The organism is Streptomyces sp. NPDC110618 (genome assembly GCF_055657065.1).
The window spans coordinates 135251-184062 of sequence record NZ_JBVKBN010000017.1 but is presented as its reverse complement, the minus strand read 5'-3'; the positions used below and the strand labels follow the sequence as shown (position 1 = coordinate 184062).

Sequence of the window (48812 nt, the reverse complement as noted above, 5' to 3'; positions counted from 1 at the left end):
CGTCGCAATCCACACCGAACCGGAAGGCCTTCACCTGTTCAAGATCCCTCAGCCGAGACCTGGCTCACCCGTCCACAACCTCCCGGGACAGAACACCTAGCCCCGCCCGGCCAGCCGCAGTTGCATCAACGTCAGGTCGAACCACCGCCCGAACTTCGTCCCGGCCTCCTTCAGCGTGCCGACGTGCTCGAAGCCCCGCCGCTCGTGCAGCCGGACCGAGGTCTGGTTCCCCGACTCGATGGCGGCGATCATGCTGTGCTGGCCCGTCTCGCGGGCACGGTCGATCAGGGCTGTCAGCAGGGCGCCTCCGATGCCCAGGCCGTGGTACTCGGCGCGCACGTACACCGAGTCCTCCACCGTGTTGCGGTAGCCCTCCAGGGCACGCCAGGGCGCGTAGGCCGCGTACCCCGCGATCTCGCCGTCCACCTCCGCCACCAGCGCCGAGCCCCGGCCGAGGTGGTCCGCGAACCACGCCCTGCCCTCGGCGGGGGTGTGCGGCACCTCGGTCCACAGGGCCGTCGAGTGCGCGACGGCGTGATTGCGGATGGCGACCACGGCTCCGGTGTCCTCGGGCCGGGCCGAGCGGACCGTCACGCCCCCTCGCTTCTCGTATATTGGAATCATGTCTAATATGATAGATCCCCTGGTCGAGCGGATAGCCAGCCGTATCCGTGCCGAGCGGGAGCGGCGCCGGTGGACCCTCGCCCAGCTCGCCGAGGCCTCCGGGGTCTCCCGCGCGATGATCAACCGGATCGAGCGCGGCGAGAGCAACCCCACCGCCGTCGTGCTCGGCAAGCTCTCCGCCGCCTTCCGGATCAGCGTCGCCTCGCTGCTCGGGGAGACCGAGGAGACCGCCGTGGCGGAGACCCCGGCGGGGGTGCGGCGCCGCGCGGGGGACATCGAGTGGACCGACCCCGAGACCGGCTACCGGCGCCGTCAGATCGCCGGGCCGCGCTTCCCGGCCGAGATCGCGGAGATCCGGTTGCCGCCCGGCGCCCGCGTCCCCTACCCGGCCGCCGCCTTCGCCTTCCTCCACCAGCTCGTCTGGGTCCTGGAGGGACGGCTCACCTTCCACGACGGCGACACGGTGCACGAGCTCGACGCCGGGGACGTCATCGAACTCGGCGAGCCCGCGCCCCGGGTCTTCGCCAACACCGGCGCCGACGCCTGCCGCTACGCCGTGATCCTCAGCCGGACCGACCGCCCGTGACCCGTCCCGCACGCCGCGGCACCACCGCCCTGCTCGCCGCCCTGGCCGGTACGGCGATCGCCGACAACTACACGCTCCAGCCCGCCCTCGCGGTCGTCGCCGCCGACCTGGACGTCCCGCTCTCCGCGATCAGCCTGGTCCCGTCCGCCGCGCTCGCCGGTTCCATGACCGGGTTCGCCGTGCTGCTGCCCCTCGCCGACCGCATCGCCCCCGCGCGACTGGTCGCCGCCCACTTCACCGCCCTCGCCGCGGGCCTGGTTCTGGCCGCCACCGCGACCGACGCCGCCGTGCTGATCGCCGCCCACCTGGTCATCGGTGCCGCCGCCTCGGTCGCCGCCCAGGCGAGCGTGATCGCCGGACGCCTGGCCCCGCCCGGACGCCGCGGCTCCGCCGTCGCGCTCGTGGCCACCGGGCTGTCCGCCGGAATCCTCCTCAGCCGACTCGTCGGCGGCGCCCTCGCCGATCTGTACGGGTGGCGGGCGATGCTCGCCCTGTGCGCGGCCGTCGCCCTGCTGTGTGCCGGTACGGCGGCGGCTCTGCTGCCCGGCGAGCGGCCCCGGGCCCGCGATTCCTACCGCGCCGCCCTCGCTGCGCTGCCCCGGCTCCCGGTGCGTGTGGGCCGACTGCGGCGCGCGGTCGTCACCGGCGGGCTGTGGTACCTGGCCTTCACCCTGCTGTGGGTCGGCCTTGCGCTCTACCTCGCCCGGCCGCCGCACTCCCTGGACCCGACCGCGATCGGACTGTTCGGCCTGGCCGGGGTGCTCGGGTTCGCCGTACTGCCGTTCACCGGGCGTCTGGTGGACCGCCACGGCCCGCGCACGGTGATGACCGCCGCCGTGGCGGTCGCGGCGTGCGGGGTGCTGGTGATCGCCCTGGCGCCGGACAGTGTGGTGGGCATCGCCGTCGGGCTCGCGGTGTTCGACGCCGGCTGCTTCGTCGCACAGGCCGCCAACCAGAGCCTGGTGATCGGCATCGACCCCGCCAACTCCGGCAGCCTCAGCGGGGCGTACATGGTGCTCTACTTCGCCGTCGGGGCCCTCGGCACCGCCCTCGCCGGGCCGCTCGTCGACGGCATCGGCATGCGCGGCACCACCCTCGTCGCCCTGGCCCCCCTTGTCGCGGCCGCACTCCTCGCCCGAGTTCCCGAACGGGCTCCCCTGCCCTCGTACGAGTGAGACAAAATGGTGGGAGCCGGGGCAGACCCGGTAGCCCCGGAAGAATGACGATCTCCGAGTCGGTGGCACCCTCAGGAGACCACAGTGGAGTACTACGACCTGGGCCCGCACGGCCGCACTGTCACCACCACGTCCCCGGACGCGCAGCGCTGGTTCGACCGGGGACTGACCTGGACGTACGCCTTCCATCACGAGGAGGCCGTCGCCTGCTTCCAGAAGGCCGCGGCAGCCGACCCCGGCTGCGCCATGGCCCACTGGGGCATCGCCTATGCCCTCGGACCGAACTACAACAAACCCTGGGAGTTCTTCGACGAGAAGGATCTCCAGACCACCGTCGAGCGCACCCATGAGGCCGTGGAGGCCGCCCACGCCAAGGCGGAGGGCTGCACACCGGTGGAGCAGGCCCTGATCAGCGCCCTGCGCGCCCGCTACCCGCAGGCCGAGGCGGTCGAGGACTGCTCGGTGTGGAACGCGCCGTACGCCGACGCCATGCGCGCGGTCTACGCACTCGCCCCGGACGACCCGGACATCGCGACGCTGTACGCCGACGCGCTGATGAACCTCACCCCCTGGCAGCTGTGGGACCTGCGCACCGGGCAGCCCGCCGAGGGCGCCCGCACCGTCGAGGCCAGGGACGTGCTCGAACGCGTCGTGGACTCGCCCGCAGGGCGGCACCACCCGGGCGTGCTGCACATGTACATCCACCTGATGGAGATGTCCCCGACCCCGGAGGCGGCGCTGAACGCCGCGGACCGGCTGCGCGACCTGGTCCCCGCCGCCGGGCACCTGCAGCACATGCCCTCGCACCTGGAGGTGCTGTGCGGCGACTACCGGCGCGTCGTCGCCGACAACACCGCCGCCATCCGCGCCGACGAGGAGATCCTCAGGCGGTCCGGCCCGATGAACTTCTACTCGCTGTACCGGGCGCACAACTACCACTTCCGGATCTACGGCGCGATGTTCCTCGGCCAGTCCCAGGTCGCCTTGGAGACCGCCGACCAGCTGGAGGCCGCCATCCCGGAGGACCTGCTGCGGGTCGAGAGCCCGCCCATGGCGGACTGGCTGGAGGCATTCGTCGCCATGCGGGTGCACGTCCTGATCCGCTTCGGCAAATGGACGGACATCCTCGAACTGCCGCTCCCCGCCGACCCCGACCTGTACCGCATGACCACCGCGATGCTCCACTACGCCCGCGGCGTCGCCCTCTCCGCCCTCGGCCGCGTCCCCGAGGCGGAGGCAGAGCAGCGGCAGTTCCAAGCGGCCCGCGCCAGGGTCCCCGAGAGCCGCATGCTGTTCAACAACACCTGCGCCGACATCCTCGCCATCGCCGACGCGATGCTGGAGGGCGAACTGGAGTACCGCAAGGGCAACTACGACGCGGCGTTCGCCGCCCTGGAACGCTCCATCGACCTCGACGACAACCTCCCCTACGACGAACCCTGGGGCTGGATGCAGCCCACCCGGCACGCCTACGGCGCCCTGCTGCTGGAACAGGGCCGGGTCGCCGAGGCCGAGGCCGTCTACCGGGCCGACCTCGGCCTGGACAGCACCCTGCCGCGGCCCTGCCAGCACCCCGGCAACGTGTGGGCGCTGCACGGACTCCACGAGTGCCTGACCCGCCAGGGCAAGGAGAGCGAGGCGGGCATCATCGCCCAACAGCTGCGCACCGCGGCCGCGTTGGCGGACGTACCGATCGAGTCGTCCTGCTTCTGCCGCCTCGACACCGGCTCGGGGAAGGAAGGGGACTGCTGTCACTGAGGCGCGTGTGCCTACGCTGCCGGTATGAGGGATTCAGCGCAGTCAGCGGCGGCCCGGCTGACCGGCAGGGCGGTGACCGGTGCGCGTCGGCTGTCCGGGGCGCTCGCCGAAGTCACCCTCGACGACGGCACGGTGGTGATGGTCAAGCGCGGCGACGGCGGCCCCGGCGCGACCCGGGCCGAGGCGGCGGGGCTGCGCTGGCTGGGCGCGGCGGGCACGGTCCGGGTGCCCACCGTGCACGGCTGCGACGAGGAATGGCTGGTCACGGACCGGATCCGGGCCGGCCGCCCGAGCCCGCAGGCCGCGCACCGGCTCGGCCGTGAACTGGCCGCGCTGCACACCACCGGCGCGCCCGCCTTCGGTTCCCCGCCGCCGGACGGTCCGCGTGAGGCGTACATCGGTCTGGCGCCCATGCGGAACGTGGAGGGCGCCGACTGGCCGGGCTGGTACGCGGAGCACCGGGTGCTGCCGTATGTGCGCGCGGCGGTCGACCGCGGCACGCTCGACGCCGCCGAGGCCACGGTCTTCGAGCGGGTCTGCGCCCGGCTGCCGGAGTTCGCGGGACCGCCCGAACCCCCGGCCCGGCTCCACGGCGACCTGTGGAACGGCAACGTGCTGTGGGGCGACGACGGGCACGCCTGGCTGATCGACCCGGCCGCGCACGGCGGGCACCGGGAGACCGACCTGGCCATGCTGCACCTCTTCGGGTGCCCGCACCTGGACCGCGTGCTGGCCGGGTATCAGGAGACCGCGCCGCTCGGCGAGGGCTGGCAGGCCCGGATCCCCGTCCACCAGCTCTTCCCGCTGCTGGTCCACGCCGCCCTGTTCGGACGGGGCTACGCGGAACAGGCGCTGGCGGCGGCGCGGTCGACGCCGGGCGGCTGACCGTTCCCCACGGCTCAGGCGGGGACGCGGAGGGTTTCCACGGCCCGGACCAGCGGGGCCAGTTCGGGGTTCTGCGCGGCCTCGTCGAGGGCCTCGCGCAGGGCGCGCTCGTTGGTGGGGCGGGCCTCTTCGAGGAGCTTCAGGCCGGCCTCGGTGACGTCGGTGTAGATGCCGCGACGGTCGGTGGGGCACAGGTAGCGGGAGAGCAGGCCGCGGTCCTCCAGGCGGGTCACCAGGCGGGTGGTGGCGCTCTGGCTGAGGACCACCGCGTCGGCGACCTGCTTCATCTGGAGGTGGCCGCCCTCACCGTTGTGCTGTCGGCTGAGCACGTCCAGCAGGGAGTACTCCCGCACGCTCAGGTCGTGTCCGGCCTGGAGGGCACGCTCGATGTGGGCCTCGATCCGCCCGTGCAGCAGGGACAGGGCGCACCAGCCCTGAGCGAGCGCGGTGAGCGCGGGATCTGTGGCGGTCATGGGCCGTCTCCTCCGTCCGGTGTGACTGGCACCCAGGATATGCCATCCGTGAAATTGTCGTCGTACGCAAGTATACCTCCTCTGCAAATATCTGGCGGTGTCCTGTGCGCTTCCGCTAGCGTCAAGATCCCGTCCGGCCGACTCCGACGACCGGCACCCGCACGGATTGCGCACCGCGATGACCGGCCGCCCGCCCACGACCACGACCCTCTGGCGCCCCACCGGCCCCAAGGAGCTGGACCTGGTCCGCGAGCTGGAGTGGCGCGCCTGGCCGCCGCGCCTTCCCGAGCAGCCGATCTTCTACCCCGTCCTCAACGAGGACTACGCGGTACGCATCGCCCGCGACTGGAACGTCAAGCACGACGGCGCCGGTTTCGTGACCCGCTTCGAGGTCGAGTCGGACTTCCTGCGCCGCTACCCCGTCCAGCAGGCGGGCGGCGAGACGATCCTGGAGCTGTGGGTCCCCGCGGAGGAACTCGACGAGTTCAACGCGCACATCGTCGGCACCATTCGGGTCGTGCACGAGTTCCGGCCTTAGGGCAGTTCCACAGTGAGGTGCGCCGACAGCGAGGTCAGGAAGTCGGCCGCGTCGAAAGCCGCTCCGGCCGAGGCGACTCCCTTCGCGCTCGTCCGGCCGGTGAGGAGGCGGTCGACCGCCTCCACGGCGAGGGGTGCGCTGACCGCGTAGATGTCGCGGCCCCGGGCCACCGCCCGGCGCTCCCGCCCGGCCGAGCGGACGACGGCCTCGACGAGGAACGTCTGCTCGGACCGGCCCTGCTCGTCGGCCGCCGCCGGGGCCGGGGTGTCCGCCGCCGACAGCTCCTCGGCGGCCTCGGCCGCCATGTACGTACGCACCTCGGGCACCGTCAGATGGCTCGGCACCGTGACCACGTCGGCCATGGTGAACTCCGCGACCACCGGCCGGGACCCCAGCGGCTCGGGGAAGGGCCACTGGACGACGGGCAGCGCGTCGTCGTGGTATTCCAGCTGGCCCTTGGTGAAGCGGACCCGGCGGCCCCCGCGCCGGTCCCGGGAGACCTCGCCCGCGAGCCGCGTCCCCGGCGTGGGGTGCCAGCCGCTCAGGCCGTAGGCCACGTGCACCTCGTCGGCGCTCGTCCAGTCGCCCATCGCGGCCGTGACCAGAAGGTCGCCGAGTCCGCCGTAGAACGCCATCGCGGGCACGACCGGAACGCCGGTCGCGCCGGCTCGCTCGGTGAAGTCGGTGAACGTGTCGGCGTTCGCCTCGATCTCCGCCGCCACGTCCACGTACGGGATCCCGGCGCGCAGCGCGGCCTCGATCACCGGGCGCGCGGTCGTCGCGAACGGACCCGCCGTGTTGATCACGGCCGCCGCCCCGGCCAGCGCGCGGTCCAGCGACGCCGGGTCCGTCACGGACGCCGGACGCGTCTCCAGGCCCGGTGCGGCCGACGCCCGCAGCTTGTCGGCGTCCCGCCCGGACAGCACCGGCACGTACCCCCGGTCCAGCAGCTCCGCCACCACGAACCGCCCGGTGTGCCCGTACGCCCCGAACACCACGACCCGCTGACCCTGCTCCATGACAACTCCCCGCTCTCGAAGGACCTGATGAGATCCATCCTGGCCGCGGGGATCACACGAATGTGAGTGTCTGGAACGACACTGCCCATACAATTACGGACATGGACTCCGTGGCGTTCGCTCTCACCGACGGCATGCTTCACTTCGAACTGGCCATCGCCCAGGAGGTGTTCGGCTCCGCGCCCGATGCGGTCCCCGGGCCCTGGTACGACATGAGCGTGTGCGGGTCCGGCCCGGTGCGGGTCGGCCGCTTCCTGGTGGAGCCCGACCACGGGCTCGACCGGCTCGCGCGCGCCGACACGGTGATCGTGCCCGGCTGGGCGGACATCGACGTGCCCCCGCCCGCGGACCTGGTCGACGCGGTCCGCGCCGCGCACGAGGCGGGCGGCCGGGTGGCCTCCCTGTGCACCGGCGCGTTCGTCCTGGCCGCGGCGGGCCTGCTGGACGGCCTGCGCGCCACCACGCACTGGGCGCACACCGACGCCCTGGCCGAGCGCCATCCTCGTGTGACGGTCGACCCGGACGTGCTCTACGTCGACAACGGCACCGTACTCACCTCGGCGGGCAAGGCCGCCGCCCTCGACCTGTGCCTGCACCTGGTCCGCCAGGACCGCGGCTCCGCCATCGCCAACACGGTCGCCCGCAGACTTGTGGTGCCCCCGCACCGGGCGGGCGGCCAGGCCCAGTTCGTCAGCACGCCGGTGCCCGCCCGTGACGACCACCCGCTCGCCGCGCTGCTGCCCTGGGTGATGGAGCGCCTCGACCAGCCGCTGACCGTCGAGGACCTGGCCCGCCGGACGAGCACCAGCTCCCGCACCCTGACCCGCCACTTCCGCGCCGCCACCGGCACCACCCCGCTGCAGTGGCTGCTCACCCAGCGCATCCGCCGCGCCCAGGAGCTGCTGGAGACCACCGACGCCGGTATCGACGCCATCGCGACCGCCACCGGCATGGGCACGGCCACGACCCTGCGCCGCCACTTCCACCGCGCGCTGGGCGTGCCACCGGACACCTACCGCCGCACCTTCCGCGCCGCCCACCCGGGTTAGGGTCTGTCGTCACATTCCCGCCTGCCGCGCGGCGGCTGGTGCGCGCGATCGCCGCGTTGCCGGAGCGCCCACGTGACTCCGCCACGCGGGCACTCCGGCGCCTTGCGATCGCACGCACCAGCCGCCGCGCGGCCCGCCCTCCGGGCGGACGACGGGAATGTGACGACAGACCCTAGGACGCCCCCAACTCCTTGGCCAGGGCCTCCGCGTCGGCTCTGGTGAAGTCGCCGCTGATGTCCACCACACCGCCGGAGACGGCGGCGGCGACGGACGGGGCGCTGATGAGGCGGTCGCCGAGGACGATGGCGATCTGGTTCTGCGGTGCCTGGCGCCGCGCCGCGCGTTCGGTGAGGGACGTGAACAGCTTGGCGTCGGCGTCCCGGAACGTCATCCGGACCACCCAGGCGGGGAGGCGCGTGTCGTACGTGGCCTCCACGTCCTTGAGCTGGGTGACGCTCATCCGGTCCTCGGCCCGCGTGGAGATCCGGTAGCAGACCTTCTGCTCGGCGTCGTGGAAGGTGGGCGGCGCCAACGCGTCGGTGCAGGTGCCCTCTTGGCTTTCCTCCACCATCGCCAGCCGCAGGTCCTGCCGTACCGGATCGGGGGAGCCGGAGCCGCCGGAGCCGTCCCCGTCGCCCTGGAGGGCGTAGACGACACCGCCACCCGCGAGGAGGACGACCAGGCTCAGCGCGGCCCAACGAGCCGTGCGCGGGCTCCTTGTGACCGCGCCCGGCAGGACCCGCGTGGGGGCGCCGCGCCGCGGGGTGTGCTCGGTGACCGCGTCCGGGTCGATCCGGCGCTGCGCCGCGTCGGCCTCCTCGGTGCGCCGCCGCCGGTGCCGCTCGATCGCCGTGGACCAGCCGGTCGGCAGCCAGTCGGCGGCGCCGCCGGCCCCGGGACGCGCCGCGATGACGGCGCCGACCCGGGTCAGCAGCTCGCGCGGCTCGGGGCGGGCGGCCGGGTCGAGGGAGAGGCAGGGCCGGATCAGCAAGTCCAGCTCGGGCGGCAGCCCGGCCAGGTCGAGGTCGCCCTCCGTGGCCCGGACCAGTTGTTCCATCGCGGTGCCCTGGCCCATGTCGCGGTACGGGCTGCGGCCGGTGGCCAGATGGAAGAGTGTGGCGCCCAGCGAGAACACGTCCGACGCCGGTGTCGTCGGTTCGCCCCGGGCCTGCTCGGGGGCGGCGAAGGCGATGGTGCCGAGCGCCGCCCTGGTGCGGGTGAGGTCGGCGGCCTGGGAGATCCCGAAGTCGATCAGCCGGGGCCCGTCCTCCGGCAGCAGCACATTGGACGGCTTCACGTCCCGGTGCACCAGACCGGCGTCATGGATGCTCACCAGCGCCTCGGTCATCCCGGCCGCCACCCAGTGCAGCCCGTCCGGCGGCAGCGGCCCCTGGCTCGCCACCAGCGCCTGGAGGGACGGCGCCGGTACGTACTCCGTGGCCATCCACGGCACCCGCGCCTCGGCGTCGGCGTCCACCACGCTCGCCGTGTACACCCCGCGCACCCGCCGGGCCAGCGCCACCTCCCGGGCGAACCGGCGCCGGTCGGCCTCGGGCACGACGCCCCCGTCGTCGGAGGCCAGCAGCGTCTTCACGGCGACCGTGCGCCCACCGGGGGAGCGGGCCAGATACACCCGCCCCATGCCGCCGCTGGCCAGCTCGGCGAGCACGGTGTACGGCCCGATCCGCTCCCCGGGCCGAACCGGCCCCGCCCACTGCTCCGGCACCCGCTGTCCCCCTGCCTTCCGGTAACTGTCGGCCCACGGCCCACAGTTACCCGGCCAGAGCCTTGGGCCGCATCATCACGCAGTCGAATTCCACCACGCGCCCGGTGGCCGCCTCCCGCGTCACCGGATACATACCGGTGATCTCGAAGCCCCCCGCCTCGTACGTGGCCACCGACTCGCTCATCGGCGGACTGCCCTCGTACAGCCGCAGCACGGCGACCTCCGACTGCAGGCCCACGAAGTCGGCGATCCGCTCACCGCCCCCGGCGTACACCTCCAGGTCGTAGCCCTGGGTGTCCATCTTCAGGAAGGGACGCGGGTCGTCGATGCCGTCGAGAGCCTCGTCGAGTACGTCGTCCAAGCGCCGGACGAGTATCTCCTCCGTGCGGGTGGTGTGGAAGCGTTTGTAGCGGTCGCGGCCGTAATCACTCGCCGGGAGAAGGGAGTTCATGGTGTTCCAGCCGACGTGGATCTCGGCCGTGGACTCCTCGCGGCCCAACCCGCAATGGCGCACGTGCCATGCGGGATCGTTCTCGGCCGCCTTGCTCAGCCGCGCGAAGGCCTCCGCCGTCGGCTCGAAGGAGACGATCCGACCCCGGTAGCCGTGTCTGCGCAGGCGTTTGGCGTACTGACCGTGGTTCGCACCCACGTCCAGCACGCAGTTGACGCCGTACAGCCGGAACATCGCGGTGACGTGCTGCGTGCACAGGTACTCCGACGCCGCCATCTGCAGCTTGCGCTCGTCCGCCGCGGACTTCTCGCCGAGGACGAGCTGCGCCCCGCTGTCACCCAGCGGAACACTGGTCCATGCCTTGGACGGGCCGCGCAGCACCAGCCAGGCGTCCTTGCCCGCGGGCTTCACGGTGTACCGGCCGCGTCTGGAGAGCAGGGCCGTTCCCGGAGCCAGGTCCGTCACGCGCACACCAAGTCGCGGCATCAGCTGGAGCAGTCTGCGGTAAAGGGTCTGCATCCGCCTACCCTGACAGAGTTGACCGGATTCGGTCCCCTGTTTGAAACGCTTTCCCCGGTTTCCTCACCCGTCTCAACACGCCGACCGCGCGCCGGAATTCCGCTTGACTTCGAGAGCGCTCCAGGAACTAGCGTCGTCGGCGTCGACGGCGGTCCGGGTGAGCGGAGAAGGCAATGCGGGTGGGCGTGCACATCAACCGGTTTGAGCACCCCGGGGGCGGCCCCGCGCTGGGCGCCGAACTCGCGGCGGCCGGCCGCGCCGCAGAGGCGGCCGGGGTGAGCTGGCTGTCGGTGATGGACCACTACTTCCAGATGGAGTCCAACGGCGGCGCCGAGGCCCCGATGCTGGAGGCGTACACGACCCTCGGCTATCTCGCCGGCCACACCTCCACGGTCCGGCTCGGCGCGCTGGTCACCGGCGTGACCTACCGCCACCCCGGTCTGCTGGCGAAGATCGTCACCTCGCTCGACGTGCTCTCCGGCGGCCGGGCCACCCTGGGGATCGGGGCGGCCTGGTACGACCGTGAGCACCTGGGCCTGGGCGTGGAGTTCCCGCCCCTCGCCGAGCGCTTCGAGCGGCTGGACGAGACCCTGCGGATCTGCCGCCAGATGTGGGACCCGGAGAGCAACGGCCCCTTCGAGGGACGGCACTACCGGCTCGCGGAGACCCTGTGCGTCCCCGCCCCGGTGAGCCGCCCGCACCCGGAGATCATGATCGGTGGCGGGGGAGAGAAGAAGACCCTGCGCCTGGTCGCCCGCCACGCCGACGCCTGCAACCTGTTCGCGACGACCCCGCGGGAGATCGCCCACAAGCTCGACGTCCTGCGCGGCCACTGCGACACCGAGGGCCGCGACTACGACCGGATCCGCCGGACCCTCCTCTACGCGGGCGAATCCGCGACCAAGGGCGACCTCGACGCCTTCACCCGCGACATCGGCGGTTACGCCGAGCTCGGCATCGACACGGTGATCCTGGCTCCGACCACGGGCGAGGCGGCGGCGTACATCGAGACGTTCGCGGCCGCGGCGGTCGAGCGGCTGGCCGAGCTGGACTGAGCGCGGGACCCTTGAGGACCGCACGAGCGGGGCGGGAACCGCTCCTAACGCCTCAGAGGGCCGCCTGAGGGCTTGAGGACCGCACGAGCGGGGCGGGAACCCCTTCGGTTCCCGCCCCGCTCGTATGCGCCGGGTCAGGCGGCAGCGGCCGCGCCCGCGTGGCCGTGCACGCGCGCGATGACCTCCGTCAGCTGGGCCGCGACCTCGCTGTCGTCGGCCGGGTGGGTCTCGGCGAATCGGGTCACCGAGCCGGGGATGGAGAGCTTGACGTCCTCCAGCACCTTGCCGCCCGCGATGCCGACGGCCTTGCGGGTCTCGTCCTGCGCCCACACGCCGCCGTACTGGCCGTACGCGGTGCCGACCACGGCGACCGGCTTGCCGCCGAAGGCACCGGCGCCGTAGGGGCGGGACAGCCAGTCGATGGCGTTCTTCAGAACGGCCGGGATGGTGCCGTTGTACTCCGGGGAGAACAGCAGGAACGCGTCGGCGGCCTGCGCGGCGGCGCGCAGCCGGGCGGCGGGCTCCGGGACGCTGCCCTCGACGTCGATGTCCTCGTTGTAGAAGGGGATCTCGGCCAGGCCCTCGTAGAGCTCGACCTCGGCACCCTCGGGTGCGAGCTTGACGGCCGCCTCGGCGAGCTGACGGTTGTGGGAACCGGCGCGGAGGCTGCCGACGAGCGCGAGGATGCGAACAGACATGGGGGACTCCAGTAGTGAGACAAGCGGTCGGGGGGACCAATCGGACCGTGGTCCGTTTAGTTTCTAGCACCTTAAGCGGACCACGGTCCAGTTTCATTCCCGATGCTTTACGCTGGCTTCATGTCCGCGCCCTTGCCGCCCTTTCCCGGCCACGAGGAGCCCCCCGCCGACGCGCCCGAACTGCTGCAGCTCGGCTCGCCGGACGACGAGCCCTGCCTGCGCGCCGACGCCGCCCGCAACCGGGCCCGGCTGCTGGAGGCAGCCGGGAAGCTGGTGGCGGAGCACGGCGCGTCCTGCGTGACCATGGAGGCGGTGGCCGCGGCGGCCAAGGTCGGCAAGGGGACGGTCTTCCGGCGCTTCGGCGACCGCACCGGACTGCTCGCGGCGCTGCTCGACCACACCGAGAAGAAGTTCCAGGCCGCCGTCATCACCGGCCCCGCCCCGCTCGGGCCCGGGGCACCGCCCCTGGAACGGCTGAAAGCGTTCGGTCTGGCCCTGCTGCGCCGCTCCGCCGACGAACTCGACCTCCAGCTCGCCGCCGAGCCGTCGGCCGAACGCCGCTACTCCAACGCCCCCCGCCGCTTCCTGCGCGGCCATGTGCTGATTCTGCTGCGCCAGATAGTCCCCGACGCCGACTGCGAACTCCTCGCCCTGACCCTGATGCAGTACCTGGACCCGTCGATGATCCACTACCGCACCCGGATCTGCGGCATGCCGGCCGACCGCGTCGAGGCGGGCTGGCTTGATCTGGTCGACCGGCTCACCCGGTCCGCGCCGTCGGCCTGAGCACCTCCGCCCAACCGGCCCCGCCCACAAGGACGTTCACAGTTTCTGCAAAGATGCCGTACGTCATGGTGCAGATACCGAAAACGCCGCGTTCCGTCCCCACGAGCGCCGATGTGGCCCGGCTGGCCGGGGTCTCGCGCGCGACCGTCTCCTACGTCCTGAACAACACCAGCGCCGTACGGATCAGTGAGCCCACGCGCCGCCGGGTGCACGAGGCGGCCAAGGAACTCGGGTACGTGCCGCACGCGGCGGCCCGCTCCCTGCGCGCCGGACACAGCCGTATGGTCCTCATGCCCGCCCCCGCCTTCCCCGTCGGCCCGCTCTACAGCCGCTTCATCCGAGAACTCCAGTCCGCCCTCGGCCGCCTCGACTACACCGTCGTGCAGTACGGCAGCGTCGGCCTGCACGGCGACGAGGCCGCCCGCGCCTGGGCCGAGCTGCGCCCCGTGGCCGTCCTGGTGCCCGGTTCCGGGCTCGGCCCGCAGGGCGTGACGGTGCTCAAGCGCTCCGGCGCCCGGGTCGTCGTCACGGTCGGCCCGGAGTGCGTCGAGGGCGCCCACGCCCTCCAGATGGACCATTCGGCCGTGGGATTCGCCGCGGCCCGGCATCTCTACGAGCGCGGCCGACGCCGTATCGGCGTCGTCGTACCCGCCGAGGACGGCCTGGAGGCCTTCTCCGTACCCCGGCTCGACGGCGTGCGCCGGGCCCTGACCGGCACCGACGCCACCGTGACGGAGCTCCCGCTCGGCTACGACGAGGGGGCCGCCGCCCGGCTCGCCGCCGACTGGCGCGCACGTGGCCTGGACGCCGTGTTCGCCTACAACGACGAATACGCGATGCTGCTGATGAGCGCGTTACAGGACGAGGGCGTCTGCGTGCCCGAGGAGACGGCCGTGGTCGGCGCCGACGACCTGATGCTGGGGCGGCTGCTCAGACCCCGCCTGAGCACGGTCCACATCGAGCTGCCGTCCGGCCGTGACCTGGCCGAACTGGTCGACCGGGCGGTACGCGACCCCGCCGCGGCACCCGAGACGCGCAAGGTCCTGGGAGCATCGGTAGTGCACCGTGACTCCAGCTGACGCACGGGAGGAACCCAATGCGTACGACCGTCGGCATCATCGGCGGCGGCCCGGCCGGGCTGCTCCTGGCCCGTCTGCTGCACCGCGCCGGGGTCGACTGCGTGGTCCTGGAGAGCCGCAGCCGGGAGTACGTCGAGCAGCGCCAGCGCGCGGGCATGCTGGAACAGGGCACCGTCCACGCGCTGCGGGAGGCGATGGCCGCCAACCGGCTGGACGCCGAGGGCATGGTCCACCGGGGCATTGAGCTCAGGTACGCGCGCGAGAGCCACCGCATCGACTTCCCCTCCCTCACCGGTGGCCGTACCGTCACGATCTACCCGCAGACCAAGATCGTCCAGGACCTGGTCGCACTCCAACTCGCCGACGGGCCGCCGCTGTTGTTCGAGGCCGAGGCCCTCGCCGTGGAGGACGCGGACAGCGACCGGCCGGTGGTGCGGTTCCGGCGCGGGGGCCGGGAGGAGACGCTGACCTGCGACTGGGTGGCGGGCTGCGACGGCTTCCACGGGGTGTCCCGCGCGGCGGTCCCGGCCGCCGTCCGCCGAGAGTACGCCCACGACCACCCGTACGCCTGGCTCGGGATCCTCGCCGAGGTCCCGCCCTCCTGCGAGGAGTTGATCTACGCGCGCGGGGAGCGCGGTTTCGCCCTGCACAGCATGCGCTCGCCCACCGTGTCCCGGCTCTACCTCCAGGTCCCGGTCGGTGCCGACCCCGCCGACTGGCCCGACGACCGGATCTGGGACGAACTCGACGCCCGCTTCGCCATCGACGCCGACTGGGCCCTCAAGCGCGGACCGGTCGTCGAGAAGTCCGTGACCCCCATGCGTAGTTACGTCCACGAGCCGATGCGTCACGGCCGTCTGCTGCTCGCCGGGGACGCCGCCCACATCGTCCCGCCGACCGGCGCCAAGGGCCTCAACCTCGCCGTCTCCGACGTCCGGCTGCTCAGCCGGGCCCTGGTCCGCCGGCACTCCACAGGCGAGACCCAACTGATCGACAGATACTCGGACGTGTGTCTTTCGCGCGTGTGGCAGGCGACCCGATTCTCGTACGACATGACTAAGATGTTGCACGCTCAACCAGACGGGGATGCGTTCGACGAACGGATGCAGCTCGCACGTCTGCGCCGGATCACCGCATCCCGCCACGCGGCCGCCGAACTGGCGGCGAACTACACGGGACTTCCCCTCCCCGAGTGAGTCCCGCGGTGACGAACGGAGAGCCGTCATGTCGTTGCTCGACCCGAAGTCCTGGCAGCCGAACCCCCTCCACGGCGGTGAGCACCCCGTCACCGAGCCCGCCACCGGCGAGGCCCTCGGCACGGTCACCCTCGCATCCCCCGAGGACGTCGCCCCGGCCGCCGAGGCCGCCCGACGGGCGCAGACGGAATGGGCGCGGCAGCCGCACTTCGTGCGCGCCGGGGTACTGCGCCGGGCCGGGGACCTGTTCACCGCACACGCCGACGAACTGCGCGAATGGCTGGTCCGGGAGTCCGGCTCCATCCCCGGCAAGGCCGACTTCGAACTGCACGTCGCCGCCCAGGAGTGCTACGAGGCCGCCGCACTCGCCTCCCGCCCAGCCGGGCAGGTGCTGGCCAGCGAGGCGCCCCGGCTGTCCTACACCCGCCGGGTCCCGGTCGGCGTGGTCGGGGTGATCGCCCCGTTCAACGCCCCGCTGATCCTCTCCATCCGCTCCGTCGCCCCCGCCCTCGCCCTCGGCAACGCGGTCGTCCTCAAGCCCGACCCGCGCACGGCCGTCTGCGGCGGCCTCTCCCTCGCCGCGGTCTTCGCCGAGGCGGGCCTGCCCGAGGGCCTGCTGCACGTCCTGCCCGGCGGCGCCGACACCGGCTCCGCCCTGGTCACCGACCCGCAGGTGCCGGTCATCTCCTTCACCGGCTCCACCGCGGCGGGCCGGGCCGTCGGCGAGGCCGCCGGACGCCACCTCAAGCGCGCGCACCTGGAACTCGGCGGCAACTCCGCGCTCGTCGTGCTGGAGGACGCCGACATCGACGCGGTGATCTCCACCGCCGCCTGGGGCTCCTTCTTCCACCAGGGCCAGATCTGCATGACGACCGGACGGCACCTGGTGCACCGGTCGCTGTACCCGCAGTACGTGGAGCGGCTGGCCGCCAAGGCCGACTCCCTCGCGGTCGGCGACCCGCACCGCGACCAGGTCCACCTCGGCCCGCTCATCGACGAGGGCCAGCTCGCCAAGGTGCACGGCCTGGTCGGGTCCAGCGCCGCGAACGGCGCGAAACTGGCCGCCGGCGGCACCCACGACCGCCTCTTCTACCGGCCCACGGTCCTCGCCGACGTCTCCGACGACACCCCCGCCTACGCGGAGGAGGTCTTCGGCCCGGTCGCACCCGTACGCCCCTTCGACACCGTCGAGGAGGCCGCCGCCCTGGCCGCGCGGAGCCCGTACGGCCTGTCCCTGGGCATCGTCACCGCCGACGCCGCCCGCGGCCTGGACCTCGCCGAGCGCATCCCGACGGGCATCGCGCACATCAACGACCAGACCGTGAACGACGAGGCCGTCGCGCCCTTCGGCGGTACGGCCGCCTCCGGCACCGGCGCCCGCTTCGGCGGCGAGGCCAACCTGGAGGCCTTCACCGACCTGCGCTGGACGACGGTGCGCGGCGACGTGGCGCCGTACCCGTTCTGAGCCCTACTCGCCGTTCTGCTCGGCCTGCGCCTGCTGGGCGGCGACGGCCTTGCGGACCTCGTCCATGTCGAGCTTGCGGGCCTGCCCGATGACGTCCGCGAGGGCGGCCTCCGGCAGGGCACCCGGCTGCGCGAACACGGCGACCTGGTCGCGGACGATCATCAGCGTCGGGATGGACTGGATACCGAAGGCCGCCGCCAGCTCGGGCTGCGCCTCGGTGTCCACCTTGCCGAACACCAGGTCGGGGTTCTCCTCCGCGGCCTTCTCGTAGACCGGGGCGAACTGCCGGCAGGGACCGCACCAGGCCGCCCAGAAGTCGATCAGGACGAATTCGTTGTCCGTGACCATCTGGTCGAAGTTCTCCTTGGTGAGCTCCACGGTGCTGCTCATGGCGTGTTCCCACTTCCTGGGTCGGGGGCGAAGCCGTCCGCACAACACGGTCGGACGGGCAGGTATTCCGCTCGCGCACTGCCCCGCCCGAGGGGCGGCGATCCGTTCGCGAACCGTCATGCTCCGGCGCTCGTACCCGTGTGGCCACGGCGCACACCACCCACCAGACTGACCCCATGACGGAATCGGAATCCATCGCGTACGACGTCGTTGTCATCGGAGCCGGGCCCGTGGGGGAGAACGTGGCCGACCGCACCCGCGCGGCCGGTCTGTCCACCGCGGTCGTGGAGAGCGAACTGGTCGGCGGCGAGTGCTCCTACTGGGCCTGCATGCCCAGCAAGGCCCTGCTGCGCCCGGTCATCGCCCAGGCCGACGCCCGCCGCCTGCCCGGCCTGAGCGCCGCCGTGCAGGGTCCCCTCGACACCGCGCAGGTCACGGCCCGGCGCGACAAGGTCGCCGCCCACTGGAAGGACGACGGCCAGGTCCGCTGGCTGGACAGCGTCGGCGCCGACCTCTACCGCGGGCACGGCCGCATCGCGGGCCCCCGCACGGTGACGGTGACCGGCTCCGACGGCACCGAGCGCGTCCTGACCGCCCGGCACGCCGTCGCCGTCTGCACCGGCACCCGTGCCGTCCTGCCGGACCTGCCCGGACTCGCCGAGGTGCGGCCCTGGACCAGCCGCGAGGCCACCAGCGCCAAGCAGGCACCGGGACGCCTGGTCGTGGTGGGCGGGGGAGTGGTCGCCACCGAGATGGCCTGCGCCTGGCAGGCACTCGGCTCGCAGGTCACCCTGCTCGTGCGGGGCAAGGGCCTGCTGAACCGCATGGAGCCGTTCGCCGGTGAACTGGTCGCCGAGGGCCTCACCGAGGCGGGCGCCGATGTGCGCACCGGCACCTCCGTGCGGTCGGTGACCCGCGAGAACGGCACCGTCGTGGTCGTCACCGACGGCGGCGACCGGATCGAGGCCGACGAGATCCTCTTCGCCACCGGCCGCGCCCCGCACACCGAGGACATCGGCCTAGACACCGTCGGACTGGAGCCCGGCTCCTGGCTCCCCGTCGACGACAGCCTCCGCGTCACCGGCAGCGACTGGCTCTACGCCGTCGGCGACGTCAACCACCGCGCCCTCCTCACCCACCAGGGCAAGTACCAGGCCCGCATCGCGGGCGCCGCGATCGCCGCCCGCGCCTCGGGCGTGCCGCTCCTGGAGACCGACCCCTGGGGCGCGCACGCCGCCACCGCCGACCACGCCGCCGTCCCCCAGGTCGTCTTCACCGACCCCGAGGCGGCGGCCGTCGGCCTCTCCCTCGCCGAGGCCGAACAGGCGGGCCACCGCGTCCGCGCCGTCGACTACGACCTCGCCAACGTCTCCGGCGCCTACCTCTACGGCGAGGGCTACCGGGGCCGCGCCCGCATGGTCGTCGACGTGGAACGCGAGATCCTCCTCGGCGTCACCTTCGTCGGCCCCGGCGTCGGCGAACTCATCCACTCCGCCACCGTCGCGGTCGCGGGGCAGGTCCCGCTCAGCAGGCTCTGGCACGCGGTGCCGTCGTATCCGACGATCAGCGAGGTGTGGCTGCGGCTGCTGGAGACGTACCGGGACAACTGACCGGTCGGCTCAGTCCCCTTCCGGGTCCGCGGGGAGCCCGAACCAGCGCAGGAGTACGGGGCGGGCGTCCGCGGGCGCCTCCTCGGGTCCGCGGGCGTAGCGGGCGAGCAGGGCCAAGTAGTCGTCGTGCAGCGCGTTCAGCTCGTCCTTCGTGAGGTGGACGAGGCTGCGTGACCCCCGCATCCAGCCCTCGGACCCGGCCTGCTCCGCGGTGAACCTCCGCGCGAGCTCGACGTCCTCCTCCAGCCTCAGCCGGTCCAGCTCGGCCGACAGAGCACGCTCGGCGTCCGTCAGCTCCCCCTGCGGCGGGCGGCGGATGTCCAGCCCGCGCACCCCGCGCCACCAGCGCTCCCGCCCGCCCGAGCGCTCCGGAATGTCCTCGATCAGCCCGGCGCGCTCCAGCATGCGCAGGTGATAGCTGAGCGTCCCGGTGTTCTCGCCGAGCGCGGCGGCGAGCGTCGTCGAGGTCGCCGGGCCCTTCGCGCCGAGGTGGCGCAGGATGCGCAGGCGCAGGGGGTGCGCGAGGGCCTTGAGTACCTGGGGACTGTCGACGGTGCGGCGCGTGCCGACGTCCGCTGGTTGTTCGTCCGTACCCCGCTCCTGCTCCTGCGTCATGGCGGCAGTCTACCCGGACGGCGGAATTTTCTCTGCAGACCTTCCTCTGCAGAGATGTCTCTGCAATGCTCGACGCATGAAGACGAAGCGACTGAGCCGAACGAACCGAGCTGTGCTGCCCGCCGTGGGGGCCTTGCTGGCCGGGCTCTGCCTGGGTGCCGCGCCCGCGCACGGCGGTGAACGGGCCTCGGGCCCGCCCGAGTTCGATTTCTCCGCGTGCCCGACGGTCGACGAATTCCCCGCGGGAGCGGACCCTGGGACCTGGCGCTGCGAAGTCATGCACGCCACGGGCCACTTGCGCATGGGCACGGTCGACGTGCCCCTCGCCGAGCCGATGCGGATCACCTTCGCCGAAGGCCGCGTGAACGGCGCATTCGCCCAGGTCTTCGGAGAGATGCAGGCCGCGCCCGTCCGGGTCGGGCGCACGCCGCTGACCCTGACTCCGCAGTACGGCGGCCACTCCGACTTCGAGTCCGACGACACCCGACGCGGCGAGTTCGCCATCACGTTCGCGGTGCGCCCGACGCACGGCCTGCCGGTCCTTCCGCGGGGCTGCTCGGTGGGCCGCGACGCCGCCCCGATCCACCTGATACTCAAGGACACCGAGCCCACCCGAGTGATATCCCCGAACCCCTTGGTCGTGGCCTTCGGCGCCCAGGACACGGAGTTCACCGCCCCGCGCACCAGCGGCTGCGGACACCTGGGCCGGATACTCGACCGTGCCTTGGGCCTGCCGTCGGCGTCGGGGGCGAACTCCTTCGACATGGCTGTCACGGTGGCGATCCGGCCCTACAAGTAGAGGCTCCGGTCGGCGTCGGGTCGGCTCAGCCCGGCAACTCGAACCCGAGCGCCGCCGCGGCCTCCTTCGGAGTCGGCTGGGTCCAGCGTTCCGTCATCGCCTGGTTCGAGGAGAGGGAGCGGGGCTCGGCGCGGTCGATGTAGAGGGTGCCGTCGAGGTGGTCCGTCTCGTGCTGGACGATGCGGGCGGGCCAGCCGGTGAACTCCTCGTCCAGGGACTGGCCGTGCTCGTCCTCGCCGGTCAGGCGGATCCGGGCGGGGCGCGCCACCACCGCCTGCCAGCCGGGCACGCTCAGACAGCCCTCGAAGAACGCGGCGCGCTCGGCGCCGAGGGGCTCGTACGACGGGTTGACCAGCACCCGGAACGGCTGCGGCACCCGGCCGCGGGCCAGCCGCACCTCCTCGGACACCGGTGCCGGGTCCTCCAGTACGGCGATCCGCAGGGGCACGCCGATCTGCGGGGCCGCGAGGCCGACGCCGGGCGCCGTGCGCATGGTCAGCCGCATGGCCTCGATGAGGCGGGCCAGCAGGGCGGGGCCCAACTGACCGTCGTAGCGCTCGGTTCCGCGCCGCAGTACCGGGTCGCCGGCCGCGACGATCGGCAACGGACCGTCCGTGGAGAGGAGTTGTTCGACCAGGTCGACCAGGGGCGCGGGATCAGTGGGGGATGCCATCGGGTCAGGATGCCATGGCGCGGGAGGGTGTGATGCAGGTCACTTTGGCGGTCGGGAACTCGGGCGGGGTGCGGCCCGACTACTGGACCGCTACGCAACCCCCCAGTCAGGAGAGGCCCGTCGATGTCCACCGCTCCCTCGACCACCAAGGACGAGGCCCCACCCTCCGGCTCAGCCCCGGCGCAGGGCGGCCGCACCTGGGCGCCCCTGCGCCCGCTGATCCTGCGGCTGCACTTCTACGCCGGAGTGCTCATCGCGCCGTTCCTGCTCGTCGCCGCCGCGACCGGCTTCCTGTACGCGGCGTCCTTTCCCGCCGAGAAGGTGGTGTACGCACATGAACTGACCGCTCCCGTAGGCGAAAAGAAGCTGCCGATCTCCGAGCAGGTCGCCGCCGCCCGCAAGGCGCACCCCGAGGGCACGGTCGCCGCCGTACGCCCCTCACCCGAGGACGACGCGACCACCAGGGTCATGCTCTCCGGCGTCGAGGGCGTCGACGAGGACCACACCCTCTCCGTCTTCGTCGACCCTTACACCGCCGAGGTGCGCGGCTCGCTCGAACAGTACGGCTCCACCGGCGCGTTGCCGCTGCGCACCTGGATCGACGAGTTCCACCGCGATCTGCGGCTCGGTGAGGCGGGGCGCTGGTACAGCGAGCTCGCCGCGAGCTGGCTGTGGGTGGTCGCGCTCGGCGGCCTGGTGCTGTGGTTCTCCCGCCGCCGGACCCGCCGCAAGCTGCGCGGCACGTCCGGTCGCCGCCGCACCCTGGGCCTGCACGGCACGGTCGGCGCCTGGGCGGCGGCCGGATTGTTGTTCCTGTCGGCGACCGGGCTGACCTGGTCGCAGTACACCGGCGCCAACATCGACGAACTGCGCACCTCGCTCGGCGGGGCGACTCCGTCGGTCTCGGCGAGCGCGGGCGACCACTCCGGGCACGGCGCCGCCTCGTCCGGCGGCACCGGGGGCGCGGCGGACGGTGCCGGCCTGGACCAGGTGCTCGCGGCGGCCCGCGCGAAGGGGCTCGGCGACCCGGTCGAGATCGTGCCGCCCGCGGACGCGGAATCGGCGTACGTGGTACGGCAGATCCAGCGCAGCTGGCCCACCAAGCAGGACTCCGTCGCCGTCCACCCCACCACCGGCGAGGTCACCGACGAACTGCGCTTCGCCGACTACCCGGTGCTCGCCAAGCTCACCCGCTGGGGCATCGACCTGCACACCGGCATCCTGTTCGGCCTGGTCAGCCAGATCGCCCTGATGCTGCTCGCGCTGGCGCTGATCGTGCTGATCCTCTGGGGCTACCGCATGTGGTGGCAGCGCGGCCGGGGCTCCGCCTTCGGGCGTCCGATCCCGCGCGGCGCCTGGCAGCAGGTGCCCCCGCAGATCCTGGTGCCGCTGGCGGTGGCGGTCGCCGTCGTCGGCTACTTCGTCCCGCTGCTCGGCATCTCCCTGCTGGCGTTCCTCGCCGTCGACATCGTGCTCGGCGAGATCGCCCACCGCCGCGGCCGGGCGGCGGCGCAGCCGAGGTAACTACCCAGCCAGGGCGGCGAGTTCGGTGTTGGCCCGCTCGGTGACGAGGGCCAGCACCCGCCTGGCCGCGGCGAGGTCCTCGGCCGGGATGCCGGCGTAGACCCGCGCGGTGATGGGGGCGGTCTCGGCGGACGTACGGCCGAAGAGCTCGCGCCCGGCGTCCGTGATCCGTACGGCGGAGGGCTCCTGGGGTGCCAGCAGCCCTCCGCCGATCAGCTCGTCGACGACCGCCTTGGCCTCCGCCGTGTCGATCTTCAGCGAATCGACGACACCGTCGACGAGTTCGTCCCGCTCGACCGGACCGTCGGCCACGGCGACGAGCCGCAGTGTGACGGACTGCTGGAAGGTGGCGCCGTGCCGCGCCAGCACGTTCTCCAGCAGTGCGCGCGAGGCGTAGTGCGCGAGGGCGATGTCGCGGGGGTTGAGCGGGGGAGTGGACGTGGTGGTCATGACTGCTCCTCGGTCTCAAGGGGTGCGTCGGGATCAAGTGGTACGTCGAGCAAGGTGGCCAGCGTCTGCCGGAACTCCTGGGTGCGCTCGCTGTCCAGGCCGCCGAGCGGGGCCAGCAGTCGCTGGTGGAGCCCCTGTACGACGTCGATGGCCTGGCGGGTGCGCTCGCGCCCCAGCTCGGTCAGCGCGAGCTGTACGGCGCGCGGGTCGCGCGGGTCCCGGGTGCGTTCCAGCAGTCCTGCGCTCTCCAGGGAGCGGGCCAGCTTGGAGACGTACAGGGCCTCCAGTCCGGTGTGGTCGGCGAGCCGTCGCTGGCTGGGCTGCTCTCCGCCGCGCTGCATGCCGTACAGCGAGGCCACCATCGCGTACTGCGCGTGGGTGAGCCCCAGCGGGGCGAGGGCGCGGTCGACAGCGACCCGCCACTTCGTGGACAGCCGCCACACCAGGAACCCGGGTGTGGCCTTCTCGGAACCCTTGCTCATGGCAAATACAGTACATGGCGACTATAGTCATGGCTACTATTTTCCGGACCGGTCACCGAAACCGCCCGGAATGACGGACTGACGGAGTGCCCCCGGCGGGGCTACTTTGGGCGACATGAGCAATCTTGATCGCGAGGCCGTGCCCGCGGTGTGCGGCGGCCGTGGCTTCGTCGTCGCGGAGCCGGTCCGCGAACTCCTCAGCCCGCGCCGGGTCAAGCTCGGCGAGTCCTCCGAAGTCCGCCGCCTGCTGCCCAACCTGGGCCGCCGCATGGTGGGCGCCTGGTGCTTCGTCGATCACTACGGTCCCGATGACATCGCCGACGAGCCCGGTATGCAGGTGCCCCCGCACCCGCACATGGGCCTGCAGACGGTGAGCTGGCTGCACGACGGAGAGGTTCTGCACCGCGACTCCACCGGCAGCCTCCAGCTGATCCGCCCCCGCGAACTGGGCCTGATGACCTCCGGACGGGCCATCAGCCACTCCGAGGAGAGCCCCAAGTCGCACGCCCGCTTCCTGCACGGCGCCCAGCTCTGGGTCGCCCTGCCGGACAGCGACCGCCACACCGAGCCGCACTTCGAGCACCACGCGGAACTGCCGGTCATCACCGCACCGGGCCTGACCGCCACCCTCATCCTCGGCTCCCTGGACGGCGCGGCCTCCCCCGGAACGACGTACACCCCGCTCGTCGGCGCCGACCTCGCCCTCGCCCGCGGCGCGGACGTCCGCCTCCCCTTGGAACCGGACTTCGAGTACGCCGTCCTGTCCATGTCCGGCGAGGCCCACGTCGACGGCGTCCCGGTCCTGCCCGGCTCCATGCTCTACCTCGGCTGCGGCCGCACTGAACTCCCCCTGCGCGCCGAGTCCGAGGCGGGCCTGATGCTCCTCGGCGGCGAGCCGTTCGAGGAGGAACTGATCATGTTCTGGAACTGGATCGGCCGCTCCCAGGAGGAGATCGAACAGGCCCGCCGGGACTGGATGGAGGGGACCCGGTTCGGCGAGGTGAAGGGGTACGACGGGGCTCCGCTGCCTGCTCCGGAGCTGCCGGTGACGCCGCTCAAGCCGCGGGGGCGGGTGCGCTGAGGGTCAGACGCCCCATGGGTGCGGATGCGGCACCGGCACCAGGTGGCCCGCCTTCTCCAGCCGCTCACCCAGCCTGTCGGCGAGAGACCGGCTGAACATCGGCGCCCCCGGATAGTCGGAGGCGAACTCCGCCGGGGGGCGCGCCCGGGTCGCCTGTCCAGGTCGCACCGAACACGGCCGGCGGTTCGGCCTCCGCGCCCCGCAACTGCCAGCGCTTCAGGGCGATCAACGAGTCGTCCAGCCGCAGCGTCCGCAGATTCCTCGCACTCGGCGTGATCCGGTGGGCGGCCAGAGGAGCGGAGTTCGTCAGGGAAGTCATCGAACACCTCCGCCGATTCGAGGCGAGCGCGGAGCCCACGTCGCGCGTACGCTGCGAACAGGGGCCGGTCGGCGGTGGGAGTGCTCATGGGCGCCGTGGATCCACTGATGGCGGGCCGGGAGGCTTACGGGCGGCTGGCCTGGCGGGATGCGTACGAGCAATTGGCGGACGCGGATCAGCAGGCGCCGCTCGACAGCGGGGATCTCGAACGGCTGGCTCAGGCGGCGTACCTGGTCGGGGCCCTCGACGCGGCGACCGATGCCTGGGAGCGGGCCCATCACGCGCACCTCGACCGAGGGGATACGGCGGCCGCCGTGCGCTGCGGGTTCTGGCTCGGGCTGGCGCTCTTCCTGCAAGGGGAGCACGCCCGGGGCGGGGGCTGGCTGGGACGGGGCCGGCGGATTCTCGACAACGCGGCGCTGGACTGCGCGGAACAGGGGTTCCTGCAGGTCCCCATGGCGGTCCGGGCCCTCGAAAGCGGTGATCCCGAGGGGGCGTGGCGGTCGTTCGTGGAGATCGGTGAGATCGCCGAGCGGTTCGACGACGCCGATCTGCGGGCCTTCGGGATCCTGGGGCAGGGACAGGCGCTCGTGGCGCAGGGGCGGGCGGCGGAGGGGGTGGCGCGGCTGGACGAGGCGATGGTGACGGTCACCACCGGAGACGTGTCGCCGATCGTCTCCGGGATCGTCTACTGCGCCGTGATCCTCGCCTGCCGTGGGATCTACGACCTCCGCCGGATGCAGGAGTGGACCGCCGCGCTGAGCCGTTGGTGCGCCGAGCAGCAGGATCTGCGGCCCTACCGGGGGCAGTGCCTGGTGCACCGGTCGGAGATCATGCAACTGCGCGGTGAGTGGGCCGACGCCATGGACGAGGCGGCCCGGGCCTGCGAGCACCTGTCCGCACTGCCCGGCGATCCGGTGATGGGTATGGCGCTGTACCAGCGGGGCGAACTGTTCCGGCTGCGGGGCGAGTTCTCCCGGGCCGAGGACTGCTACCGCGAGGCCCGCGACCGGGGGCACTCCGCGCAACCGGGGATGGCCCTGCTCCGGCTGGCCCAGGGGCGGCCGGCCGACGCGACCGCCGCCGTCCGCCGGACCCTGGTCGAGACCGAGGGAGGCGAGGAGCGGCTCAGGGTGCTCGTCGGGTACGTGGAGATCGAGCTCGCCGCCGGATCCGTGGAGGACGCCCAGCTGGCCGTGGACGAGCTCGGCAAGATCGCGGACGCCTTCGACTCGCCGTATCTGCGGGCGGTCGCCGCCTACGCACACGGGTCCGTGCTGCTGGCGGCCGGTGATCCGGAGGCCGCGTGCATCGCCCTGCGCCGGGCATGGGCCGCCTGGCAGGAGAACGACGCCCCCTACGAGGCGGCCCGCGTACGGCTCCAGATGGCGCGCGCCTACCGCCAGGTCGGCGACCACGACACGGCCGGCATGGAACTGCGGGCCGCCCGCGAGGTCTTCCAGCGGCTGGGCGCCGTACCGGCCCTGGAACAGGCCCGGGAGCTGATGGGCGACGCGGTGCGGACGAGCGCCGGCGGCCTGACCCCGCGCGAGGTGGAGGTGCTGCGGCTGATCGCCACCGGCGCGTCGAACCAGCAGATCGCCGACCGGCTCGTGATCAGCGACAGGACCGTCGCCCGGCACGTCAGCAACATGTTCACCAAGCTCGGCGTCTCCTCACGGGCCGCCGCCACGGCGTACGCCTACGAGCACGACCTCGTGTAGGACGCGTACGCAGAAATACCCACGGGCCGCGCACCCGCACATTGGTCGATACGACCGAAGCGGACACCTCTGCCCGACTCGGACCCTTGCCAGTAGGCACCCTCACAGGCCACCGAGGAAGGAGTCCGTGATGAGCACTCACGACACTCGGGAGCCGTCCACCGGGCAGGAGTACCGCGGCCGACTGCTGGCGGCCATGCCCCTGACCGAACGGCGCATCAAGCTCGGGACCGTCTCCACCGCGGTCCTGGAAGGCGGCGACGGACCTCCCGTCGTGCTGCTGCACGGCCAGGGCGAGTTCGCCGCCGTCTGGCTCATGGTGATTCCCGACCTGGTCAGGACGTACAGGGTGATCGTTCCCGACCTGCCGGGCCACGGGGAATCGGTGGTGAGCGACGGCCTGCTCGACAGCGAGGCCGTCATGACCTGGCTGGACGAGCTGATCGACCGGACCTGCCGGGGACGGCCGCCCGTGCTGGTCGGCCACCTGCTCGGCGGTGCCATCGCCGCGCGGTACGCCGTGCACCACAGCCACCGCATCGCCCGCCTCGTCCTGGTCGACACGATGGGCCTGGCCTGGTTCCGGCCCGCGCCGAGCTTCGCGCTGCCCATGGTGGGCTTCGTCGCCCGGCCGACCGCGAAGAGCCGGGACCGCGTGTTCAAGCGCTGCTTCCTCGACATGGAGCACGTGGGCGAGCGCACGGGGGAGCAGTGGGAGCCGTTGCTGGGCTACGCCCTGGACCGGGCCCGTACCCCGAGCGTCCAGGCGGCACTGCGCACCCTCATCCCGAAGGTCGGCATGCGGCCGATCGCGTCCGCTGATCTCACCCGCATCGACGTACCCACGGACCTGATCCACGGCCGCCACGACCTCCAGGTCCGGCTGCGTACGGCGCAGGCCGCGAGCGCCCGCTACGGCTGGCCCCTGCAGGTGATCGAGGACTGCCGCGACGACCCGGCGGCCGAGCAGCCGGAGGCGTTCCTCCGGGCGCTGCGCACGGCGATGGGGGAGTCACGGGAGAACGGAGGCACGCCATGAACACGCGCATGCTTGAGGTCACCGGCCTCAAAGACAGTCGCGTCGGCCTGACCGCCACGCACATCGAGAAGCTCGGCACCCGGCTGGCGGGCCCGCTGCTCGCGGCCGGGGACGACGGCTGGGACGAGGCCGTCCTGGTCTGGAACGCCATGGTCAGCGCGGTGCCGAGACTGGTCGTCCAGCCGGTCTCGGCGGAGGACGTGGCGACGGTCGTCCGGTTCGCCGCGGACCAAGGTGTGCTGCTGAGCGTCAAGGGCGGCGGCCACAACATCGGCGGCACCGCACTCGCCGACGGCGGGCTGACCCTCGACATGTCCCGCATGCGGGAGGTCACCGTGGACCCGGCCGCCCGGCTCGCACACGCGGGCCCGGGGTGCCTGTTGCAGGACGTGGACCGGGCGACCCAGCGGCACGGGCTGGCGACGGTGCTCGGGTTCGTGTCCGAGACCGGGGTCGCCGGGCTGACCCTCGGCGGCGGATTCGGCTATCTGGCGCGCCGCTTCGGCTGGGCCGCCGACAACCTGGAGCAGGTCGAGATCGTCACGGCGGACGGGCGGATCAGGGCCGCGAGCCGGACCGAGAACCCGGACCTGTTCTGGGCACTGCGCGGCGGCGGCGGCAACTTCGGCGTCGTCACCCGCTTCACCTTCCGGCTGCACGAGGTCGGCCCCGTCATCACCGGCGGCCTCGCCGCCTGGAGCGCCGACCGCGTGGACGACGTCCTCGCGACGTACCGGGAACTCACCGCGAACGCTCCCCGCGAGCTGACGGCGGCTGCGGTCGTACGGCTCGCGCCACCCGCGCCGTTCGTGCCGGAGAAGTGGCATCTCAAGCCTGTGGCCGGGGTGTTGGTGTGCCACAGCGGCAAGGACGCCGAAGCCGATCTCGCACCGCTGAGAGCCCTGGGAGATCCGATCTTCGACCTCATCGGTGAGAAGCCCTACACGGCCCAGCAGTCCATGCTCGACGACACGGAGCCCAAGGGGCTGAACCAGTACTGGAAGGCCGAGTTCCTCCCGGACCTGCCCGCCGACTACCTCCCCACCTTCCGGGACGCCGCCCTGGACGTCGCCTCCCCGCTGTCCTTCTCCGTCGTCTTCCACCTCGCCGGCGCGCTGAACGAGGCCGGTGAGGACGGCGGCGCGGTCGGCAACCGGGACGCCCGCTTCATCAGCGGCTTCTCCGGGGTGTGGCCCCCGGGGGCCGACGGCGAACGCATCGTGGGCGCGGTCCGGGCGGGCTGGGAGAGGATCCGCCCGTTCTCGACCGGCGGGAACTACGTCAACTTCCAACTGCCCGAGGACGGCGCCGACCGAACCGCCGCCGCGTACCGGGGCACGTACGAACGACTCCAGCAGGTCAAGGCGGACTACGACCCCGACAACCTCTTCCGGGTCAACCGCAACATCCGTCCGAGCGGGGTGCTATCCATGCCCCATGAACATTGATCACGCGGACCCCGCAGAGCTGGCCGCGCTCCGTGCCGCCTTCGGCATCCAGGGCACGGGCGCGCCGGCTCTCGGGTGGGAGGCGGTCCGTGCCTTCGAGGCGGAGCACGGGATCGTCCTGCCCGAGCCGTACCGGACCTTTGTCGCCGAGATAGCGGACGGTTCGCCGTCCGGACCACCGGCGTACGGGCTGCTGCCCCTGGCGGAGCTGCCGATCGACTGGGGCGGTGACGCGGAGGAACGCGACCTCGGCAGGCCGTTCCCGCTGACGGGGATATGGGTCTGGGAGGACGACGAGGAGACCCCGGTCGAGGAGCTTGAGCAGCGCATCCGCCACGTGCACGACCACGGCTCGGTCGTGTTGGGCACCGACGGGTGCGCGATGAACTGGCATCTCGTCGTCACCGGGCCGCACTGGGGGCACGTCTGGCAGGTTACCGACGTCGGTGCCCTCCCGTTCGGCACCCCGTTCGGGGGCACGAGCGCGGAGCCCGGATTCGCGGGATGGGTACGGCACTGGGCGGAGAAGAAGGAATGGTTCGACGCCGAGTGACCGATTCCTGATCCGCCTCCTCAACTCCGCCCGGCCGTACCGGCTTTGCGTGCGCGCGGAAGCAATCGCCGGTGCCGCCGGGTTAGTTCAAGGTCTGATCTAGCATGAGGCGCGTGACTGACGAGCTCCGTCCATTGAGCGCCACCGAGGAGAAGGTGCTGCGCACCCTGCCCGAGGCGATCGACGCCCTGCTCAAGGCGTGGGACGAGGACCTCACCAGACGGCACGGCCTCTCGCAGGTCGAGTACACGGCGTTGCGGGTGCTCTCGGAGTCGGACGGGCAGGGCAGGCAGCTCTCCCTGCTCGCCGAGGACTGCCTGCAGTCCCTCAGTGCGATGAGCAGGACCGTCGACCGGCTGGAGGCCCGGGGTCTGGTCGAGCGCAGACGTGGCTCCAGCGACCGCCGGGCCGTGCGGGCGGTGCTCACCGAGCACGGCGCGAGCGTGCTGACGGAGGCGGGGCCGGAGCATCTCCGGCTCGTCCGGCGCACCCTCTTCGACCAGCTCGAAGGGATCGACCTGACCGCGATGGCCGAGGTGCTGAGGAGAATCGTCGAGGGGGCTCAGCGCGCCCGCGCCGTACGGTGACCGCCCTGAGCGGTAGGGCGCTGCGCGCGAGGTACCTTTCGCCGTGATGTACAGGCGGCCGGTGCCGCCGCGCGGAAGGAACCGATCCTGAACACCCAGCTCGCGGAGACGCTGTCCGTGGCCCTGCTCGTACTGGTCCTGGCCGGTGCGATCGTCCGCCCCTTCGGCTGGCCGGAGGCAGTCGTCGCCGTCCCCGCGGCGGTCCTCGTGGTCGTCACCGGGGCGATCCCGTTCGACGCCGCCCTCGACGAAGTGGAACATCTGGCGCCGGTCGTCGGCTTTCTGGCTGCCGTGCTGGTGCTCGCCCAGCTGTGCGACGACGACGGGCTGTTCCGCGCCTGCGGGGCGTGGATGGCGCGCACGGCGGCGGGCCGCCCGCGTCGCCTGCTGGCCCAGGTGTTCGTCGCCGCGTCGGCCATCACGGCGGTGCTCAGCCTGGACGCCACGGTGGTCCTGCTGACACCGGTCGTGTTCGCCACCGCCGCCCGGCTCGGCGCGCGTCCCAAACCGCACGTCTACGCCTGCACCCACCTGTCGAACACGGCCTCGCTGCTGCTGCCGGTCTCCAACCTCACCAATCTGCTCGCCTTCACCGCGAGCGGGCTCAGCTTCACCCGGTTCGCGGCGCTGATGGCACTGCCCTGGGTGGCCGCCATCGGCGTCGAGTACCTGGTCTTCCGCCGCTTCTTCGCCACCGACCTGGACGCCGGGGCGCAGACCGCCGCCGTGGGCGAACCGCCGCCCCTGCCGAGGTTCGCGCTGGCGACCGTGGGGTGCACGCTCGCCGGGTTCGTCCTGACCTCGGCGGTCGGCGTCGACCCGGCCTGGGCCGCTCTGGCGGGCGCGCTGGTCCTCGCTGTAAGGGCCCTGATCCGGCGCCGCACCACGCCCCGGGCCCTGCTGAGCGCCGCCTCGGTGCCCTTCCTCGCCTTCGTGCTGGCGCTCGGCATCGTGGTCCGCGCGGTCGTGGACAACGGGCTCGACGAGGCCCTGGGGCACCTCATCCCCAACGGCACGGGCCTGCCGGAACTGCTGGCCGTCGCCGCGCTGGCCGCCGTACTCGCCAACGTGATCAACAACCTGCCCGCGGTCCTGGTGCTGCTGCCGCTGACCGCCCCGTCCGGTCCCGGCGCCGTCCTCGCCGTGCTGCTCGGGGTGAACATCGGCCCCAACCTCACCTACGCGGGCTCCCTCGCCACCCTGCTGTGGCGGCGTATCGTGCATGCCCACGACGGCGAGGTCGAGCTGCGCGAGTTCACCCGGCTCGGCGTGTACGCGGTCCCGGCGAGCCTGGGGGCCGCGGTGCTGGCACTGTGGGCCTCGCTGGCCGTGATCGGAGGAGGCTGACCCCATGGCCGTGGTCGTCTGGATCGTCGAGGGCACCTGGCCCGCCTGTGTGGACGCCGCCCGCGCCCACACCCCGGCGGACACCGACATCGTCCTGCTGCACGTCACCGGCGCCGACGTCCCCGGTGCCGCGCACGGCGCCTTCGCCGGGCTGCTCGGCCGCGGCCACCCCGAGCGCGACCCGGGCACCCGCGTGGAACAGCTCGCCGCCACCTCCGCGCAGGAACTGCTCCAGGCGGCCGCCGACCGGCTGGGCCGGGCCTGCACCCGGATCGAGCGCACCGGGCGGGTCGAGCGCGAGGTCGTCGCCGCCTCCGAGGGCGCGGACCTGCTGGTCCTGGCCCGCGACGGCGACCGCACCCACCTCGGCCCGCACAGCCTCGGCCCGGCCAGCAGGTTCGTCGTCGACCACGCGCCCTGCCCGGTGCTCCTGGTCTGGCCGGAACCGCCGCCGGGCCTGCCGACCTTGCCGCCTGACCCTTAAGCGCACGCCGCCAACGCCGCCTCCATGCCGCCTGACCCTTAAGCGCACGCCGCCAACGCGGCCTCCATGCCGCCCGACCCATAAGCGCACGCCGCCAACGCGGCCTCCATGCCGCCCGACCCTTAAGCGCACGCCGCCAACGCGGCCTCCATGCCGCCCGACCCCTAAGCGGACCCCGCCAACGCGGCCTCCACCTCCGCCAGTTCCTTCGCCGGGTCGGCCATCCGGGCCATGACGACGAAGTCGTCCGGGCTGTAGCGGGAGCGCACGTCCTCGTCCCAGCGCGCGGCGGCCGTGCGCAGGGGCTCCAGGGCCTCCGCATGCCGTCCCAGCCGGTGCAGCACGAGCCCGTAGTACCCGGCGGCCTCGGTACGGAACGACGTGCCGCGGTCGTCCTCCCAGACCTGGCGCAGATACGGCTCGGCCTCGGCGTACGCGCCGCGCTGGGCCTTCAGCTTGCCCGCCAGCATGGCGTTCAGCGACGACCCGTCCTCGGCGGCCCGCACGTACCAGCGCTCGGCCTCCTGGTAGTCCCGGTGGTGCTCGGAGAGCCAGCCCATCTCGTTGCACGCGTCGTGGTGCCCCGCCTCGGCGGCCCTGCGGTACCAGTCGTCGCGCACCGCGGGCTTGTACCGCATCGCCCGGTACATCTCCGCCAGCTCGTACGCGGCCTCCGGATCGCCCGCCTCGGCGGCCGGCTCGATCCACCGGACCACGTGCCGCTCCGAGGCACCGCCCCAGTCGCGCAGGATCTTCCCGTACGCGTACCCGGCCCCGACGTCCCCCGCCTCCGCGCGCTCACGCAGACCCGGCAGCCGGCGCAGGTCCTTGCCGGGCGCGATGCTCCCCGACTCCCGCAGCACGGCCAGCCGTTCGAGCTGCGTGACGGCGTCCTCGTCGTCCTCCGCGAGCCGCCGGAACCAGTGCTCCGCCTCGTCGTAGCGTCGCTGCCGCTTGCACAGCAGACCGAGGCTGTACTGCGCGGCCGGATGCCCGAGACCGGCCGAGAGGACGTACCAGTGCTCGGCGTCGGCGAGGGCGCCGCGCTGTTCGTGCCCGAGGCCGAGCACGAACGCGGCGCCCTGGTGGCCTTCCTCGTGGGCCCGGGTGAGCAGTTCGCACGCCTTGGCCCAGTCCGCGTCGTCGCCGGTCTCGTCCAGGAAGACGGCGTAGTCCACGCGGGCCGACACACTCAGCTCACCGGCCCGCAGATAGTAGGACTCGGCCTCGGCGGTCAGACCGGGGTAGGCGCGGAAGTGCTTCTCCAGGTCGAACAGCGGATGCAGCGCCGCCGCCGCGGCATCCGCGTCCCCGTCGGCCTCGGCGGCGTCCAGCGCGGCGGCGACCCGGTCGAACTCCTCGCGGATCGACTCGAACAGCTGCACCCAGCGGAACACCGCGATGTCACCGATGTCGACATTGCTCATCAAGAACTTGGGCGCCTCGTCGAGTTGCCCCTCGGCGGCGAGCAACTTGCCCAGCTCGATCTTGCAGTTGAGGTCGCGGCCGTTCTCCCAGCCGCGCCGGAACCACTCGGCGGCCTCCGGGGCCCCGATCTCCTTGAGCAGGATGCCCAGTCCGTAGGCGCTGCCGGAGTGGCGGTCGGCGACGGCGCGGTAGAGGGCCGCGGCGGCGGGCCGGTCGCCGCGGATCTTCCGGTACCGCGCGAGGGTGTAGTGCGAGAACGCGTCGCCCGCCGCCACCGCCTGCTCCCAGTAGGGGATGCCCTCGTCCACAAGGTGGTTGAGCACGAAGTAGTCGGTGTACCGACGGGCGGTCTTCTCGTCCCCGGCGCGTGCGGCGGCGACCAGTGCCTCACCGCGCTGCTGTATCTCCTGTGTCACGAGCAACATCGTTTCACGGAGGCCCGGTTCAGCCGTCCGCGGGCAGCTTCGGCACCCCCGCCCCGTCGAGCAGCGCCCGCATCTCGGCCACGGGCAGCAAGGGGTTGGTCGCCGCCGACCGGCACACATCCGGGTCGTCGAGCAACTCGACGACCCGGTGCACCGGAAGCCTGGTGTCGCAGGCCGCCGTCTGTCGCACCCAGGCCGAGTGGTCCCGGCTCAGGCGCTCCACCAGGGCCGGTGAGGCGTCCGGGTCACGCAGGGCGAGGGCGCGTTCCCGCGGGTTCTCCGCGTCGGCGCAGCGCGCCGCGAGACCCGCCGAGGGGAACTGCGGCCGGGAGGTGAGCATGGCGGCGGCGCCGTGGGCGCGCTCCACGTACAGGTCGAACAGCAGCTCCGGCGGCGCCTTCGGGTGCCACTCGGCGAGCAGCAGCCGTACGGCGTAGGCCGCGTCCTCGGCGAGGAGTTGGACGCAGTCCTCGGGCAACTCCTCGCACACCGCGGCGCTCCGGCGCAGCCAGGTGTGCTGGGAGTGGGCGCAGCGGCGCAGCACGTCCACGTCATGGCGGGCGCGCCGCACCCACCCACGAGGGCGTCGGACTCGGGGCCGTCCAGCAGCTTGGCCTTCAGTTCGGGGGAGCCGGCCCAGCTTCCCGCGAGCAGGCGGCGCACCCGGCGGTCGGGGTGCCTGACCATCGCTTCTCCGACCTCGTCCGGCAGCGACTCGCGCCAGGTGATGCGATCCACGATCCCGTAGTCGAATTCGTCCGACAGGAGGCGCAGCAGGACATCGGCGGGCGCGGACGGGTTGGAGGCAAGCCCGGTTATCGCGTCACACGCGGTCATGCAGGATCCCCTTGCGACGAAGCAGATGCGAGCCGTGCCCGAAGCGGCGCGGCCAGACCCCATGATCCCAAACGACGGCACTCTCGGCGGTTACGGTCGGCCCTATGCACGGTGATCCCCGAGGCTGGCGGGCCTGCCTGCTCGCCGGAGCGGTCTTCGCGGTCTGTATGGCCGGGACCACGCTCCCCACCCCGCTCTACGGCCTGTACCAGGAGAAGTTCGGCTTCTCCGAGCTGACCGTCACGGTCGTCTACGCCGTCTACGCCTTCGGGGTCATCGGCGTCCTGCTGCTCGCCGGGAACGCCTCGGACGCGGTCGGCCGACGGCCGGTGCTGTGGTGGGGCCTGGTCTGCTCGGCGGCCAGTGCCGTCTGCTTCCTGTTCGCCACCGCGTTGGGCTGGCTGTATGCGGGACGGCTGCTGTCGGGGCTGTCCGCGGGCCTGTTCACCGGGGCGGGTTCGGCGTACGTCATCGAACTCGCCCCGCGCGGGTCGCCGCGCGGCACGCTGGTGGCCACCGCCGCCAACATGGGCGGCCTCGGCTGCGGGCCGCTGCTCGCCGGGGTGCTGGCGCAGTACGCCGACCGGCCGCTGTACTTGCCGTTCGCCGTCCATCTGGCCCTGGTCGTCTGCTCGGCGGCGGTCCTGCTGCGGCTTCCGGAGACCGTGCGGGAGCGGCGGCCGCTGAGCACCGTACGGCCGCAGCGCCCGAGCCTGCCGCCGCGGGTGCGGCCGGTGTTCGGTCCGGCGGCGACCGCGTCCTTCGTGGGGTTCGCCCTGTTCGGGGTGTTCACCTCGGTCAGCCCCTCGTTCCTCGCCCAGTCCCTGGACGTGCACAACCATGCCGTGAGCGGACTCGTGGTCGCGCTGGCCTTCTTCTCCTCGACGGCCGGTCAGCTCGCCGTCGGCCGGGTCGGGGTGCCCCGCTCGCTCCCGCTCGGCTGCACCCTGCTGCTCGCCGGACTGGCACTGCTCGCCGGCGCCTTGCACTGGGATCTGCTGCCCCTGGTCGTACTGAGCGCCGTTGTCGGCGGCACCGGACAGGGGCTGTCCTTCCGCGGTGCCCTGGCGGCGGTGGCGCAGGTGTCCGACGACGACAAGCGGGCGGCGGTGATCTCGGCCCTGTTCGTGGTGGCCTACGCGGGCATCTCGGTACCGGTCATCGGCGTGGGCCTGCTGGTGGCGCCGCTCGGACTGGAGGGTGCTGGGCTGGTGTTCATCGCGTGCATGGCGCTGCTGGTGTCGGCGTCGGGCATGTACCTGCTGCGCCGCCCGGTCCCGGAACCGGGCGGCGCGGGGTAGGTCAGACCGGGGGCATCTCGCTCTCGCGGGAGTCCAATCCCGTGCGGTGGTTGACCCAGGCGCCCCGGGTGAAGTCCGGGACGGCGACCGGACGGCCGCCCGTGGCGAGGGACTTGGCGCTCAGGGGGATGGGCGAGCACCACACCGCCGAGTCGTAGACGTCGATGTCGGGCACGAGCCCGGCGCGCATCTGCTGCACGGTGCGCCACTGCAGGACGTAGTCCATGCCGCCGTGCCCGCCGTTGTTCTCCGCGTCGTCGCCGATCTTCAGCCACAGCCAGTGGTCGAACTCCTTGCGGTAGGCGTCGAACGCCCGCCAGGTGTGCCCGCCGTGGTCCGGCTCCAGATAGACCCGGCCGCCGCCCGCGGAGTCGACGCCCGCGTAGTCCTCGAAGATCCCGCGGCTGCCGGCGAGCGAGTTGATACGGCTGTACGGCCGCGGCGAGCTGACGTCGTGCTCGGCGCGGATCACCCGGCCGTGCGCGGTGTCGATGAGGCAGGTGACCAGGTCACCGTTGATGTAGGTCTCCTTCCAGCTCGGGTGGCCCTTCGGTACGTACCGCTCGCGGTAGTCGGCCAGCCCGCGCGGCTCGGTGGAGGTCGCCCGCAGGGCCGTCATGCGGTCGCCGCGATTGATGTCCATGGCGGCGGCGATGGGCGCCAGACCGTGCATGGGGTAGAAGGAGGCGGTGCTGCGGGTGTGCCAGAGCCTGCGCCAGGCGTCGGTGTAGTACGTGTCCGAGAACAGCAGGGCCCGCAGGTCGTGCAGGTAGCCGCCGTGGCCGTTGGTGACCTCGCCGAACAGGCCGTCGTGGGCCATCTTCAGCATCGCCAGCTCATTGCGGCCGTAGGAGCAGTTCTCGGAGAGGATCAGGTGGCGGTGGGTGCGCTCGCTGGTGTCGACGAGGTCCCACAGCTCCTTGAGCTCGGTGGCGATGGGCAGTTCGACGAGTACGTGCTTGCCTGCGAGGAGGGCGGCGCGGCCCTGTTCGTAGTGGAACTCCCAGGGCGTGGCGATGTAGACGAGGTCGATGTCGTCCCGGCGCAGCATGCGGGCGTAGGCGTCGGCGGAGCCGCCGTACTCCACCGGCCGGGGGCGCCCCTCGGCGACCAGTCGGTCGGCGGTGCGTCTGGCCCGTTCCGGGCGGATGTCGCACACCGCCCGGACGGTGCAGCCCGGGACGGCGGCCCAGCCCGAAGCCATGCCGTGACCTCGGTTGCCGAGCCCGATGAGCCCGACGCGGACGGCGGGGTGCTCCTGGAACGGGACCCCGATCATCGACCTCTGGCCCGGTCGGCGTGAAGGGGCGCCTTCCGCAGCGGCGCTTTCCGTGGGGGCGGCGGGTGCGGCGGTGGCCCCGGAGCCCAGTCCGGCGACCACGGCGCCGGAGGCCAGGGCCCCGCCCATGACGGTTCGGCGTGAGACAGCAGCGTTTTCAGGCATGGCGAGGATCGCTCCCTAATGCGTGGCGGCCGGCTGCTCTTGCTGCCGCATGACTCTGTCCATGCCAACCCGGTGTGTCAATAGGTGCTTGAAAAGAAGGAGTTGCGAGCACGATCGAGCAAGTCTCGTGCGGTTGGCTGATTCTGGTGCCCTGTCAGCCCTACGCCGAACGCGGGACAGTCACGGAGCGTAGGCGCCGCTCGATGGATGGCGATGGATACCGTGCGTAACGGCCATCGAGCCGGACCTCACCGGCAACCCCGTGCCGCGCACCGCCCACGCCTCCGGCCCGACCGGGCGGCGGCGACGCCGGGAGCCGAGGCCTCGGGTGGACTCGTCCCTCGCCCCGATGGAAACGGAGACGCACGGTGATCGAGAAGTTGTGGCTGTACCCGCCGCTGGCCTTCGCCCGGCTGGGTCCGTCCCCCGAGCCCTGCGAGAACTACCGCTACGGGCCCAACGACCTGACCGCCCGGGGCACCGGCAAGACCGTCGCCCAGCCCGCCCCCTCGCTCGTCGTCGCCGAGGACGGCACACTCACCGAACGTCCGCCCCGGGGCAACCGGGTCCGCTTCAAGGACGAGCGGGGCTTCCGGCCCATCTGCCCGTTCTTCGAGGTGCACGGCACCTGGGTCGTCGACGGGGAGCGCGACAACGGGCCCATCACCAGGCAGGTACTGGACGCCTTCGGGCTCACCCTCGCCGACGTCGAATGGAAGGTGGAGGTCGCCAACCTCAAGGCGCACCACTGCACCCGTTCCGACGACGACCGCATCGACGCCACCGTGGAGATCCCCGGGAACGAGCACCGGCGGCGCCCCCTGGAGGGCCGCTCCCCGCAGGGCGCGGCCCGGCCCCTGGTACCCCCCGGACGCCACATCCCCCTCGGGTCCGTCCACATCCCGCGCCCCAGCGACGATTTCCCCGAACTGCGCCTGCGCTTCACGCCTGCCGCCGGACTGGTCTACGGCCCGACCGACCTGCTTGAGCGCACCGACCGGTACCCGCTTCCCGCCGAGCGGCTGTTCCTCTCCCCGGAATCCCGCTGGTGCGAGTTCCGGGCCGTCGGCTTCGACCCGCGGACCGCGCCCGCCGGGCTCTACGCCGGGGCGTCCGACCAGGACGGCGGCACCTGCTTCGGACTCGTCGACGACGTCTGCGACGGCCTGGTCGGTGTCACCATCGGTGACCTCACCGCGCGAGCCCGCGTCGTCGTCACCCCGCCCGACTTCGCCCCCGACCGCAGGCCCTTCACCTCCCTGGCCGACGGCCTCGCCGACCGCGTCAAACGCGCCGAGGTCCGCGACCCCGCCTACATCTCCGCGAACCCGCAGCTCACCGCGCTGGAGGTGCGCGACCTGTTCGAACGGGCCCTGGAGGCCATGGAATCCGTCAACGTGGACGCCCAGAACCAGCGCGCCACCGGCGAGAACATCGCCAACGCCCAGGCGGAGGGCAGCCCGGTCGCCGAGGCCCGCGCCCGCACGTTCCCGCCGCCGGTGCCCCTGGCCGGAATCACCCTCCCGCTCACCGAACGCGGCCGGCGCAAGCACCGCCGCTTCCTCGCCCTGGAGGTCCTGGAGGACCTCATCCGGGAACAGCCCGACTTCATCCAGCGGTTCGTCCGGCCGCCCGGCCTGGAGGAAGCCTGGTACGACCGCCGCATGCCGGTCGCCAACCGCGGATCCGACGCCTTCCCCATGCATGTCACCCGCCGCCAGTACGACCTGCTCACCGCGTGGGCCGCGTCCGTGCGCGCGGGCGTCGAGGAGGGGTCGTGACCGTCCTCCTGCAGATCGGCCGGCGTCCACCCGAGCCGGGCCCGGTCGGCTCGCCCGGCCTCGCCGCCGAGACCAGGGTCTTCCGCAGCGCCCACGGCGCCCACCTGTTCGTGGCCGACGGCAGCCGCGTCTACGACCTGCCCGAGACCACCGCCGCCCGGCTGGAGGCCTGGACGGCGGCCGCCGACACGGCACGCCACGACCCGGCCGCCGAGACCGCCCTCGCCGCCGAACTGGGACTGCCCCTGTGGGGCGACGCGGGCGTCCCCGCCCCGCGCATCGACGGCACTCCGGCCGAGGTCCCGCCGCTCGCCTCCCTCTCCCTCAACGTGATGCAGGCCTGCAACCTCAGTTGCGGACACTGCTACGCCGACGAGGGCCGCTTCGGCGGCTCCGCCCGCGCCATGCCCCGCGAGACGGCTTTCGCCGCCGTGGACCGGCTCCTCACCGAAGCGGCACCCGGCGCCTCGGTCGTCGTGGGCTTCATGGGCGGCGAACCGCTCCTCGCCCGCGGCCTCGTCCACGAGGTCGTCGACCACGCGACCCGGGCGGGCGCCGCCACCGGACACCCGGTCCGCTTCGCCCTCACCACCAACCTGACCACCGTCCGGCCCGAGGACGCCGAACTGTTCGCCGCGCACCCCTTCACCGTCGCCGTCAGCCTCGACGGCGACCGCGCCGGACACGACGCCCTGCGCACCGCCCCCGGCGGCGGCAGCGCCTACGACAGGCTGCGCGCCGGACTCGACGTGCTGAACCGGCACGGACGCCCCCGCCACCTCTCCGCCCGGGTCAGCGTGACCCCGTACACCGGGCGGCTGAAGGACGTCCTGGAGCACGGGATCGGTCTCGGCTTCGACGAGGTCGGCTTCGCCGCCGTGGTCAGCGCCCCCGACCCGGCCTACGAGATCGGCGCCGAGGCGTTCGCCGGATTCCTGGAGCAGATGACCGAGTGCGGCGAGGCGGCGCTGGAGGCACTCGCCGTGGGCCGCCCGTACCCCTTCGGCAACTTCCAGACCGCGATGCTCGAACTCCACACCGGCGGCCACCGCCCCTACCCGTGCGGAGCCGGGGCCGGCTACCTCAGCGCCTCCGCCGAGGGCGGCCTGTACGCCTGCCACCGGCTCGTCGACGACCCCGAATTCCGTATGGGCTCGGTCGCCGACGGACCGGACCGGGCGGCGCGGGCCGAGCACCTCGCGGCCCGCCACGTGGACCGTGCGGAACCCTGCCGCACCTGCTGGGCCCGCTACCTGTGCGGCGGTGGCTGCTACCACGAGGTGGCCCGGCGGGGCCGCCCCGGCTGCGACTACATCCGCGGCTGGCTCGCCTTCTGCCTGCGCGCGTACGTCGAACTCCTCGAACGCGCACCCGAGTTCTTCCGCCGTACGACACCGTCCGACCTGCCCGATGACCCGGCCGGACTGGCCCGCTGACCGTATCCACGCCCCCACCCGGACGAAGGAGCCGACCGTGAACAACCCGATTCCCGGCAGCGTGGACCTGCCCGTACCCGAGGGGAAGGTCTTCCCCCGCAACCTCACCGCGCGGGCCGACTACGCGGTGCGCGGCAACCCCTCCGGCTCCCGCCCCGAGAGCGGCGTGGACAACTGCTTCCCCGGCCTCGAATTCGACCAGCGCAACCTGGACAAGGCGTTCTTCCCCGGGCTGCTCTTCGACTTCCACCACTTCCGCGGTTCACGGCTCATCCGGGTCACCGAAGGCGACCCGGCCGTCCTGGACCTGACCAACGCCGACCTGGGCGCGGGCACCGAGAGCGATCCCTGGCGGCTGCACCTGTGGGCGGTGTGCGGACGCACCACCGTGGACCAGACGGAGGCGCAGGCCCCCGTCTTCCACGCCACCGAGCGCTCCGGGCTCGCCCTGTGGCGCCGGGTGCACGACCTGCTGCCGGGCCGGATCGCCATCCTGCTCGGCCCCACCCCGGGCAGCGAGTCCCCGGGCGCGAACATCGTGCCCGGCGGCCTCAACTCCTGGCGGACGCAGAACCGCACCACGGTGCAGCGCGGCGACGACGGAAGGGTGGAGGCCGCCGTCCTCATCGCCGACCGGGCCGCCTACCTGGACCCCGACGGAGTCATCGACCCCGAGGTCTACCTCCCCGGCGACCTCACCCGCAGCCTGTGTGCCCCCTGGCAGTACGACTTCCGCGAATGCGGCTGCTACTACTGGGCCGCGTCCAAACCCGACATCTCCGCCAGCCCCGACGGCCGCTTCCGCCCCCTGAACTTCCAGCGCGCCGACCGCTCGACCCCACCCCCGCTGGACACCCCGAACATCGCCCAGCGCGGTCCCCTGGAACTCGACCACCCCGAACTGATCACCAACTGGAACGTGCTCCCGGTCGTCCTCAACGGCCGCGAGGACGACGCACTGGGCCCCGGGGCGCCGTTCGAGCTCCGGGAGATGTCCCGCGAGGAGGTCATCGCGCGACTGGAGCACCTCGCCGACGTCGAGCACGCCCTGTGCCTGGAGTATCTCTACGCCCACTACTCGCTGAACGCCCCGGCGGTCCTCGCCCCCGGCACCAACCCCCAGTCGCCCGTCGCGCGGTTCCACGCGGCCGCCGCCGAGGTGTTCTCGGTCGCCGTGGACGAGATGCGCCACCTGCGCTGGGTCAACGAAGCCCTCGGCGTGCTCGGCAGGCCGATCAAGCTCGACCCGCCGCCCCCGGACCTGGTCATCCAGGAGCAGACCGGGCAGGTCTTCGAGCTGAAGCCGCTCACGGCCCAGCAACTGGACTGGTTCATCAGGGTGGAGAAGACCAGCGACCAGCTCGACCTGGACGGCATCGACGGCATGTACGTCCGCCTCCACCACACCATCGTCGAGCGGCCCGACCTGTTCCCCCAGTCCGACCGGCTCGCGCACCTGATCAAGCTCATCATCGACGAAGGCGTGGACCACTACGAACGGTTCCGGGCGGTCAAGGGCCACCTCGCGGAGTTCGCCGAGGAGGAGTACCTGCGCCGGTTCGACAAGACCCCGGACGCGCTGGACCAGCGCCTGCTGGAACTCGCGGACCTCAACTACGCGGTGCTGCTCGGCACGATGAGGCAGACCCTGGAGCTCGGCGACCGCGCCGGGGGCGTCCTGATCGAGCACGCCCGGCGCGCCATGAACAACCTGCACGAGGTCAACCACCTGCTCGCCTCCCGCGGTGTCGCGCCCCGCTTCCGGCTCCCGCAGTCCGGGGCCACCGCGCTCGCCGACGGCCAGGCCACCCTCGCCGCCGCCCGGGCCGCCCGGCAGGCACAGGAGACCATCGGCTCCCTCGACGGCGCCGAACTGAGCGGCATGATGATCCGCCACCGGGCCACCACCGAGGCCCTGATCGCGGACCTCATCCTGTGAGCCCCGCCGGGCGGCCGGTCGTCGCCACCGTCGCCGGATCCGGACTCGCCGAACTGACCTGCGCCCGGCTGCTGCTGGCGCGGGGTCACCGGGTCCGGCTCCGGCCCCGGCCGCCCGGCGGCCCCCGCCTCCTGCTGCTCGGCGACGACACCCTCGCACTGCTCAACTCCCTGTGGGAGATCGGGCCGGGGGAGAGCCCGACCGCCGACAGCCACCGGCTGACCCACCGGCACGCCCACTGGGAAGCCGACAGCGCCGCCGACCCGCCCCTGCACCGGCCCGCGGCGGTCGTGGACGGCGCCCGGCTCGCCGAGCGACTGCTCGACCGGCTCACGGCCCGGTACCCGGACGCGGTCACGTCCGACGGGCCGGCCGACCCGGCTCCGGCGCACTGGACCGTCACCGCCGCCCCCCAGGGCGCCTACTGGACAGCCGGACGGCGCCACGTGCTGGCCGGGGAGGCACCCTGCGCCCACGCGGACGACCACACCACCGCCCGCCTGGAACGCACCGACGACGCCTGGCTCCACCTCATGCCGCTCGGCGACGGCACCGCCCTGCTCCAGGCCATGGTCCCCGGACCGGTCGAGCACCCGGCCCGGTACCTGGGCCGCCTCCTCACGCGAAGCCCGCTGGCGGAACGGCTCGCGGCACCGCCCGCCACCGCGGTGGCCGTGCCCGCCGCGCCGCGCCTCAACCGCACCCCGGCGACCCCGCCGACCGCCGGCGCCCCCGGAGCGCTGCTGGTCGGCGCGGGTGCCATTCGTTACGACCCGCTCAGCGGCACGGGTACCGCCCAGGCGCTGCGCACCGCCGTGCTGGCCGCCGCCGTGATCGACTCCGCCGCCGCGGGCACCCCCGCGGACCGGCTGTGCGCGCACTACACGGCCCGACTGCACACCGCGTTCCGCGACCACCTGGCCACCTGTGCCAGGCTCTACGCCCAGGCGTTCCCGGCGCCCGCGTGGCGGCACGAGATCGACGCTTCGGGAGCGGCCCCGTCAGCTGCCGTCGGCGCGTGAGAGCACGTCCGTGATCTCCTCGCGGATCCGGGCGCGCACCTCGGCGGGGAGGCCGCCGATGTCCGTGGCCTCGACCGCTCGCAGGACCGCATCGAGCCCGGGGGCGCACAGCGCGGTGGCGGTCAGGAACTCGTAGCCGTCGCGCACCGCCAGGCGCAGGTGGTGCGCGCCCTCGGCGTCGGCGTGGACCGCGGTGGCGATGACCAGGGGCGGCGGGCCGCCCGCCGGGGCGTCCTCCTTGAAGTAGCCGCTGACCAGCGGGGTCTGCCAGTTGATGCTGAGCAGCACGGGGCGCTTGGCCAGGAGTTCGGTGAGGTCGGTCTCGTAGACGCCGGCCGAGTCCAGGACCGTGGCGCGGGCGTTGAGGACCAGCGCGGCGGGGAGCAGACAGCGCAGGGTGCTGCCGACGATGTTGCCGCCTACGGTGGCCGCCCGGCGCACCGCGCCGGTGCCTATCGTCGAGGCCGCGCGGCGCAGTACCAGCGGCACCCGGTCGTCTATGCGCTGCAGGACCACGGCGGAGCCCAGTGTGTCGGCTTCGAGGACATTGGCCTCCGGGAGGTTGCGCAGGGAGACGGCCCGGTCGGGGAAGCCGTCCCGTTGGAAGGTCGCCCACACCAAGGTCGCGCCGCCGATCGGCAACGCCCCCTCGGCGATGTGCTGCTGGACCTCGGACACGGACGTGGGCAGATGCAACAACACGGAGCGGCCCTGCTTTCCGATCGATTCCGGTCAAACGCCGACCGCATTCTCCCCGCGGGACAGGGGGCGCATGCAGGGGTCACGGATTCACTCCATGCGCCGCCGGGACGCCGCGCTCGCGCCGGACGCTGCCCTTCTGTCACCCGTATGGCGGTGCCGAGTGGACAGGCGGAGGATGGAAACCTGGGCAAACAGCGCGGCCGGAAGGAGAGCCGTGATGATCGAAGTGAAGACGCTCGACAAGCCGGACGAGCGACGCGATTTTCCCCGCGGGCACCTGGAAGCCGTCCACATGACCGGTCTGGATTTCGCCGTGGCCACGTTTGAACCGGGCTGGCGCTGGTCCGAGTCCATCGGCCCCATCGCGGGGACCAAGAGCTGCGAGGTCCACCACAACGGCTATGTGGTCCAGGGCCGCATGCACGTCACGGTGGACGACGGCGGCGAGGCCGAGGTCGGCCCCGGCGACGTGTTCGTCCTCTCCCCGGGACACGACGCCTGGGTGGTGGGCGACGAGCAGGTGATCGTCTACGACTTCGCCGGCGCGATGGCCAAGGAGTACGCCAAGGCCAAGGAGTGACGGCCGGGCTCAGACGGTGATGACGACCTTCGCGCGTGCGTGCTCCACCTCCACGTACCGGATGGCCTCGGCCGCCTCGCTGAGCGGGTACGTCCGCTCGACGACCGGCGATATGCGCCCGGATTCGGTCAGCTCCCGCAGGGCGGCCAGATTCTCCCTGCTCTGCCTGGCCGGGAGTTCGAGCAGCCGCTGACGCGCGAAGGGCGCCATCAGCCGCCGCTTGATGAACAGCCCCATGGGACCGAGGAGGCTCCCGCCCTCGTAGATCCCGCCCCCGGACAGCACCAGGGTGCCGGACGGGGTGAGCGCGCGCCGGAACGCCGTCAGTGAGTGGTTGCCGACCAGGTCCAGCACCACGTCGTAGCGCCGGCCGGCACGGGTGAAGTCCTCGCGGGCGTAGTCCAGGACGTGATCCGCGCCCAGCGACCGGGCGCGGTCGGCGTTGCGCGCGCTGCACACCGCCGCGACCTCGGCGCCGTACGCCTTGCCGAGCTGCACCGCGAAGGTGCCGACCCCGCCGGAAGCCCCGTTGACCAGCAGCGTCTGCCCCGGCTGGACGCCCGCGACGTCCCGCACGCCGATCAGTGCCGTGTTCCCGGCGAGGGGTATCGCCGCGGCCTGCTCGAAGGTGAGGTTGGACGGCTTCGGGCCCACACAGTGACCCGGCGCGCACACGTACTCCGCGAAGGAGCCGTCCGCCTCCCCGTACACCTCGTCCCCGGGCGCCAGGCCGTCGACGCCGCTGCCCACCGCCTCGACCACACCCGCGAAATCACGGCCCCGTATGCGTGCCTTGGGACCGCGCCAGCCCATCATCGCGCGGGCCACCACCGGGTCGCCGTGCAGGAAGTGCCAGTCGTAGGCGTTCACCGAGGCCGCGCGCACCCGCACCAGCACCTCGCCGGGGCCGGGTTCCGGCCGCTCCACGTCCCGGAACTCCAGCGCGTCCACCGAGCCGTACCGCTCCTGCACCACTGCCTTCATGACCGCCCCCTTCGTCATCTTCGACAGTAGGGATCCAGGCACCGCAGGGCATCGGGGGCGAACCCTGATTCGTCCCGGGGAGCCGCCGGGGAAGGCCCTGAGGAAACCGGTCGGTTCTCTCAGGGCCCCGGTCCCTCAGGGCCCCGGTCCCTCAGGGCCCCGGTCCCTCAGGGCCCCGGTCCCTCAGGGTCCCGGTCCCCCAGGGCTCGGTCCCTGAGGGTCCCGGCCGGCCTCACACCGGCAGCAGCCGTGCCACCAGCTCGCTGAGCTGGCGGGCATTGCGGCACTCGTGCATCTCGACCAGCGCCGCGTACTCGGGCGCGGCAGAGTCGCCCGTGCCCCAGCTGCTCATCGGCTCGGGGTTCAACCAGTAGACACGGCGCGCCCGTTCGGTGATCTGACGGACGGCCGCGAGATTCGGGTCGCTCATGTTGGTGCGCGCGTCACCGAGCACGAACACCGTGGTGCGCGGGCCCACCGCGTCGCCGTACCGCTCGGCGAACTCGCCCAGCGCCATGCCGTAGTCACTGCTGCCGTGCCAGCCCGTCAGCGTGGCCTCCGCCTGGATGCGGGAACCCAGGCCCTGCGGGTCCGCCCGACCGTGCACCAGCATGCCGGTGACCTCGTCGACCCGGTTGACGAAGGCGAACACCCGCACCTTGCTGAACTGGTCGTGCAGCGCCTGCACCAGCAGCATCGTGAAGTCCGAGAACCCGGACACCGAGCCCGACACATCGCACAGCAGCACCAGCTCCGGCCGCGCCGGGCGCCGCCTGCGCAGCACCGGCTTCATCGGCACACCGCCCGTGGACAGCGAACCGCGCAGGGTGCGCCGCAGATCGATCGAGCCCCGCGCGGCACGCCGCCGACGAGCCGCGAGCCGAGTCGCCAGCTTGCGGGCGAGCGGCTGGACCGCCCTGCGCAACTCAGCGACCTGCGCCTTCCCGGCGTACAGGAAGTCCACCCGGTCCGCGGTCGGGGCCACCGCCCGCCGGGCGATCTCGTCCCGCCCACGCCGCTCCGCCACCCGGCGCCGCGCCTCCACGGCGACCATGGCCCGGAACGCCTCGATGCGCCGCCGGATCTCGTCCTCCAGCAGCCGGTCGGCGAACCCCGCGCTCCCGCCCCGCGCCCGGATCTCGTCCCGCACCCGGGCCAGCAGCGTCTGCGGGCGGATCCGGTCCAGGGTCTGGTACGACGACCAGCCGTCCGAACCGGGGGAGGAGCCGTAACCGCCGTACCCGTCGACCGCCTCCACCGCGAGCCTGCCCATCAGCGCCCGGTCGTCCGCGGCGAGCGCCGACGCCAGCCGGTCCCGGAGGTCCTCCCGGCCCGCCGCCTCACCCTCCGGTGCGCCGACACCGCGCGGGAAGTACAGGTCGAAGACCGGGTCGAACACCGGCCGCTGCGCCGGGCTGTGCAGCAGGGTCGCCGCCAGGCCCTCGCGCAGCAGCTCGCGGTCGGTGAGCCCGAGCGCCGCCACCGCCTCGGCCGCGTCCACGGTCTCCCCGGTGCCGATCCGGATGCCGTGCGCGCGGAGCGCCGCGACCAGCGACGTCAGCCGGTCGGCGACGCCGGTGGCCGGGGCGGTCGGGCCGGCCGGGGTGGTCACAGGGCGTCCAGGTCGAGCTTGGCGGTGGCCTTGAGCACGTCCTCGTGGTGCTTGAGCAGGACGCCGAGGCTGTCCCGTACGACCGTCTCGTCCAGGGTGTCGGCGCCGAGCGCGAGCAGGGTGCGCGCCCAGTCGATGGTCTCGGCGACCGACGGGAGCTTGCGCAGGTCCATGGCGCGCAGGGCGCCCACCACCCGGACCACCGAGCGGGCCAGCGCCTCGTCGAGACCGGGCACCTTCAGCCGCACGATCCGGCGCTCCAGCTCCTCGTCGGGGAAGCCGATGTGCAGGAACAGACAGCGGCGGCGCAGCGCCTCGGACAGCTCACGGCTGGCGTTGGAGGTGAGGACGACGAAGGGGCGGCGGGTCGCCGTGACGGTGCCCAGCTCGGGGACCGTGACCTGGAAGTCGCTGAGCACCTCCAGCAGCAGGCCCTCGACCTCGACGTCCGCCTTGTCCGTCTCGTCGATCAGCAGGACCTTCGGGTCGTCGCCGCGGATCGCGGTGAGCAGCGGGCGGGGGAGCAGGAACTCATCGCTGAAGATGTCCGTGCGGGTCTCGTCCCAGGTCTCGTCGCGGCCCGCGCTGATCCGCAGCAGCTGCTTGGCGTGGTTCCACTCGTACAGGGCGCGCGACTCGTCGACGCCCTCGTAGCACTGCAGGCGGACCAGCCGGGCCCCGGCCACCTCGGCGACGGCCTTGGCCAGCTCGGTCTTGCCGACCCCGGCGGGGCCCTCGACCAGCAGCGGCTTGCCGAGCCGGTCGGCGAGGAAGACGGTCGTGGCGACCGCGGGCGAGGCGAGGTAGCCGGTCTCGGCCAGACGCGCGGTGACGTCGTCGACGGAAGTGAACACGGTGCCTCCTGCTCGGGTACTCCCTCCTATCTAAGCGCTTGTTCAGTCCATCTGTCACGGGACGGTCCGACGGACCCCGGCCGACGGCCGCAGGGTGACGCTGCCCACGGGCCCCGGCCGACCGGCCGCGGGATGACGCTTCCGACGGGCCCCGCCGACGGCCGCAGGGTGACGCTTCCGACGGGCCCCGGCCGACCGGCCGCGGGATGACGCTTCCGACGGGCCCCGCCGACGGCCGCAGGGTGACGCTGCCCACGGGC

Annotated in this window: 46 protein-coding genes; 28 read left to right on the top strand and 18 right to left on the bottom strand. The window is 72.8% G+C overall.

Going from position 1 to position 48812, the window contains the following annotated elements:
* Window positions 1-96: 96 nt before the first annotated feature.
* Window positions 97-624 (bottom strand): GNAT family N-acetyltransferase, encoded by a 528-nt coding sequence (locus tag ACZ7L7_RS27050; protein ID WP_285511924.1) that lies wholly within the window; start codon window positions 622-624, stop codon window positions 97-99.
* A gap of 7 nt (window positions 625-631) precedes the next feature.
* On the opposite strand from ACZ7L7_RS27050, the gene ACZ7L7_RS27045 reads away from it, so the two are divergent.
* The 4 genes from ACZ7L7_RS27045 (at window position 632) to ACZ7L7_RS27030 (ending at window position 5028) form a co-directional block, all read left to right on the top strand.
* The gene (locus tag ACZ7L7_RS27045) at window positions 632-1210 is read left to right on the top strand and encodes a helix-turn-helix domain-containing protein (protein WP_285512093.1); all 579 of its coding nucleotides are present in this window, start codon (window positions 632-634) and stop codon (window positions 1208-1210) included.
* Window positions 1207-2385, top strand: a complete 1179-nt coding sequence (locus ACZ7L7_RS27040) for an MFS transporter (RefSeq protein WP_472077534.1) — start codon at window positions 1207-1209, stop codon at window positions 2383-2385. The genes ACZ7L7_RS27045 and ACZ7L7_RS27040 overlap by 4 nt, the downstream gene beginning before the upstream one ends.
* A gap of 84 nt (window positions 2386-2469) precedes the next feature.
* Window positions 2470-4143 carry a tetratricopeptide repeat protein gene (locus ACZ7L7_RS27035; RefSeq protein ID WP_472077532.1) on the top strand — a complete coding sequence of 558 codons (1674 nt, stop codon included), beginning with the start codon at window positions 2470-2472 and terminating at the stop codon, window positions 4141-4143.
* A 24-nt stretch (window positions 4144-4167) separates the two neighbouring features.
* Entirely contained in the window at window positions 4168-5028 is an 861-nt protein-coding gene (locus ACZ7L7_RS27030; RefSeq protein WP_285511927.1) for a fructosamine kinase family protein, read from the top strand.
* A gap of 14 nt (window positions 5029-5042) precedes the next feature.
* On the opposite strand, the gene ACZ7L7_RS27025 is transcribed toward ACZ7L7_RS27030, so the two are convergent.
* On the bottom strand, window positions 5043-5501 hold the full coding sequence (locus ACZ7L7_RS27025) for a MarR family winged helix-turn-helix transcriptional regulator (RefSeq protein WP_093725490.1): 459 nt from the start codon (window positions 5499-5501) through the stop codon (window positions 5043-5045).
* 178 nt (window positions 5502-5679) lie between these two features.
* On the opposite strand from ACZ7L7_RS27025, the gene ACZ7L7_RS27020 reads away from it, so the two are divergent.
* Window positions 5680-6039 carry a hypothetical protein gene (locus ACZ7L7_RS27020; protein ID WP_453609140.1) on the top strand — a complete coding sequence of 120 codons (360 nt, stop codon included), beginning with the start codon at window positions 5680-5682 and terminating at the stop codon, window positions 6037-6039.
* Here the strand turns inward: ACZ7L7_RS27020 and ACZ7L7_RS27015 are convergent.
* The gene (locus ACZ7L7_RS27015; protein ID WP_285511929.1) at window positions 6036-7058 is read right to left on the bottom strand and encodes a saccharopine dehydrogenase family protein; all 1023 of its coding nucleotides are present in this window, start codon (window positions 7056-7058) and stop codon (window positions 6036-6038) included. The genes ACZ7L7_RS27020 and ACZ7L7_RS27015 overlap by 4 nt on opposite strands.
* Window positions 7059-7159: 101 nt before the next feature.
* Between ACZ7L7_RS27015 and ACZ7L7_RS27010 the strand changes: the two genes are divergently transcribed.
* Window positions 7160-8107, top strand: coding sequence for a helix-turn-helix domain-containing protein (locus ACZ7L7_RS27010; protein WP_472077529.1), 948 nt, complete (start codon window positions 7160-7162; stop codon window positions 8105-8107).
* Window positions 8108-8279: 172 nt separating this feature from the next.
* Here ACZ7L7_RS27010 and ACZ7L7_RS27005 read toward each other — a convergent pair whose 3' ends face one another.
* Complete coding sequence (locus ACZ7L7_RS27005) at window positions 8280-9833, bottom strand: serine/threonine-protein kinase (protein ID WP_472077527.1); 1554 nt, start codon at window positions 9831-9833, stop codon at window positions 8280-8282.
* A gap of 46 nt (window positions 9834-9879) precedes the next feature.
* Entirely contained in the window at window positions 9880-10803 is a 924-nt protein-coding gene (locus ACZ7L7_RS27000; RefSeq protein ID WP_453604677.1) for an FkbM family methyltransferase, read from the bottom strand.
* Between the two features lie 173 nt (window positions 10804-10976).
* Here ACZ7L7_RS27000 and ACZ7L7_RS26995 point away from each other — a divergent pair, with 173 nt between their 5' ends.
* Window positions 10977-11858 (top strand): LLM class F420-dependent oxidoreductase, encoded by an 882-nt coding sequence (locus tag ACZ7L7_RS26995; RefSeq protein ID WP_285511933.1) that lies wholly within the window; start codon window positions 10977-10979, stop codon window positions 11856-11858.
* A gap of 134 nt (window positions 11859-11992) precedes the next feature.
* Here the strand turns inward: ACZ7L7_RS26995 and ACZ7L7_RS26990 are convergent, their stop codons facing one another.
* Window positions 11993-12556: an NAD(P)H-dependent oxidoreductase gene (locus ACZ7L7_RS26990; protein ID WP_285511934.1), complete on the bottom strand. Its 564-nt coding sequence runs from the start codon at window positions 12554-12556 to the stop codon at window positions 11993-11995.
* Window positions 12557-12676: 120 nt separating this feature from the next.
* Between ACZ7L7_RS26990 and ACZ7L7_RS26985 the strand changes: the two genes are divergently transcribed.
* The 4 genes from ACZ7L7_RS26985 to ACZ7L7_RS26970 all read left to right on the top strand — a co-directional run bounded on the left by ACZ7L7_RS26985 (window position 12677) and on the right by ACZ7L7_RS26970 (window position 17082).
* Entirely contained in the window at window positions 12677-13342 is a 666-nt protein-coding gene (locus ACZ7L7_RS26985) for a TetR/AcrR family transcriptional regulator (RefSeq protein WP_285511935.1), read from the top strand.
* 65 nt (window positions 13343-13407) lie between these two features.
* A complete protein-coding gene (locus tag ACZ7L7_RS26980; protein WP_285511936.1) occupies window positions 13408-14421 on the top strand; it encodes a LacI family DNA-binding transcriptional regulator in 1014 nt (337 codons plus the stop codon).
* Between the two features lie 17 nt (window positions 14422-14438).
* On the top strand, window positions 14439-15617 hold the full coding sequence (locus tag ACZ7L7_RS26975; protein ID WP_285511937.1) for a 4-hydroxybenzoate 3-monooxygenase: 1179 nt from the start codon (window positions 14439-14441) through the stop codon (window positions 15615-15617).
* 28 nt (window positions 15618-15645) lie between these two features.
* Window positions 15646-17082, top strand: a complete 1437-nt coding sequence (locus tag ACZ7L7_RS26970; RefSeq protein ID WP_285511938.1) for a benzaldehyde dehydrogenase — start codon at window positions 15646-15648, stop codon at window positions 17080-17082.
* 3 nt (window positions 17083-17085) lie between these two features.
* Here ACZ7L7_RS26970 and trxA read toward each other — a convergent pair whose 3' ends face one another.
* Window positions 17086-17472 (bottom strand): thioredoxin, encoded by a 387-nt coding sequence (gene trxA, locus ACZ7L7_RS26965; RefSeq protein ID WP_285511939.1) that lies wholly within the window; start codon window positions 17470-17472, stop codon window positions 17086-17088.
* A 176-nt stretch (window positions 17473-17648) separates the two neighbouring features.
* On the opposite strand from trxA, the gene ACZ7L7_RS26960 reads away from it, so the two are divergent.
* On the top strand, window positions 17649-19082 hold the full coding sequence (locus ACZ7L7_RS26960; protein ID WP_471428905.1) for a dihydrolipoyl dehydrogenase family protein: 1434 nt from the start codon (window positions 17649-17651) through the stop codon (window positions 19080-19082).
* A 9-nt stretch (window positions 19083-19091) separates the two neighbouring features.
* On the opposite strand, the gene ACZ7L7_RS26955 is transcribed toward ACZ7L7_RS26960, so the two are convergent.
* Window positions 19092-19697, bottom strand: a complete 606-nt coding sequence (locus tag ACZ7L7_RS26955) for an ArsR/SmtB family transcription factor (RefSeq protein ID WP_472077523.1) — start codon at window positions 19695-19697, stop codon at window positions 19092-19094.
* A gap of 76 nt (window positions 19698-19773) precedes the next feature.
* Between ACZ7L7_RS26955 and ACZ7L7_RS26950 the strand changes: the two genes are divergently transcribed.
* Window positions 19774-20496: a hypothetical protein gene (locus ACZ7L7_RS26950; RefSeq protein WP_472077521.1), complete on the top strand. Its 723-nt coding sequence runs from the start codon at window positions 19774-19776 to the stop codon at window positions 20494-20496.
* 25 nt (window positions 20497-20521) lie between these two features.
* Here the strand turns inward: ACZ7L7_RS26950 and ACZ7L7_RS26945 are convergent, their stop codons facing one another.
* Complete coding sequence (locus ACZ7L7_RS26945; RefSeq protein ID WP_471428908.1) at window positions 20522-21169, bottom strand: peptide deformylase; 648 nt, start codon at window positions 21167-21169, stop codon at window positions 20522-20524.
* Between the two features lie 123 nt (window positions 21170-21292).
* Between ACZ7L7_RS26945 and ACZ7L7_RS26940 the strand changes: the two genes are divergently transcribed.
* Window positions 21293-22693 (top strand): PepSY-associated TM helix domain-containing protein, encoded by a 1401-nt coding sequence (locus ACZ7L7_RS26940; protein WP_472077519.1) that lies wholly within the window; start codon window positions 21293-21295, stop codon window positions 22691-22693.
* Here the strand turns inward: ACZ7L7_RS26940 and ACZ7L7_RS26935 are convergent, their stop codons facing one another.
* Both ACZ7L7_RS26935 and ACZ7L7_RS26930 read right to left on the bottom strand, forming a co-directional pair.
* Window positions 22694-23143 carry a MarR family transcriptional regulator gene (locus tag ACZ7L7_RS26935; RefSeq protein ID WP_453604660.1) on the bottom strand — a complete coding sequence of 150 codons (450 nt, stop codon included), beginning with the start codon at window positions 23141-23143 and terminating at the stop codon, window positions 22694-22696.
* Entirely contained in the window at window positions 23140-23625 is a 486-nt protein-coding gene (locus tag ACZ7L7_RS26930; RefSeq protein WP_453604658.1) for a MarR family winged helix-turn-helix transcriptional regulator, read from the bottom strand. The genes ACZ7L7_RS26935 and ACZ7L7_RS26930 overlap by 4 nt, the downstream gene beginning before the upstream one ends.
* A 115-nt stretch (window positions 23626-23740) precedes the next feature.
* Here ACZ7L7_RS26930 and ACZ7L7_RS26925 point away from each other — a divergent pair, with 115 nt between their 5' ends.
* From ACZ7L7_RS26925 to ACZ7L7_RS26890, 8 genes are all read left to right on the top strand, one after another.
* Window positions 23741-24706 carry a pirin family protein gene (locus tag ACZ7L7_RS26925; RefSeq protein ID WP_285511947.1) on the top strand — a complete coding sequence of 322 codons (966 nt, stop codon included), beginning with the start codon at window positions 23741-23743 and terminating at the stop codon, window positions 24704-24706.
* 405 nt (window positions 24707-25111) lie between these two features.
* A complete protein-coding gene (locus ACZ7L7_RS26920; protein WP_472077516.1) occupies window positions 25112-26749 on the top strand; it encodes a LuxR C-terminal-related transcriptional regulator in 1638 nt (545 codons plus the stop codon).
* Window positions 26750-26879: 130 nt separating this feature from the next.
* Complete coding sequence (locus ACZ7L7_RS26915; RefSeq protein ID WP_472077514.1) at window positions 26880-27788, top strand: alpha/beta fold hydrolase; 909 nt, start codon at window positions 26880-26882, stop codon at window positions 27786-27788.
* Window positions 27785-29236 carry an FAD-binding oxidoreductase gene (locus tag ACZ7L7_RS26910; protein ID WP_472077512.1) on the top strand — a complete coding sequence of 484 codons (1452 nt, stop codon included), beginning with the start codon at window positions 27785-27787 and terminating at the stop codon, window positions 29234-29236. The genes ACZ7L7_RS26915 and ACZ7L7_RS26910 overlap by 4 nt, the downstream gene beginning before the upstream one ends.
* Window positions 29226-29789 carry an SMI1/KNR4 family protein gene (locus ACZ7L7_RS26905; RefSeq protein ID WP_285511951.1) on the top strand — a complete coding sequence of 188 codons (564 nt, stop codon included), beginning with the start codon at window positions 29226-29228 and terminating at the stop codon, window positions 29787-29789. The genes ACZ7L7_RS26910 and ACZ7L7_RS26905 overlap by 11 nt, the downstream gene beginning before the upstream one ends.
* A 113-nt stretch (window positions 29790-29902) precedes the next feature.
* Window positions 29903-30376: a MarR family winged helix-turn-helix transcriptional regulator gene (locus ACZ7L7_RS26900; protein WP_285511952.1), complete on the top strand. Its 474-nt coding sequence runs from the start codon at window positions 29903-29905 to the stop codon at window positions 30374-30376.
* 87 nt (window positions 30377-30463) lie between these two features.
* A complete protein-coding gene (locus ACZ7L7_RS26895) occupies window positions 30464-31723 on the top strand; it encodes an SLC13 family permease (protein ID WP_471592205.1) in 1260 nt (419 codons plus the stop codon).
* Window positions 31724-31727: 4 nt separating this feature from the next.
* Window positions 31728-32207 carry a universal stress protein gene (locus tag ACZ7L7_RS26890; RefSeq protein ID WP_472077510.1) on the top strand — a complete coding sequence of 160 codons (480 nt, stop codon included), beginning with the start codon at window positions 31728-31730 and terminating at the stop codon, window positions 32205-32207.
* Window positions 32208-32371: 164 nt separating this feature from the next.
* On the opposite strand, the gene ACZ7L7_RS26885 is transcribed toward ACZ7L7_RS26890, so the two are convergent.
* Together ACZ7L7_RS26885 and ACZ7L7_RS26880 are read right to left on the bottom strand one after the other, a co-directional pair.
* Entirely contained in the window at window positions 32372-34060 is a 1689-nt protein-coding gene (locus tag ACZ7L7_RS26885) for a tetratricopeptide repeat protein (protein ID WP_285511954.1), read from the bottom strand.
* Between the two features lie 19 nt (window positions 34061-34079).
* A complete protein-coding gene (locus ACZ7L7_RS26880) occupies window positions 34080-34631 on the bottom strand; it encodes a hypothetical protein (protein WP_472077507.1) in 552 nt (183 codons plus the stop codon).
* Between the two features lie 370 nt (window positions 34632-35001).
* Between ACZ7L7_RS26880 and ACZ7L7_RS26875 the strand changes: the two genes are divergently transcribed.
* Window positions 35002-36198 carry an MFS transporter gene (locus tag ACZ7L7_RS26875; protein WP_285511956.1) on the top strand — a complete coding sequence of 399 codons (1197 nt, stop codon included), beginning with the start codon at window positions 35002-35004 and terminating at the stop codon, window positions 36196-36198.
* Between the two features lies 1 nt (window position 36199).
* Here ACZ7L7_RS26875 and ACZ7L7_RS26870 read toward each other — a convergent pair whose 3' ends face one another.
* On the bottom strand, window positions 36200-37642 hold the full coding sequence (locus ACZ7L7_RS26870) for a Gfo/Idh/MocA family protein (RefSeq protein WP_285511957.1): 1443 nt from the start codon (window positions 37640-37642) through the stop codon (window positions 36200-36202).
* Between the two features lie 368 nt (window positions 37643-38010).
* On the opposite strand from ACZ7L7_RS26870, the gene ACZ7L7_RS26865 reads away from it, so the two are divergent.
* The 4 genes from ACZ7L7_RS26865 to ACZ7L7_RS26850 are packed head-to-tail and all read left to right on the top strand — an operon-like array spanning window position 38011 to window position 43820.
* Window positions 38011-39423, top strand: coding sequence for a hypothetical protein (locus tag ACZ7L7_RS26865; RefSeq protein WP_285511958.1), 1413 nt, complete (start codon window positions 38011-38013; stop codon window positions 39421-39423).
* On the top strand, window positions 39420-40859 hold the full coding sequence (locus ACZ7L7_RS26860) for a radical SAM protein (protein ID WP_472077505.1): 1440 nt from the start codon (window positions 39420-39422) through the stop codon (window positions 40857-40859). The genes ACZ7L7_RS26865 and ACZ7L7_RS26860 overlap by 4 nt, the downstream gene beginning before the upstream one ends.
* A gap of 37 nt (window positions 40860-40896) precedes the next feature.
* Window positions 40897-42798: a ferritin-like domain-containing protein gene (locus ACZ7L7_RS26855; protein ID WP_472077503.1), complete on the top strand. Its 1902-nt coding sequence runs from the start codon at window positions 40897-40899 to the stop codon at window positions 42796-42798.
* Complete coding sequence (locus ACZ7L7_RS26850) at window positions 42795-43820, top strand: hypothetical protein (protein WP_472077501.1); 1026 nt, start codon at window positions 42795-42797, stop codon at window positions 43818-43820. Before ACZ7L7_RS26855 ends, ACZ7L7_RS26850 begins: the two co-directional genes overlap by 4 nt.
* Here the strand turns inward: ACZ7L7_RS26850 and ACZ7L7_RS26845 are convergent.
* The gene (locus tag ACZ7L7_RS26845; protein ID WP_472077499.1) at window positions 43800-44522 is read right to left on the bottom strand and encodes an FAD binding domain-containing protein; all 723 of its coding nucleotides are present in this window, start codon (window positions 44520-44522) and stop codon (window positions 43800-43802) included. The two genes, ACZ7L7_RS26850 and ACZ7L7_RS26845, sit on opposite strands and share 21 nt — an antisense overlap.
* A 217-nt stretch (window positions 44523-44739) precedes the next feature.
* Between ACZ7L7_RS26845 and ACZ7L7_RS26840 the strand changes: the two genes are divergently transcribed.
* The gene (locus tag ACZ7L7_RS26840) at window positions 44740-45102 is read left to right on the top strand and encodes a cupin domain-containing protein (RefSeq protein ID WP_285511963.1); all 363 of its coding nucleotides are present in this window, start codon (window positions 44740-44742) and stop codon (window positions 45100-45102) included.
* Window positions 45103-45111: 9 nt separating this feature from the next.
* Here ACZ7L7_RS26840 and ACZ7L7_RS26835 read toward each other — a convergent pair whose 3' ends face one another.
* From ACZ7L7_RS26835 to ACZ7L7_RS26825, 3 genes are all read right to left on the bottom strand, one after another.
* Window positions 45112-46086 carry an NAD(P)-dependent alcohol dehydrogenase gene (locus tag ACZ7L7_RS26835; RefSeq protein ID WP_471428927.1) on the bottom strand — a complete coding sequence of 325 codons (975 nt, stop codon included), beginning with the start codon at window positions 46084-46086 and terminating at the stop codon, window positions 45112-45114.
* 232 nt (window positions 46087-46318) lie between these two features.
* A complete protein-coding gene (locus tag ACZ7L7_RS26830) occupies window positions 46319-47698 on the bottom strand; it encodes a vWA domain-containing protein (RefSeq protein ID WP_471428929.1) in 1380 nt (459 codons plus the stop codon).
* On the bottom strand, window positions 47695-48552 hold the full coding sequence (locus ACZ7L7_RS26825; protein WP_472077496.1) for an AAA family ATPase: 858 nt from the start codon (window positions 48550-48552) through the stop codon (window positions 47695-47697). The genes ACZ7L7_RS26830 and ACZ7L7_RS26825 overlap by 4 nt, the downstream gene beginning before the upstream one ends.
* Window positions 48553-48812: the final 260 nt, after the last annotated feature.

Coding starts and splice junctions, on each gene's coding strand:
- ACZ7L7_RS27050 (WP_285511924.1), bottom strand. CDS start 624: ATGATTCCAATATACGAGAAGCGAGGGGGCGTGACGGTCCGCTCGGCC.
- ACZ7L7_RS27045 (WP_285512093.1), top strand. CDS start 632: ATGATAGATCCCCTGGTCGAGCGGATAGCCAGCCGTATCCGTGCCGAG.
- ACZ7L7_RS27030 (WP_285511927.1), top strand. CDS start 4,168: ATGAGGGATTCAGCGCAGTCAGCGGCGGCCCGGCTGACCGGCAGGGCG.
- ACZ7L7_RS27025 (WP_093725490.1), bottom strand. CDS start 5,501: ATGACCGCCACAGATCCCGCGCTCACCGCGCTCGCTCAGGGCTGGTGC.
- ACZ7L7_RS27020 (WP_453609140.1), top strand. CDS start 5,680: ATGACCGGCCGCCCGCCCACGACCACGACCCTCTGGCGCCCCACCGGC.
- ACZ7L7_RS27015 (WP_285511929.1), bottom strand. CDS start 7,058: ATGGAGCAGGGTCAGCGGGTCGTGGTGTTCGGGGCGTACGGGCACACC.
- ACZ7L7_RS27010 (WP_472077529.1), top strand. CDS start 7,160: ATGGACTCCGTGGCGTTCGCTCTCACCGACGGCATGCTTCACTTCGAA.
- ACZ7L7_RS27000 (WP_453604677.1), bottom strand. CDS start 10,803: ATGCAGACCCTTTACCGCAGACTGCTCCAGCTGATGCCGCGACTTGGT.
- ACZ7L7_RS26995 (WP_285511933.1), top strand. CDS start 10,977: ATGCGGGTGGGCGTGCACATCAACCGGTTTGAGCACCCCGGGGGCGGC.
- ACZ7L7_RS26990 (WP_285511934.1), bottom strand. CDS start 12,556: ATGTCTGTTCGCATCCTCGCGCTCGTCGGCAGCCTCCGCGCCGGTTCC.
- ACZ7L7_RS26985 (WP_285511935.1), top strand. CDS start 12,677: ATGTCCGCGCCCTTGCCGCCCTTTCCCGGCCACGAGGAGCCCCCCGCC.
- ACZ7L7_RS26980 (WP_285511936.1), top strand. CDS start 13,408: ATGGTGCAGATACCGAAAACGCCGCGTTCCGTCCCCACGAGCGCCGAT.
- ACZ7L7_RS26975 (WP_285511937.1), top strand. CDS start 14,439: ATGCGTACGACCGTCGGCATCATCGGCGGCGGCCCGGCCGGGCTGCTC.
- ACZ7L7_RS26970 (WP_285511938.1), top strand. CDS start 15,646: ATGTCGTTGCTCGACCCGAAGTCCTGGCAGCCGAACCCCCTCCACGGC.
- trxA (WP_285511939.1), bottom strand. CDS start 17,472: ATGAGCAGCACCGTGGAGCTCACCAAGGAGAACTTCGACCAGATGGTC.
- ACZ7L7_RS26960 (WP_471428905.1), top strand. CDS start 17,649: ATGACGGAATCGGAATCCATCGCGTACGACGTCGTTGTCATCGGAGCC.
- ACZ7L7_RS26955 (WP_472077523.1), bottom strand. CDS start 19,697: ATGACGCAGGAGCAGGAGCGGGGTACGGACGAACAACCAGCGGACGTC.
- ACZ7L7_RS26950 (WP_472077521.1), top strand. CDS start 19,774: ATGAAGACGAAGCGACTGAGCCGAACGAACCGAGCTGTGCTGCCCGCC.
- ACZ7L7_RS26945 (WP_471428908.1), bottom strand. CDS start 21,169: ATGGCATCCCCCACTGATCCCGCGCCCCTGGTCGACCTGGTCGAACAA.
- ACZ7L7_RS26940 (WP_472077519.1), top strand. CDS start 21,293: ATGTCCACCGCTCCCTCGACCACCAAGGACGAGGCCCCACCCTCCGGC.
- ACZ7L7_RS26935 (WP_453604660.1), bottom strand. CDS start 23,143: ATGACCACCACGTCCACTCCCCCGCTCAACCCCCGCGACATCGCCCTC.
- ACZ7L7_RS26930 (WP_453604658.1), bottom strand. CDS start 23,625: ATGAGCAAGGGTTCCGAGAAGGCCACACCCGGGTTCCTGGTGTGGCGG.
- ACZ7L7_RS26925 (WP_285511947.1), top strand. CDS start 23,741: ATGAGCAATCTTGATCGCGAGGCCGTGCCCGCGGTGTGCGGCGGCCGT.
- ACZ7L7_RS26920 (WP_472077516.1), top strand. CDS start 25,112: ATGGGCGCCGTGGATCCACTGATGGCGGGCCGGGAGGCTTACGGGCGG.
- ACZ7L7_RS26915 (WP_472077514.1), top strand. CDS start 26,880: ATGAGCACTCACGACACTCGGGAGCCGTCCACCGGGCAGGAGTACCGC.
- ACZ7L7_RS26910 (WP_472077512.1), top strand. CDS start 27,785: ATGAACACGCGCATGCTTGAGGTCACCGGCCTCAAAGACAGTCGCGTC.
- ACZ7L7_RS26905 (WP_285511951.1), top strand. CDS start 29,226: ATGAACATTGATCACGCGGACCCCGCAGAGCTGGCCGCGCTCCGTGCC.
- ACZ7L7_RS26890 (WP_472077510.1), top strand. CDS start 31,728: ATGGCCGTGGTCGTCTGGATCGTCGAGGGCACCTGGCCCGCCTGTGTG.
- ACZ7L7_RS26885 (WP_285511954.1), bottom strand. CDS start 34,060: ATGTTGCTCGTGACACAGGAGATACAGCAGCGCGGTGAGGCACTGGTC.
- ACZ7L7_RS26875 (WP_285511956.1), top strand. CDS start 35,002: ATGCACGGTGATCCCCGAGGCTGGCGGGCCTGCCTGCTCGCCGGAGCG.
- ACZ7L7_RS26870 (WP_285511957.1), bottom strand. CDS start 37,642: ATGCCTGAAAACGCTGCTGTCTCACGCCGAACCGTCATGGGCGGGGCC.
- ACZ7L7_RS26840 (WP_285511963.1), top strand. CDS start 44,740: ATGATCGAAGTGAAGACGCTCGACAAGCCGGACGAGCGACGCGATTTT.
- ACZ7L7_RS26835 (WP_471428927.1), bottom strand. CDS start 46,086: ATGAAGGCAGTGGTGCAGGAGCGGTACGGCTCGGTGGACGCGCTGGAG.